This is a genomic window from Helicobacter sp., assembly GCF_022511165.1.
GTDB lineage: Bacteria > Campylobacterota > Campylobacteria > Campylobacterales > Helicobacteraceae > Helicobacter_C.
Genome location: NZ_JAFLSB010000011.1, coordinates 1 through 46,119 on the forward strand (window position 1 = coordinate 1; position 46,119 = coordinate 46,119).

A 46,119-nucleotide genomic window follows, 5' to 3' on the forward strand; every position below is an offset into this window, starting at 1 on the left:
TAAAAGCCTCAAATTTTTCTTTAAAGAGGGGCAATGCGCTTTGTTCTTGGCATTCTTGGCTAGATTCTACTTTAAGGCGATTATTTATGGGGGGGGGGGGGGCGAAGATAGGAGCAAAAAACTGCTCTTTTGCTTTGTTGTCTTGCAAAAGCATTGCAAGTAAGCTTGCATCATAGCTTAATGCAAGATGCGTGATGTTTTGGATAGAGCCAAATTGTTGTTCTAAACGCTCTAGCAGTGTTTTCACGCTTACTCCTTTTACTTAAGAGAACCTAAATAAGCCATTAAAGCATTTGTATCTTGAATCTGCTCTGCTAAAACTCTGCTTATTTTTGTATTAAGCACACTTTGGCTAAATACTTTGTGCTTGCACCTTAGGCTCTGCCTTTCATATCTTTTGTTTTATCGCATTGTATAATGTTTAAAATAATGATTTTCTTAATATCCCTTATTTAAGACACCCCATAGGCGCGTAAGTCATTATGCTTTGGGGTAGAGAGATAGAGTGAGATATTAAAATCTTTTGCCAAAGAGCGCATATCCTGCCATAATCGCTCATAAGCCTTTAATGCCGCGTTTTGTGCGCCAAAAAGCTCACTATCTCCCTCCTGCATACAATCAATATAGCTTTGTGGGACATAAAAACCTAGATTTGCCTCATTTATGCGCCTCACACTCTCTAAGTTAAATACTCCAAATACCCCAAGAGAAACTTCTACCTTGTATCCACCCTTTTGCCTGATTGTCATAAAATCCTCTAAAAAACTCTGCGCTTCTTGCACATCAAAAAAGGGTTGCGTGATGATTCTATCTACTCCCGCTTGAAGTTTTTGTTTTAATCTCTCCTTGCTTTGCATATCTTTTAGCGCCCCGCTTCCGCTTATAAGATATACATCCTCACCAAGCACCTCCCTTGCGTGGCTAAGCATCTCTACACCGCTTAAGCCCTCTCCCTCCCCACCAATGAGAGCTAAAGCCTCCAAGTTGGCATATTTTACACCAAGGAGTTGAGAGAGAATCTGCCTTTTGCCCGCCTCGCCCACATAGCCACTTCCGCTAAGTGTAGGCACAAAACGCATAAGTTTAAAAGAAGTAGAGAGGATAGAGGCGCTTAAAAGCGCATTTACGCTTGCCCTCTTGCGTGGATTGCTAGGCAAAAGCACAAAATTTACTTGTTGCTGCAAATATGTTTTTGCCCCCTCGCACATCGCTTGAAGCACTGCCACATCGCTTTTAGAATCTTGAGGCAAAAATTCAATCCCAAACATCATCTCCTCCATTTAATACCATTTTAATCCCAAATGCTATAATCTTAGCATTTTTTGAGGGCATTTCACTTCCCCCAAAAAAGCATTCATTCTTTAAGGAGAGCGATGAAGCTTGTTGTATTTGATTTTGATTCTACGCTAATGAATGGCGAAACCATTGACATACTCGCACAAGCGCATAATGTGAGCGATGAAGTAAAAAAAATCACGCATAAGGCAATGAATGGAGAGCTTGATTTTTATGAAAGTCTTAAAAAGCGCGTGAGTTTGCTTCAAGGCTTAAGCTATCAAAAAGCTTTAGATATAGCGCATTCTCTCCCATTGCATAAAGGCGCAAAGTCTTGTATTAGCGCGTTAAAGGCGCAGGGCTATAAGGTTGTGTGTTTTAGCGGAGGATTTCACATCGCTACTGATTATTTTGCGGAGATTCTAGGACTTGATGCGACTTTTGCAAATATCTTGCATCATAAAGATTCTATTCTTACCGGTGAAGTAGGGGGTGAGATGATGTTTGCAGATTCTAAAGGGGCAATGCTTGTGCGCTTACAGAATCTCCTCTGCCTCACGCCCAAAGATACCATTGCGGTGGGTGATGGCGCAAATGATAGGAGTATGTTTGCCTATGCTGATGTGCGCATCGCCTTTTGCGCCAAAGAGGTGCTTAAAAAAGAGGCAAATATCATTATTGATATACCGGATTTAAGAGAAATCCCTAAAGCCCTACATATTCCCTTGCAGGATTCTTAAAAAGGAGAAAAAATGACAATTAGCATACTTTGTGGAGGCTCTGGCACACGACTTTTCCCCCTCTCACGCGAGCTTTACCCTAAGCAATTTGTATCTCTTCTACCAAGCAAAGAGGGGCAAAGCGCACATTCTCTTTTCCAAGAAACACTCCTAAGAAATGCTTTTTTGCAAACTCTCAATGAAGCGCATTTCCAAATTATTACTAATGAAAATCACTACTTTATCGCCAAAGATGAGGCTTTAGATGTGGGATTTGATATACAAGATTTTATTTTAGAATCTCTAAGCAAAAACACCGCTCCTGCCCTTGCTTTTGCAGCACTTAGCGTAGAAGAATCTTTTAGGCGTGAGCGTATCAAAGATGATGTGATTTTAGCTCTACCAAGCGATCATCTCATTGAGGATTCTTCACATTATCAAAAAGCTATCACAGAAGCAATAGCACTTGCTAAAAAGGGCTTTTTGGTTACTTTTGGCATACGCCCAAATAGCCCACATACAGGCTATGGCTACATAAAGACACAAAATAACATCGTAGAAAAATTTGTCGAAAAGCCCTCCCTTACCCAAGCGCAAGAATACCTAGATAATGGACATTATCTATGGAATAGTGGTATGTTTTGCTTTCGCGCAGAAGTATTTTTAAAAGAACTTAGAACCTATGCGCCCGATGTGTATGAGGCTTGTAGCATTGTTTTTGAATCTGCCTTTAAAAATAAAGAAGGGGAATTTCTCCGCTTAGATAGGACTTTGAGCGAAAAACTCCCCAATATAAGCATTGATTATGCCCTTATGGAAAAAAGCCAAAAAGTAGCGTGTGTAGCAGGGGATTTTGAATGGAGCGATGTAGGGAGCTTTGAATCTCTCTCTAAACAATACCCTAGCGATGAAGCACAAAATGCAAGTAACAATACCTTTGTAGGCAAAGATTGCACCAATAATTTTATCCTAAGCCAAAAGCTTGTAGCCGGAGTGGGGCTAGAGGATTTAATCATTATTGATGAGAGCGATTGTTTGCTTATTACTAAAAAAGAACGCGCCCAAGAGGTAAAGGATATTGTCGATTTGCTTAAAGTCTCTCACCCAGAAATGACAAAGGTGCATAGAATGGTGCATCGCCCGTGGGGAAGCTATAATGTGCTTTTAGAATCTGCTTACTATAAAATTAAACAAATTATCGTAAAACCCAAAGGAAGATTGAGTTTGCAAAAGCATTATCATCGCAATGAGCATTGGATTATTGTTAGCGGTAGCGCGTATGTAACCATAGGCGAACACAAAAGCTTTTTAAAGGCAAATGAATCTACTTATATCCCTATGGGGCAGATACATAGGCTTGAAAATCCGGGCGTGTTGCCACTTGTGCTTATTGAAGTGTAAATGGGTGAGTATTTGGGTGAAGATGATATTGTGCGCTTAGATGATGACTATAAGCGTAGCTAAACTTTTTATAGAGATATAAGGTAGAAAAATGATTATAGCCATTGTTGTAGATAGTTATAATGATAGAAGTAATGGCACTTCTATGACAGCTTTTCGCTTCGCTAGAGAATTTATTCAAAGAGGCAATGAGGTGCGTGTGATTACGACAAAACCTCGCACAGAAGTAAAAAATGAAGGAAGTGAGGGGGAGAAGCTTTATTTTGTAAAAGAGCGCTATATCCCTATTGTTACAGAAGTCTCACATAAGCAACATATGATTTTTGGCTCACCCAACCTCCAAGTGCTAGAATCTGCCCTTAAAGGCTGTGATATTGCGCATTTTTATTTGCCCTTTGCGCTAGAGATTGCAGGAGTAAAGCTATGTAGAAAGATGAAGATTCCCTACATAAGCGCATTTCATTTGCAACCTCAACATATTAGCTATAATATGAATATGAATTTTGAGTGGTTTAATGCCTATCTCTTTAGGCGATTTTATAAGGCTTTTTACCGCTATACTCATCATATTCACTGCCCTAGCAAACTAATGGAAGAAGAAATACAAAGAGCAGGATATGGCGGGAAAAAGTTTGTTATTAGTAATGGATTCCATTTAGATACGCCTCAAACTCAATCATCAACATATAAAGATGGCTTCTTTCATATTATTTCAGTGGGAAGATTCTCTAAAGAAAAAAGACAAGACATCTTAATACAAGCGATTGCACAAAGCAAATATGCAAAGCAGATTAAGCTACATTTACACGGCGTTGGACCAAGAAAAAAATACTTGCATCATTTATGCGATACGCTTTTATATAATCCTGCGGAATATGGATTTATTGAAAACAAGCTCCTTATTGAAAAACTTAAAGCCTGTCATCTTTATGTTCATACAGCAGAGGTTGAGAGTGAAGCTATTTCTTGCCTAGAGGCGATTGCTGCTGGGCTAGTGCCTGTGATTGCGGATTCTAAAATCAGTGCCACTACGCAATTTGCCCTTGATGAAAGGAGCTTATTTCAAACAAATAATAAGGCGGATTTATGCGCAAAAATTGAGTATTGGATAGAGCATCCCAAACAAAGGGAGCAAATGCAAAATCAATATGCGCAATCTGCGCTTCAATATGCCCTTGATAAAAGCATTCATCAAATTCTTGCCTTGTATGAAGAAGCCATTGCTGATTTTACACATAATCCCCAACTTTTTGATACTATCAATACCTAAAACATTTTACAAAATATGAGAAATCTAAGCAATATTTATATTAAAGCAAGTTTTTTTTAGATAAAATCAAGGCTTATGGCATTTGCATTCATAATTTAGAGAAAGGAAGCATAATGGAACAAACTCTTTCAATTATCAAGCCTGATGCGGTTAAAAAAGGAGTGATTGGCAAGATTATTGATCGCTTTGAGAGTAATGGCTTACGCATTGCTGCTGTTAAAAAATTACAGCTCTCACGCACTGATGCGCAAAGTTTTTATGCGATTCATAAAGATAGACCCTTTTTTAAAGATTTGGTAGATTTTATGATAAGCGGTCCTGTGGTTGTAATGGTGCTTGAAGGTAAAAATGCTGTGGCAAAAAATCGCGAACTTATGGGTGCGACAAACCCAAAAGAAGCAGCCAAAGGCACAATTAGAGCGGATTTTGCAGAGAGCATTGATGCAAACGCCGTGCATGGTAGCGATAGCCTTGAGAATGCAAAAAATGAGATTACTTTTTTCTTTGGTGCGAGGGAGATTTGCTAGTTGAAAATAGCAATGAGAAAATTTTCTCATACACCCAAAGATATTGCCCTTAGTATTGATAATGAGGGTGAAGGCATCACAGAACATATTACATTAGAGGGGCAGATAAAGCGTATAGATTCTAAAATGCTTTGCTTGAATGCCCAAGTCTTTGGGCAAATTGAGCTTGTATGTGATTTAAGCGGTGAGCTATTTGAAAAACACATTGATTATCCTTTGGTTTTGTATATTTCAGATGGTATCTGGGATACACAAAGCCAAAGCAAAGGCTTTGATAGCTTTGAAGTTATTGAGTTTTTTGATGGCTTTGTAGATTTAGGCTATATTTTGGAGAGTGAGATTGCATCTTTAAAAAGCGATTATCACACTAAAGATGAATAAAAGGAGTAATTATGGCAGTTCCCAAAAGACGCGTGAGCAAGACACGAGCAGCAAAAAGACGCACACACTATAAAGTGGCTCTTGCAAAACCTATTAAAGACAAAGATGGCAGTTGGAAAATGCCTCATCATATTAGTAAATTTACAGGTAGCTACAAATAAGTTTGAAGATTTGAAGGAGTGCTTATGCTAAAGATAGCCATTGATGTTATGGGCGCGGACAATGGGGTAGCTCCTATCGTCGAAGGAGTATTACAAGCACTGCAATCTCGTGAGTTTATCGCTGTGATTGTGGGTGATGAGGCACAAATCACTCCTCTTATCCCCTCAAATCTCAAATCTCGTGTAGAAATCCTGCATTGCACAGATTATATTCGTATGGAAGAATCCGCCTCAAGCGCGACTAAACGTCCAGAATCTTCTATCTTTAAAGCTACTGAAATTCTCAAAAATGGCGAAGTAAGCGCACTTGTCTCGCCCGGGCATAGCGGGGCGACAATGAGTCTCGCCACACTCAAAATTGGGCGCATTAAGGGTGTTTCTCGCCCTGCTATCTGCACGACTATGCCAAATATTACCGATAAGCCAAGTATTATTCTTGATGCAGGAGCAAATACAGATTGCAAACCTGAATATCTCGTAGATTTTGCGATTATGGGTTATGAATACGCTAAGAGTGTGGTGGGCTTTTCAAACCCAAGAGTTGGGCTTTTAAGTAATGGCGAGGAAGATAGCAAAGGCAATGAGCTTACTAAAGCAACATTTAAGCTTTTAAAAGACTTTTCATTTTTTAAGGGAAATGTTGAAGGACGCGATATTTTCAATGGAAGTGTTGATGTGATTGTATGTGATGGCTTTAGTGGAAATCTCGTTCTTAAAGCAAGCGAGGGTGTTGCCTTTGCTGTTACTTCTATACTCAAAAAAGAAATTAAATCCTGCCTTTGCTCGATGTTTGGCGCACTCTTTTTAAGGGGTGTCTTTAAACGTTTAAAGAAAAAAATGGATCATAGCGAATATGGTGGCGCGCCTTTGCTTGGGGTGCAAAAAGTAGTGATTATTAGCCACGGCAGCTCCAATGCTCGTGCGATTGAATGCGCTATTTATCAAGCTCTCTATGCCATAGAATCCGATATTTGTGCCAAACTTACTGCTACTTTTGCGCAAAGAAATCAAGAATAAGGATTGGCGATGTTATATGCCTCACTCAAATCAATTGCCGCTTATGTTCCACCCACTTGCGTGAGCAATACAGATTTTGAAAAAATCCTCGATACGAGCGATGAATGGATTGCTAAACGCACAGGTATCAAAACGCGTCATTTTGCCCAAAGCCACCAACAAGCAAGCGACCTTGCCTATGAGGCGGGGAAACTCGCAATGGAGCGAGCAAAAGTAAAACCCCAAGACATTGATGCGGTGATTGTAGCAACCTTAAGCGGCGATTATCTAGCAATGCCAAGTGTAGCTTGTATTACTTCTTTTAAACTTGGTATTGAAAACAAAGCTGCTTTTGATATTAGCGCGGCTTGCAGTGGCTTTATTTATTTACTTAGCATCGCAAAATCATTTATAGAATCTGGCGCTTTCAAGCAGATTCTTATCATTGGTGTAGAAAAGCTAAGCTCGGTGCTTGATTTCAAAGATAGAAGCACTTGTGTGCTTTTTGGTGATGGCGCAGGGGCTTGTGTAATAGGCGCGAGTACAGATAAAAATGCTGCTATTCTTGATGTGCATCTTGGTGCAAATGGCAGATATCAAGATCTTTTGTGTGTGCCTCGAAGCCATAGCTCCTTTGGGCAAGAGACACAATTTATATCTTCTTATGTGCAGATGAAGGGCAATGAAATTTTTAAAATCGCAGTAAAAACGCTTATAGCTGATGTAGAGGGGATTTTAGAAAAAAATAACATATTACCCAAAGATATATCATTTTTTATCCCTCATCAAGCCAACTTGCGCATTATTAATGCCGTAGCAGAAAATCTGCATTTTACTCAAGAACAAATAGTAATCAGTGTGCAAAAATATGGCAACACCTCTGCTGCCTCTATCCCTATGGCGATGAATGATGTATATGAAGAAAAAAGGCTTAAATATGGTGATTTAATGCTCCTTGATGCCTTTGGCGGCGGACTTACTTGGGGTTCTGCACTTGTGCATTTTGGCGGAGATTCTTAGAATCTTGTGCTTTTAAAGCAAAAACTAAAATTCCACAAAGTATAATTGCGCTTCCTTGTAGCTTTTTAAGGCTTATAGGATATGGACGCGTAGCTCAGTTGGTAGAGCAACTGACTCTTAATCAGTGGGTCCAGAGTTCGATCCTCTGCGCGTCCACCACTCTATGTTTCTTCTTTAATCTTGCAGTAATAAAAACGCGATGATAAAAAATAAAATCATAACCTTTTATTTATTGTATTTTTAGGTTAAATCAAAAAATATAGAATTTCTATACATATTTTTCAAGGATTCAATAATGAAATTAATGATTACGTTTGTAGTAACTTTTAGTCTTGTTGGCATCATTATAGATGCAACACTTTATACAATCAGCTGGCATAGCCTCTGCTATATTTTAATCATTATCTTTGCATTTATTGGCTATTACAATTTTGCCAAAAGAGCGCAATTTATACAAGGTATTGTAAATATATCAAGGCACTATCGTGAGGGTAAATTTGAAAAACGTCTGCTTCATATTAAGGTTGATAAGGATTTGCACGAACTTGCAGATAATATCAATATTCTTATAGATAATCTTGAAGCCTTTATGCGCGAGATAAGCACATCTATTCACTGCGTACAAGAGGGAAGATACTATCGCAAAGCATTTGCGCAGGGGCTTAAAGGGGATTTTATACATAATATTGAGGCGATTAATAAGACTCTTGAAAGCATTGAGCAAAATGCAAAAGATAATGTCAAAAATGCTCTGGCTAAATCACTTATGGATATGAGCTTAAGCAATCAAAATGCAGACTTAACGGCTATTAGTGCGGGATTGGCAAATGATATGGAATATGTGAAACGTGTTGATGAAAATGTAGATAGTATGAAAGTTCTCTCTTCAAATTCTAAAGAAGATGTGGCTTCTATCACAAACTCTATTGACGAATTAGCAGGGCTTATTGCCGAAAATAGCACTATTATTGATGATTTTGCCACAAAGTCACGCGATATTAACGAGGTGCTTGGCATTATTGCAGATATTGCTGACCAAACCAATCTCTTAGCTTTAAATGCTGCTATTGAAGCTGCTCGTGCAGGAGAGCACGGACGAGGCTTTGCGGTGGTGGCTGATGAAGTGCGAAAATTAGCAGAACGCACACATAAGGCAACCAATGATATATCTATTGTGATTCAAACGATGCAGCAAGAAACTGAGCAAATTATCACAAGCTCAAATAAAATAGAAGATATTGCAAGTCAAAGCCACGAACATACGAAACATTTTTCTAGCGTGTTTGATACCATCGAGCAAAACACAAATGAGCTTTTTGTAACATTCTCGCAACTCACAAAACGACTTTTACTTAGCGTAAGCAAGCTTGAACATATCGTATATAAATCAAGCGTGTATTTGAGCTTTAATCTTGGCAAGGAAGTGCTTGATTTTTCAAATACCCTGCCCACAGGCAAGCTTTTAGCCCAAGAAGAGAATCTACAAACTTTACAGCTTGATATACCATCCCTCCACGCATTACAAAAAGAAATGGTAGATTGTGTAAAAAATGCAATTTCAATTTTAAATGAAACCATCACAACAAATAATTCGCAAGTAATTATTAAAAATCTTACCACATTAGAAAACCACAGCCAAAACTTTATGAAAAGCCTAGAAGTGAGTAATTAGCATTTGCTTGTAATAAAGCCACTTTGTGGCAATATACATAGCCTTTTAGAATCCCCGCCTTTTAAGAGTGTGATTTTAAAAGGCGATTGTAGGCGCATAGGGATATTACCACAATAAGGCACTCCAAATCTATCAAAATACACTCGCGCCCCCTGATTTTCCTTGCAAAATCCATCAGATTCTATAAGAATATGCTCCACCCCAAAATACTCTCCCAAACGCACAAGAGGGAGGGCATTATTTTTACACTCCTGTGCAGTATTGGTATTATTGTATGCACTTAGGCATTTTCTATCCATATTTTTAAGGATAATATCTCCTGCCATAGGGCGAGAATCAAAATGCGTAGTGACTGCATTTCTTGGTGTATCAATATAGAGACTATAACTATAAGTGGTATAGATTCTACCAAGATGAAATTGCACCTGCCACATCATATTATGATGATGAATAAGCGCAGAATCTACATTGAGTGAGGGATAATCTTTGAGCATATCCCTTACATCTGTATCTTGTAATAATGCACTATCATCACTTAGCGCAGTGAGTTGGAGGGTTTTAAGATGAGAAAAAAGGCTACTATAGGCACTCTCTAAGGAACTATGAGAGGTTTTTGGTGCAAGGACAAAGAGCATAATCACTAACGCAAAGGCGATGATATACTCAAAGAGCTTCATTATATCAATCTTTTTGGGTATGAGACGAGGGGGGATTAGAGGTAGGTGTATTTGTCTTAGATTTTTTAGAATCTGCACCTTTTTGTTTTAGTCGCGCTTGAGTGGTAGTCATAGGCGAACTTTGCTTTGATGGAAGCACCACAAATGAAGCGATTTTCTTGCCAAGATAAATGATTGGAATTTCATTCTCATAATGCTCATTAAATTCTTTTATAGGGAGCAAATAAGGCGTTTGGGCTTGCTCTATGCCATAAAATTGCAAAGCAAGAGCGAGTTTGCGATTACTTACATCAATAGAGCTAATCCCCATTTGATGCAAAGATTTAGCAAGATCTTTGCTAATGTAATATGAGCTTGCAAAATGATTTTCTATCCCAAAGAGATAAAGAATCTTATTGGCATAAAGCACAAAACTTTGCACACAAAGCAAACTCAAAATCACAGCAAATCGCCGCACATAGCCTGCACGAAAAGGGCTTAGGCGGATTCTCATATCAGAAAAAAACTGCCTAATCGCCACAGGAAGCGCAACTACACTCATAGGAAATAAACTCTCTAAATCTACATCTTGGCGAATAGAAAGCAGCATAACAAAAAACATAGAGGTTGCACCAATATCCACAAGCACATTATTTTGTTTTTTGAGCGCATTAAAAAGCGTATAGCAATAATAAATAAGCAGGAGCGGAGAGAAAAAAAGTGCCATTTTGCCAAGATTAGATACAAAATGATTGCGTGGAATCCCCGAAACATCTAGTCCAAAAAGATACATATTGAGCGCAAAAAATAAAAGCGAAAGCGACATACCGAGTATATTTTTATTTTTCAGTGCGAAAAAAAAGAAAGCAAAGAACAAAATAGCAAAACTTCCATCAAGGAAAATAGCAAGGAACATCACGATATAGGGCATTTTTTGGGTTTTAAGCTGATAATAACAACATAAAAGCGTTACGCAAATAATAAACCCACTTTTTATCACAAAAAGTGCGCTAAACATTACCCCAGGCAAAAGAGCATAAATAAGCACAACAACAAGCGCATCTCGTGGTTTTTTAAGATAGATGCGAGAAATCTTATATAAAAGAAACATATTCAATGCGTGTATAAGGATAAAAGGCGCACGCAGTGCGTAATCATTCTGTCCAAAAAGAGATATAGAATATCGCGCAATCATAAAGGCTAATTCGTTAGAATAAAATACCCCTGCAGCTTCTTTGTAATGAATGCTCATATCTGCACAAGCAAGGAATAAAAGGCATAAATTAACACCCAAAATCACACAAAATAGCACATTAGTGCGCAAATTAGAATCTCTATAGCTCCTCCATATGTGTCTAAACATTGCTTCAGCCTAGCTAATCTCACTAAAAGTATAATGATGGCTTTTAAGTTTTTCGCGTATAAGAGCCTTATGCTCCTCACCCTTAGTTTCAAGAGCAAGCGTAATGAGCGCATCTCCATATTTAAGCATCACAGAAGTTCTATCATACTCTACTTGCACGATATTTGCGCCCACAGAGCTTAAAATATTAGTCAATCCCTGCAAGCTACCGGGCTTATCCACAAGCACGATTTTAAGCTTCATTTTGCGATTGGATTTGAGCAAGCCCTTTTCGATAATAACACTAAGCATTGTAATATCAATATTCCCTCCGCTTAAAATAAGGGCGACTTTTTCATTTGATTTTATGGCAAATTTTTTATGAAGCACACTTGCCACACTCGCTGCCCCCGCCCCCTCAACAACAAGCTTTTGCTTTTCAAGCAAAAATAAAATAGCATTGGCAATCTCTTCATCATCAACGCTCACTATCTCATCAACACATTCTTTTAAAAGCGCAAAATTATGTTCATTCACATCGCGCACGGCGATTCCATCAGCGATTGTGCGCACAGAATCTGCCTTAAATATATGATTATTTTCAAAGGATTTTTTCATCGCATCAGCTCCACTCGCCACTACGCCAATCACACGCGCATTTGGACAAAGCTTTTTATACACGCTCCCAATCCCACCAATTAATCCTCCACCCCCAATAGGCACAACCACCACATCAATATCTTTGCGCTCCTCAATCATCTCTAACGCGATACTCCCCTGCCCTGCAATCACCTCATCATCAGCAAAAGGGTGGATAAAGACAAGATTCTGCGCATTTGCAATCTCTAGGGCTTTAGCATACGCTTCATCATAATTATCCCCACTAAGCACCACTTCAGCCCCCAAATCTTTTGTCGCACTTACCTTAAGCAAGGGAGTAGCTTCAGGCATTACAATCACAGCCTTAAGATAAAAATGCTTTGCCGCATAGGCTACGCCTTGAGCGTGATTTCCAGCACTTGCAGCAATAACGCCATTTATTTGTGTAGCATTCCCCTCCACCAAAGAAGCAATTTTATTAAATGCTCCGCGAATCTTAAAAGCTCCTGTAAGCTGAAGATTCTCTTTTTTAAGATAAATCTCCGCACCAGCGATGCGAGAAAGCACTGGTGCATAGCCTAATGCAGAGGGGATAAGAATATCTTTTAGTCGCTTCTGCGCCTCTTTGGCTTTATCATATATGTGATTCATTTGCTTTCCTTAAGAGTTTTTTAAAAAGATTCTACTCCGCCTTGCCTTTAAAAGAACTTGAAATGCTTTTTGTGTGCTTTCATATCAGCAAGAAACGCGGGAAGCCCCACGCCAATACCGGCAATAATAATAAGCACTATACCTCCACTTGTAGCAAGGCTTGGCAGAGCATCACCAAGGAATATACCAAGGAACACGCTAAAAACTAAACGCGTATAATCAATAGGTGCAACAATCCCGGCGGGAGCAAGCATATATGCCTGTGTGAGAAAATGCTGCCCTATGGTGCCAAAAAGCCCAAGTAGCCCAATGTGTAGCCACTGCCAACCTTGTGGCATAATCCAAGATTCATCAAATGGAGGGATAGAAAAAATATGTGCCACAAGCGCAATCGCGCTCATTGCCACCCCTGTGGAAAATACAGCCGCCCACGAATTAAAATAATCCTTAAGCGTGCGCAAATTCAAAAAAGCTATTGCCATAGAAAGCCCACTGATAATACCAAAAACAATATTAATCGATTCTAGCCCCTCCACGCTTGGATCACAAATAAGCAAAATACCCACAAAACCTATGATAGTAGAGAGAATCACGCCAAGATTGTATCTTTCTTTAAGAAAAACAAGTGAGAGAAGCACAATATAAAGAGGCATACTCTGTGAAAATGCCGTAGCTGTGCCAAGCGGGATTGTGGAGATATTATAAAAAAGCACAACAAAGCTTAGCCCACCCATTAAAGCACGAGAGATTAAAAAGCCCCAGCCACCGCTTTTATGCGTAGGATTCTTAATAGGCTTACTCAAAAAAATAGGAAGCAATAAAAGCACCATAAGGAAAGCACGAAAAAAAGCTACTTCCATAGCAGGGAGAGAAAAGGCAAGGAATTTTGCCTCCGCACTCATTAGAGCAAATAAAAACGAAGAGAGAAGCATTGCAAAAATGCCGCGCATAATGTTTTGCTGCATCTTAACCTCCTCATAACAAGAACGAATTGTAATCAAAGTTTGTGTTTTTTATGCAAACCACAATTTTACGCACACAAACTCACTACGCAACCCCCGCTCCCTTATTTTGCACCGAGTGGAATGCCCTTTGCTTAAAAGCCTATAAAGATTCATATAAAGGATACATTATGCGCACAGAGGGCATATTCGCACTTGGAGCTTTTATTCTCTGCATAGCTTTTTCTCATCAAAGCTTCGCCTTTGAACCAAACATTGATTTTAACGCGCCAGAATGGGTAGAAGAGCGAGAATCTGCTGATAATGACATACCGGAATTACCACGTGCAGGGAGTTTATTTGGAAGTGGTGATAGACCGCTTTTTTCTGATAGACGCGCGATGAAGCCAGATGATCTCATTACCGTTGTAATTTCAGAAACAGCAAATGCAAATTTTACAACCAATAAAAACTACAATGGCGCAAGCGGAGGGAATGTAACACCTCCTTCAATCGAATATACAGGCAATGATGAAGAACATAAACAGCTTGTGCAAGAGCTTAATGACCAAGCCGCTTATAATCTTACAAAAGCAAATAACACATCAAATTTTCAAGGTGGTGGCACACAATCACGTAGTGAAGCCCTTAATGCGACATTAACCGCGCGCATTATCAAAGTGCTTGATAATAACACTTATTTCATACACGGACGCAGAGAAGTACTTGTAGATGGTGAGAAGCAGATTCTAGAGCTAAGTGGAGTAGTGCGCTCATTTGATATTGATAAAGATAATGTCGTGCAAAGCAAGCATATTGCTAATGCCAAAATTGCCTATACTTCACTTGGACCCATTAGTGATACCAATCGCAAAAAACCAGTAAGCGATGGTATAGAATCCCTCTATCCTTTCTAAAATGAAAAAAATTGCACTTATTCCCGCTCGAGGCGGGAGCAAACGAATCCCACATAAAAATATCAAATCCTTTTGTGGCAAACCAATTATCGCCTATCCTATCCGCACTGCCTTAGAATCCGCGCTTTTTGATGAAGTGATTATAAGCACAGATTCAGAACAAATTGCCACAATCGCGCAGGATTATGGGGCAAAAGTGCCTTTTATGCGCCCAAAACACTTAAGCGATGATTTTACACCAACTGCTGCTGTGGCTGCTCACGCAACAGATGAACTAAAACTCAATGATGAAGATTTACTCTGCGTGATTTATCCCACTGCCCCACTTCTGCGCCAACAAACACTCGCAAATGCGCTAGAATCTCTGCTTGCAGACACACAAAAATGCTTTAGTTTCTGTGCCCTAGCATACGAATATAATCCGCATAGAAGCTTTTATATCAAAAATGGCAAATTAAATATGCTTTTTCCTGCGCATTATCTCACACGCTCACAGGATTTAGAACCACTCTTTCACGATGCGGGGCAATTTTATTGGGGAAAAGTGGGCGCGTGGAGAGAGCAGCTCCCTATCTTTGCCAATCACTCTTGTGTAGTAATTATTAGCCCACAAGAAGCCCAAGATATTGATACGCTTACAGATTGGCATATTGCAGAGATGAAGTATAAAACTCTTTTTGAATAATGCTTTTTTGGGTAAGTGGTATTTTAGATTCTTAAAAACTACTTATTGCGCCTTAAGCTTTTAGGTTAATCCTTGCTTCTCTCTTTTGCACCCTTATGTCTTATCTTTGCTATGCACTAGCACAGATTCTATAAGCGCATCAATATCGCCATCAAGCACACCATTCGTATCACTTGTAGCATACTGACTTCTTAAATCTTTGACTTGCTGATAGGGGGCGAGGACATAGGAGCGGATTTGATGCCCCCAGCCAATCTCGCTTTTATCGCTACTGTTCCCCTCTGCCATTTTTTGCCGCTCTAGCTCATAGAGTTTAGATTGAAGCATTTTAAGCGCGGTGGCTTTATTTTTATGCTGACTCCTATCATTTTGACACTGCACAACTATGCCTGTGGGAAAGTGCGTGATACGGATTGCAGATTCTGTTTTATTTACGTGCTGCCCTCCTGCACCACTTGAGCGATAAGTATCAATGCGAATATCTTTGTCTTCTATCTCAATATGTATATTATCATCAAGCTCGGGGCTTACTTGCACGCTCACAAAACTCGTATGTCGCTTCGCGTTGGCATCAAATGGCGAGATTCTTACCAATCTATGCACCCCATTTTCACATTTGGCATAACCATAGGCATTTTCACCCTTAATAATAAATGCTGCACCCTTAATCCCTGCTTCCTCACCATCTTGCATATCAAGCAATTCTACCTTAAAGCCTCTACGCTCACTCCAACGCAAATACATACGATAGAGCATACTCGCCCAATCTTGTGATTCTGTCCCACCCGCACCGGGCTGAATCGTAATAATTGCATTGAGACTATCGCTTTCATCACTCAACATTACTTCAATCTCGGTTTGCTCAATATGCTTTTGCAAAAGGGGGGCAGATTCAAAAAGAAGCTCTAATGTCGCAGAATCTGCTTCACTTAGAGCAATCTCATAGAGTTCTTGCGCATCATCAAGTTCTTGCTTCATTGTCTTAAAAGAGCCAAGCATTCTCTCACATTTGCGCTTTTGCTTTGCTACTTCTGCTGCCCTCTTGGCATCATTCCAAAAAGTCTCATCATTTTGTAAAGCCTCAATACCCTCAAGCTCTTTTTCCAAAGCCGCAGGATTAAGAATCTTTGCAATATTTTCACATTTAGTATGTAAAGTTTTGAGTAATTCCCCATATTCATAAGAATCCATTTTCTGCCCCTTTTCAATTAAAGTTCAAATTGTAACACACATTCTTAGATGTAGCCTCAATGGCTTGAGTAGAAAAGATTACTCTGTCTCTTTTTAACTTGAGATAAGGCAGGTGTGCATTCTCCTTGATTTAGCCTAAAAGATAAAATCGCTTGGGGTGTTTAGTGGATTAGGATATATTAATGTCTTAAGGTAAGGATTAATATGCCTCTTTTTTGGTATTTAATGTGTGATTTGAAAGGGGCGATATATAAACCCGCTGCTTTACGAAGTAGCCTTAGGGAGTAGATTCTCGCTACTTGTGTGCTATTGCTACTTTTTAGTTTAACCCTTTAAAAAAGATTCTTAGGCTAAGACTCTTCATTGCTTATATATTTAAAGTATTGTTATAGCCCTTGGCATTTGGAGCATCTCACAAAAAGACGCATATCGTGGCTAATAAGTTGTGCGCCAAATTGCTTTGCTACATCAAGCTGTAATCGCTCAATATCGCTATCGACAAATTCCACAATATCCCCACAGCTTAGACAAATGATATGATCGTGATGTTCTTTTGCGGCAATCTCATATCTCCTGCCGCTTTTATCTGATTCAAGTGCGGTAATAAAATGTTCTTTCTCAAGGAAGCTTAGGATTCGATATACTGATGAGATGCTCGCGTTTTTATCTGATTCCTTAATGATATTAGTAATCTCATCTGGGCTTAGATGTGTGCCGCTTTTATACAATACAGCAATAATTTCTTCGCGTTGCTTGGAGTTTTTAAGTCCATATTTTTTAATAGACATACGCAAACGTTCAAGGATAGATTCTAATGTTTCTACGCGGTGATTGGCATTAATATTCATACTTGCTCCTTTTATGCATTATGCCTTTTTAAGATTCTTATTTTGTCTATAATTATAGCAATAATAAATACAAAAATGCAAATAAGAAAACTTATCATAGATAAAATGTGCAATTTTTTAACACACTGCCACTCCTTTTATAAAATTTCAATACATAATAGTTTATATTTGACGATTTTTCAATCCAAAAAACGCACAATATTTGATACAATTCTGCCTATAGAGAAACTAAGGAGTTTGAAAATGTTTGGTTCTAATAAAGCAGTTCATCAGCAATTAATGGAAAAAGATGCACAAATCGCTCATCTTCAAAAAGAGCTCGAGGCTTATAAAATACTTGTGGGATTCTCTCAAGCAGAGGCAATAGTGGGGCTTAAAGGGGGCGATATTGTATATAAAAATAATATCGCTCAAGAACTCAAAGATATTGAGGGCATCATTCCCCAACTGCACGAGGGGGCTACAAACGTGTGTTGTGGGCGTGATGATTATAATGTTGTAAGCACTCGATTAGAAGATGTGGTATATTATTCTATCTTGCCGCAAAAGATTCTTACAAATACAAGCACAGGCACAAATCTTTTTGAGATTTATGCAAAAAGCCTTAAAGAGGGTATTATGCAGACACAAGAATCACTCCAAGGTGTGCTTGCAGAATCTGCTGATGTGTTGGATTATTCTATCAAAGCAGCAGAATCTGCTGAAAATGGCTCGAATTTAAGCATAAAAGCCCTAGAACAAATTGAAGTCCTCTATGAGAAAATGCAAATTGCCTCTGATTTAGTAAATTCCCTCACACAACGAAGTAATGAAATCACAAATGTGGTTTCATTGATTGATGATATTGCCGAGCAAACTAACCTCCTAGCTCTCAATGCTGCTATTGAAGCTGCGCGTGCAGGAGAGCACGGAAGAGGCTTTGCAGTGGTGGCTGATGAAGTGCGAAAACTCGCTGAAAAAACACAAAAGGCAACCAAAGAAATTGCAGTGGTTGTAAAATCAATGCAACAAGAGGCAAATGATATTCAAACAAGCACAGAAGAAACGAGTGTTGCTACAAACAATATGCGCGAAGATGTAGTAAGCCTCCACTCTATTGTCAATGGGCTTAAGGTTAATGGACTTGTTACCAAAAACAATGCGCTAAACTTAAGCAATAGAATCTTCTGCGTGTTGGCAAGACTAGATCACGTGGTATATAAAAATAATCTCTACTCTTATATCTTTGGCTTAAGTGATAGCTTTAATCGCGTAGATCATCATAATTGCCGTTTGGGCAAATGGTATTTTGAAGGCAATGGTAAAGCAACATTCTCCAATACACAAGGATATAAAGTCCTTGATGCTTTTCACGCAGGTGTGCATACAGAAGCGATTTCTTTGTCAGAAATTTTTGCTGACCACTCACAGCCTTGTCCAAAAAGTCTTATTGATAGCAAGATTCTCGCAATGGAAAAGAACTCTAATGGCGTGATGCAAGCCATTGCTGATATGTATTATGAAAAACGTAATGAAATTATGGCAGAGATTAAGCATCTTGAAGAGGGAGATGTACCTCAAGAAAAACACGATGCTCATAGCAAAGGGGAAAAACAAGAGAAACAAAAAGAAGATAAAGGGGAAAAGCACGACAAACACCCTGAACACACTCCTGCCCCAAAAGAAAACCAAAGTGAGCCACATAAATCTTAAGGAATACAACATTTATGTGGCGAAAGATAAAGTATAGTTTTTTTGTGCTTTTTATCGTAGTGGGCGTTGGTGTATGCGGGTATCTTGTTAAGCTTTTTTATGAAGTAGAAACAGAAATAAGCAAGATTAAGAATTACCAATTTGCCCTTGCCTCACAGATTGTGGATAAAAAAGACAGATTGATTGCTAATGTATTCACTGATGAAAATTTTAGATTCTATGCAACTTTTGATGAAATTCCCGCACGCGTTATAGAATCCTTACTTGCAGTCGAGGATACGCTTTTTTTTGAACACATCGGTATCAATCCTGATGCTATATCACGCGCTATGCTTAAAAATGTCAAAAATATGCGCTATGTCGAGGGTGGAAGCACACTCACGCAACAGCTCATTAAAAACATTGCCCTAAGCCCTGAAAAAACCATAAAACGCAAACTTACAGAAGCAATGCTTGCTATTCATATCGAGCGGCATTTAAGCAAAGAAAAAATCTTAGAACTCTATCTCAATCGTATTTCATTTGGACACGGCTACCACGGCATTAAAACAGCGGCATTTGGATATTTTCACAAGAGTTTAAATGAGCTAACACTCAAAGAGATTTGTATGCTCGTAGGGCTACCCAAAGCCCCAAGCTTTTATGACCCCACCAAAAACAAAGAATTTTCAATGGCGCGTGCAAATGATATTATCGATAGACTCTATGATATTGGGTGGATTTCAAAGGAAGAGCAGCAAAATGCACTCAAAGAAGTACCAGAAGTCTTTAATCAAACCCTCACGCAAAATGTTGCCCCTTATGTAGTTGATGAAGTTTTGCGCGAACTTGCCCATATCCAAGATTTAAAAACAGGCGGATATTACATTAGACTAAATATTGACCTTGATTATCAGCTCGCCGCACAAGAAGCCCTTATTTATGGCTATAATGAAATTAATAAGAGGCTTATGGAACATTATCCTAAAACCTTTAATGGCGATTTAAGTGATGATACCCTAAATGGTGCAATAGTCGTTACAGACACGCACACAGGAGAGATTCTAGCAATGGTAGGCGGGGTGGATTATGTCAAAAATAAATTTAATCGCGCCACTCAAGCTAAGAGGCAGCTTGGTAGCTCCATAAAGCCCTTTATCTACCAAACTGCTTTTGATAAAGGTGAATCTCCTGCAACTTTTGTCCCTGATGTGCCGCGCAAATTCTCTTCTCAAGGTGCTGATGAAGCCGCAAGTGATACCACAGAAGAAGCAGAATCAAAAGTATGGCGTCCCTCAAACTACACGACAAAATTTAATGGCTTTATGACGCTTAAAGATGCGCTGCGCACCTCAAGCAACCTTGCCACAATTAATCTTGTTGATCAAAATCTTGGCTTTAATGATGTCTATCAATCGCTTAAAAGAGATGGTTTTGATAATGTTCCCGATAATATGTCTATTGTGCTTGGCAGTTTTGAACTCTCTCCTGTGGAGGTGGCGCGACAATATTCAATGTTTTCAAATTATGGCACGATTCTTAACCCCACGCTTATAAGTGCCACAATAAACAGAGAGGGTGAAAATGTGTATAGCTCTCCTGCGCAATCTCGCCCTATCACCACCCCTGCTCAAGCATTTTTAACACTTGATATTTTGCGCGATGTAGTCAATCGTGGCACAGGCTCAAGAGCGCGCATCATTGGTTTAGAAGTAGCAGGAAAAACAGGGACTTCAAATCGCAATGCCGATGCGTGGTTTTGTGGATTTACCCCTGATATTCAAGCGATTGTATGGTATGGACGCGATGACAATACCCCCATAGGTCCCAATGAATCTGGTGGTATTGTCGCTCCTCCCGCATTTGCCTATTTTTTCTCCAAAGTCCTCACTTTTGATCCGGGTATTACACGCAAATTTAAAGTACCTGAAGGTGTAAAGCTTAAAACCCTTGATTATGGCGATTTCTACTACACAGATGATTCCCCTCTTCCTACCAAAAAACCTCTTATGAATATTGATGAGGAACTTTTGTTTTAAAAGGCTTTAAAGGCATTTTTACTTAAAACGCGTTACAATACGCAATAAAAAGGATAAGATATGAGATTAAAAATGCAGCACGCCCCCTATATTGCAAACAAAATCAGTATTGACTTGGGTAATTCCCAGCATATAGAGCTACTCGCCCCCATTGCTAATATCGCTCAAATCGCACTTGCTTGCCTCCAAGAAAATATACAAAAAGAACTCGCTATTGATGAAAGAGTGCGTGAGATTCTCGAAGAGCGAAGCGATGAAATTGAGGATTTTGGTATGGACGAGCGGGAACTCTTTAGAATGTGTAAGCGTCAAGTAGCAAATGAGCAGAATTTCTATCTCGCGTGGGAAGAGCGATGTAGCGATGTATCTCATCAAATTTTAAGCAAATTACACTCTCATTTGCGCTTTGAGGTTTCAGAAACAATTATCAAAAACATCATTTTCAAAGCCATTAATGAATATTCTAAAATTTATGATAAAGCCGAGGAAGCAGTTGTCGAAAAGCTCAAAAAATATAAACGCAAACTCATTTATGGCACAGAAGAATATGAGATTGTCTTTAGCAAACTCTATGAAGAGGAATTACGCAAAAGAGGGCTTTTATGAGTGATATTTGTGATGTGCATTTATATTTTGCTAATGGCTTATATATCCAAGCAAAGAGTTTTGGGGCAAGGGGAAGCTTTATAGGCGAGGTGGTTTTTAATACCTCAATGACAGGCTACCAAGAAATCATCACCGACCCAAGCTATGCGGGGCAATTTGTTGTATTTACAATGCCAGAAATTGGCATTGTTGGCACAAATAGTAAAGATTGTGAATCTAAACGCGCTTCTTGCGTGGGAGTGATACTCTCTTCTTATAATGATTTTGTCTCAAATTTTCGCTCACAAGAAAGTCTTGCTACCTATCTTAAAAAGCGCAATATTATGGGTATTTGCAATGTGCATACACGCGCACTCATCAAAATGCTCACTACTCAAGGCGTGATGATGATGATTGCCTCCACAGAAATCACGCAAGTAGAGCAGCTCAAAAATGCCCTAGAATCTGCCCCTTCCATAGGCGAGATTGATTTTATCAAAGAGGTTTCTACCAAATCCGCTTACATACATACAGATTCTATTTTTGATTTTACGCATTTTAATTTTAGCTCCCCTCCCAAACCTCGTGCCAAAGTGATAGCTATTGATTTTGGCGCAAAAAATAATATTCTTAATGAACTTACCGCTGTGGGTTTAGAAGTAGAGGTAATGCCTCATCATTTTGATGTTGATGAGATTCTATCGCGCTTTAAAAATGGTGAGATTCAAGGGGTATTTCTCTCAAATGGTCCAGGTGATCCGCTGATGCTACACGATGAAGTAGAAAAACTCAAAAAGCTTATTGCCGCCAAGATTCCTATTTTTGGCATTTGCCTAGGACATCAACTCCTCTCTATTGCACACGGCTACCCCACCTACAAACTTAAATTTGGACATCACGGGGGCAATCACCCTATTAAAAATCTCCAAACAGGCGCAGTGGAAATCACCGCGCAAAATCATAATTATTGTGTGCCAGAATCTATTGCAGAGATTGCTACTATCACACATCGCAATCTTTTTGATGGCACAATTGAGGGAGTGCGCTACAATGATGCTCCTATTTTCTCTGTCCAACATCACCCAGAGGCAAGTCCTGGACCAAAAGAAGCACGAATACTTTTTAAAGAATTTGCCACACTTTGCTCTCAACAAAATCCTACAATGTAGTATATCTACAAATTTCCTAAGATTGCCTATCTCTCCAAAAAGAATCAAGTTCACTTAAATTTGACTTTCAGGAAGAAGTTTTGAGAGAGTTTTAAGGAATCTTGTCCAAACGCCTGTATCTGGTGGATAAGTAAGAATTTGCATTTCGCCCTTAGATTCACCTCCCCAATATGTCTTTTTTCCTTTTTCATACACACGCCACGCATTATTTTTCATATCTTCAATCAAATCTATCTTAAGGGCTTGTGCAAAATGTGGATTATCAAAAATGACTACAGATTCTGTATTGAGGTTGATTGAGCGCGGGTCGAGATTAAAGCTACCAATCCAAGTGATTTTATCATCAAAAACAATGCTCTTGCTGTGGAGTGAAGCTTTGGATTTATGGATTTTATTGCGAAGTTTGGATTTACCCTTGCCAAAATATTGATATTCATATACCTTTGCGCCTTTTTTTATTAAAGCATCGCGATAGGCTTCCCACGCTCCATACACGACAAGAGAATCTGTGGAAGCAAGGGAATTGGTAAGAATGCGCACATCGACACCAGAATCAATAAGCGTATTAAATATTTTCATTCCTTGCTTACTTGGCACAAGATAAGCTGCGGAGATGTAGAGATTATTTTTTGTGTTATTAAGAATCTCAAAAAGTGCATCTGCAATGGGCTTTGGCGTTTGTGGATTTTCTACTTTTTGAGGCATATCGCCAATATAAAAGGCATTCCCCCAATACAACTCCCTATGGCTGTATCTGTCAATAAGCATTTGTATAGTTTCTTCGTATCTTTTCCATTCTGTATTGGCTTTGAGCTTTTCCATTGAGGTTTTGAATTTTTTAAGAGGAGTTTTGAGCTTGAGGAGTGAAACAGGCACGGAGCGATGAAAATCCCAATATTCATAAAAATTTGCCTTAGCATCTTTAGCGGCTTTACCAATAAAAAGCACATCAGTATCCACAAAATTCACATCGATATTTTGGTCAAAATAGTTATCTGCAATATTGCGCCCACCGATAATAAGGGCAATATCATCGACAATAAAGAGTTTGTTGTGCATACGATGATTGATGCGATTAAAATCAAACACCATTTCAGGATAGCGTAAAATTTTAGAGCGATTTTTATAGGGATTAAAGATTTTTACTTCGATATTAGGGTGGGTATCAAGGGCGATAATATCAGAAAAATCAGAATCTAACCCATTATCATCAATGAGCATTTTGACAATCACGCCCCTTTGTGCTGCAAGCCAAATCTCGTGCATAAGAATACGAGAAGCCTCATCATTTTTATAAATGTAAGTTTGCAAGATAATGCTTTTTTCTGCCATACGCGCAAGATATGCGCGTTGCAAAAAAGCATAAAGTCCATCATTAATGAGGATTCCACCTGTAAGATGTGGGTTATACTTTAATTTTTGCGCATAAGGCGCACCAATACTTGTTTGGAGTGGATCAAAAATAGGTGCAGGGTCAGAATAAAGTGCTTGAGGATTGTTAATATCTTTGGTGGAAGCTACAATAGAGGAGCAACCAGCAAAAATAAAAAGACATACAAGTATAAAGAAAGCAAGATTTGATGATAAAGAAAACAGATGTTGGATAAACTGCATAGTAAAGAAATAGAATCTGCCCTCTTAAAAAGGGCAGAAAAAGATTATTTTAAGCCTACGCTAACCATTTTGCGGCGCAAATAGGCGATTTTGCTTTGTAAAGGAAGTTCTTTAGGGCAAGTATCGTGGCAAGCAATAAGGCTCATACAGCCAAATACGCCATCATCATTACCCACAAGCTCATAATAATCCTCATCGGTGCGCTCATCGTGTGAGTCAATCATAAATCGCACGATACGATTCATTCCTGCTGCACCTATGAAATCTTCACGCATTACTTTTGTCGCACAACTTGCGATGCAGCAACCACACTCAATACATCTATCAAGCTCAAAAACCTCATCGGCTTCTTTAGGCTCAATAGGCTTTTCAATTTTAGAAATATCAGGTTGATGCTGTGTGTGTATCCAGCTCTCAACACGTTTTGTCATACCTGCAAACCATTCACCTGTATTGACACTCAAATCTTTAATAAGCTTAAATGCAGGGAGAGGCATAAGTGTAATAACACCATCAGGGAAGTCTTGAGTAAGTGTTTTACACGCAAGTCGTGGGCGTCCATTAATCATCATCGCACAGCTCCCACAGATTCCAGCGCGACATACAAAGTCAAAGCTCAAATCAGGATCTTGTTGCTCTCTAATCATGCCTAGGGCAATAAAAACCGTCATTGAGGGTGCTTCTTGTAATTTATACTCACGGAAATGCGGTTTTGAAACTGCACTTTGGGGGTCAAACTTTAACGCACGAATAGTTAGTGTTCTTCCTTGTTGTTGTGTTGCACTCATTTCTTGTCTCCTAGTCGTTGATTTCTTGCTTTATAATGTGGTTGGAGATTGAAAGGCATCAAAGCTTCTTGCAAGGCGTATCTATCGCCACCTTTTGCCTGAATCTCTTGGGTAATTTTTTCAATCTCGGCTTGACGAATGGCACTATTTGGGTGTTCAATAATCATACCCTTAGCCCCATAACCACGGAATCCCGGAGCAATCTCCATTTTCATAATATCCAAATCCTCATAGGTAACAGTTGGTAAGGTTTGATTTGGATCTTCCCAACTTGTGAGTGTGCGTTTGAGCCAATTTGCATCATCACGTTTTGGATAGTCTTCGCGTGTATGTGCGCCACGAGATTCTGTTCTATCAAGCGCACCTTTTGCTACGCAGAGCGCAATTTTAAGCATTTTTGGTGTGCGATAGGCATCTTCAAGCTCGGGATTATTATGCAATTTTTTATTTTGCACACGCACATTTTTACTGCGTTTATAGAGTTCTTCAAGCTTATCAACCGCTTCTTTGAGGCTTTTGCCATCACGGAAAATACCCACATCATGGTCCATAATATCTTTCATTGCATTTTTTAGCACATATACATCTTCGTTACCTGTGCTATTAAGCAATGAGTTAAGATAATCGTGTTGTTTTTGCACCGCTTTTTCAAGTGTGGCTGTTTGCACATCAATTTGCGCTCCCTTGCAGTATTCTGTGAAATATTCACCAATAATCATACCTGATACCACAGCTTCGCTGACAGAGTTTCCACCAAGGCGGTTAAATCCGTGTAAATCCCAACACGCTACTTCACCTGCTGCAAACAAACCTTTAAGGTAAGTTTCGCCTCGATAGTCTGTGCGCACACCACCCATAGAATAGTGTTGCATTGGTCTAACAGGCGCCCAAACACCCGGTGTAGCAGGGTCAATACCTGCAAATGTTTTACAAATATCTTGCACATCGCGCAAGTTTCGTTCTACGTGAGCGCGTCCTAAGATTGAAATATCAAGCCACAAGTGGTCGCCATAAGGAGATTTTACGCCTTTACCCTTGCGGATATGCTCAAGCATTCTTCGTGAGACAACATCTCGGCTTGCAAGTTCTTTTTTCTCTGGCTCATAATCAGGCATAAAGCGATAGCCATCAACATCACGCAATACACCACCATCGCCACGACAACCTTCAGTGAGTAAGATTCCACTAGGCACAATAGGAGTAGGGTGGAATTGCACTGCCTCCATATTGCCAAGCTTTGCTATTCCTGTTTCCATAGCAATAGCTGCACCTATACCCTCACAAATTACTGCATTTGTGGTATTGCGATACACTCTACCATAGCCACCTGTGGCAAGAAGAGTGCCTTTTGCAACATACGCTATAAGCTCACCTGTGATTAAATCGCGCACAACAGCCCCATAACATCTTCCATCTTGGTGAATGAGAGAAATCGCCTCTTTTCTATCTTGTATATCTACGCCGAGTTTGTAGGCTTCATTTGCTACTGCATAAAGCATTGTATGCCCTGTTGCATCAGCAGTATAGCAAGTGCGCCATTTTTTTGTGCCACCAAAGTCGCGAGAATGGATATAGCCGTGTCTAAAATCATCTTCTGTAATTGTTACTTTTTCGCCATTAATCACAGCAGGTCTATCGCCTTTTTGGATTCTTGTCCAAGGCACACCAAAACTTGCTAATTGACGAATTGCTTTGGGTGCAGTCGTAACAAACATTCTTGCCACTTCTTGATCACAACCCCAATCACTTCCTTTTACCGTATCGGCAAAGTGTAAATCTTCGTTATCGCCATCGCTTTTTACAGAATTACCAAGACTTGCTTGCATTCCGCCTTGAGCTGCTGCAGAGTGGCTTCTTTTGACAGGCACAAGCGAGAGCACAATGGTGTTAAGCCCTGCTTGTTTTGCTGCGATAGAAGATCGAAGTCCCGCTAAACCACCGCCAATAATCAGTGCATCTGAATATACTACTTTCATTTACTCTCCTTTCCCTTGTGTGTGCTCATCGATAATTCTATACTCTTTGATACTCTTGTCGCCATCTAGTCCGTGTCCAATTTGCATATACGCCACATACGAAGCAATACCAAGTATAAGACAGAATGCTGTGAGAGCGAGTTTAATGGCACGCAATGCTTTAATGCCTAGCCCCTCAAACCAGCCCCATTTAATACAAAGTCGATAAAGCCCAATAGAGCCGTGAAATTCAACAGCAAAAAGCAAAAGTGCATAAAGCAAGTAAAAATCTTGATGATAGAATCGATATGAGCTTGCGCTTGGACCGATATTTTCAGGTTGTGTAAGCATTATAAATACATGTGGCATTGCCAAAAAGAAAATAGCAAAACCAGTTGCCGCTTGAATCGCCCAATAGCTTGTATCTCCGTGCTTCATCAAATCTTTATGAACGCGCAAAGCAAGAAATTGTTTATAGTTAATTGGGAATTTTCTCAATGCCAAAAATGCGTGCACCACAAGAGCAATAATAACAATAGCCACGATAATAGAAACAAGGCGTGGCTCACCTGCTTCGCCAAAAATCATACTGCCCTCAAAGAACTTGGTAACCTTATACATCGCCTCTTTACTGATTAAGATGCTTGATACAAAGAGCAAATGTGCCAACATAAATAACCCCAAGAATAGCCCTGTGGCACTTTGCCAAAAATCAAGTTTGGCGGGAACTTTACTCTTTTTTCTTTGAGGTGTTACCCCTGTGTAACTCTCAATTATCTTATCCTCTCGCATGTATCCTCCTGTTTGTAGTTTGACCTATTAAGTTCGCACAAGCACTCTAGGGGGGCTTTACTTCTCTAAAAACTTGTGAGATTCTCAAAAAAGGTTGAATTTCTATTATAGAGTAATATTGATTAAAGTTTTTTTATATTCTGTATTGGGATAAATTTTCTTAGATTCTTGTGTTATGTTTTGTAAGGAGATGTTAAAATAGGTGCAAACCTAAGGATTAAGGGCAATGCAAAGGCAAAAAATCCTTAAGGGAGTGAAGGAGAGAGAAGCTTATCGCTAAAACTTTCTATGCTTTTTTGAAACACATTTGTGCCACTGCTTAGGGGCGAAGAGGAGAGCTGTGTGTGGCACTGCATACAAGCATTAAGCACCATATGATCTTTGGCGAGCTTGGCACTTTGAATCTTCCTCATATCGTGGCAGGCAAAGCAGTCTGCGCCACAGCCACCCATATCAATTTGTGCCATTTTTTCATCAGTGTGGCAAGTTTTACACACTGCCATAGGGCTATGTCTTATATCCTGTGTGTAATTAAGCTTTTGATGGCACGCCTTACAATCTCCTGTGCAAGCAAAAGCAGTAATGTAAAGGGTGCATAAAATCCACACTATACGAAAGAGGTGCATATCACCCACCGCCAACAAAGTCTAGAATCTCAACTTCGTCATTATTTTGTAGCACATAACTCTCCCATAGCGGTTTTTTTATTACCTGCGTATTAATAGCTACTGCCATTGCTTTATGTGTAATGCCAAGATTCTCAATGAGTGCCAAAAGTGTGCAATCCGCGTTAATTTCATACTTTTTGCCATTAAGAAGGATAGTCATCATTCTTACTCCTTTGTGCCAAAAAATTTAAAATATCCATTTTTAATATGTTTTTGTGGGGTGCGCGAGAGCACCAATTCTCCCTCTTTTATATTTTTTGTGATAGTGCTTCCTGCGCCAATAATCGCATTAGAGGCTATTGTAACAGGCGCAACAAGCTGCACATCACTGCCTACAAAAACATTCTTACCAATAAGAGTTTTATGCTTTGCTTTGCCATCATAATTACAAGTAATCACTCCTGCGCCAATATTGCTCCCAGAATCTATCTCACAATCCCCCAAATAGCTTAAATGTCCTGCCTTAATACCATTTAGCACACTCGCTTTAGTTTCGACAAAATTGCCAATATGTGTATTTTTGATATGGCTTTTTGGACGAATATGCGCTAGAGGTCCTACATCGCTTGATTCTATAATGCTTTGTTCAATAATACTATGTGCTTTAATATGAGAATCTCTTATCTCACATTTACCACTTATTTGCACACCTTGCTCGATGATACATTCCCCGAAAAATTGCACTTGAGATTCAATATAAATCGTATGAGGCAAGTGCATTATCACACCCTGCTCCATTGCCGCTTCTCTTAAGCGATGAAGCATTGCTTCTTGTGCGAGGGAAAGTTGTGCCTTAGAATTTACTCCCATAAATTCCTCTTCGCTCACCTGTAATGCCTCTATGGGGAGATTCTCTTGTGTGGCATAAGAAATCACATCAGTAAGATAAAACTCTTTTTGTGCATTGATGTTTTCTAGGCGCGGGAGATAATCTTGCAAGGTTTGCTTGCTGATTTTATACACACCTGCATTGACATCTTGTATGCGTAATTCCTCCTGCGTGGCATCTTTTTGTTCAATGATTTTTTGCACCTTGTGATTTTTGATAAGCACTCGCCCATAGCCATTTGGATTTGCCAAATGCAAGATACTCATTACAATAGGTGCAGAATGCGCGCAGAGTTCTTTCAGCGTTTTAGCGCGCACAAGGGGCATATCCCCATTAAGGATTAGAATCTCATCATATTTACAAGCAAAAAGTTGTTTAGAGGCGTGATTTGCATTTTTATTTGAAGATTCTTGATTTAGAGGTTTTGTTGCGGTGAGTGTGGTGTTTTCGCTCCCTTGCATCAGCGCTCCACCTGTACCCGGGAAATGTTTACAATCTTGGATATGAAAGCGCAATGCCCCCTTATCATACACATCTTTATAAGATTCAAGCACCTTTTGTCGCACTTTTGCCTCTTGATGAAAAAGCACAACACACACATCATCGCTTAAGCTTAATGCCTCATCAATGCTATAAAAAAGCATCGGTTTGCCGCATATTGTATGAAGTACTTTGGGGGTATTTGATTTCATTCGTGTTCCTGCTCCCGCAGCAAGAATCACCACTGATATATTCATTAACATTCCTTTATTTAAAGAGCATTGCCTTAATTTATGTAATTTTAACACACAAAATTTTATAATCTCCCCTTTGGTTTTACTCTTTATATTTTGGAGCGTGTGTGAAACGATTTTTGTGGCTTTTTATTGTATGTGCGTGTGTATATGTCCAAGCAGATGATGCCCCTATTACTCCCGCACTTCCAGCACCTTCAAGTATCGCTCCTGTGCCTTCTTTACCAAATAATCCAGTTTTGCCTTCAGTAGATTTATCCTTGACTGCCCCACAAGAGCCTACCGAGCTTGTTGCAACCTTAAACATTGTCCTTATTATCACTTTGCTTGTGATTGCGCCCTCACTTGTGCTTGTAATGACAAGTTTTACGCGCATTATTATTGTTTTTGCATTTTTGCGCACAGCACTTGGCACACAACAATCCCCTCCCACGCAGATTCTTGTAAGTCTCGCACTTGTTTTGACTTTTTTTATTATGGAGCCTGTGGTAAGCAAAAGCTATGAGGTGGGGATTAAACCTTATAGTGAAAAAAAAATTTCTTATGATGAAGCATTTGAGCTTGCTATCGTGCCTTTTAAGGATTTTATGATTAAAAATACACGCGAAAAAGATCTCGCACTTTTTTTTAGAATCCGCCACCTTGAAAATCCTCAAAGTGTCGAAGATGTGCCACTTAGTGTATTGATTCCGGCTTTTATGATTAGTGAGCTAAAGACTGCTTTTTGGATTGGTTTTTTGCTCTATCTGCCCTTTTTAGTCATTGATATGGTTATTAGCTCTGTGCTTATGGCAATGGGTATGATGATGCTCCCGCCGGTAATGATTTCGTTGCCCTTTAAGATTCTTGTATTTATACTTGTTGATGGGTGGAATCTGCTTATTGGCAATCTTGTACAGGGCTTTAAATAGCTCTTTTAAGCCCCTTAAGTAAGCTTTATTGATGCAATGTCAATACTTTGGAATCTGCGGCGGTTGCAATCATTTTACCCTTGATTATAACGCACAACTTCAAGATAAATATGAACGCACTTTGCAAGAATTTACCCCACTCTTGCAAACGCAAGATACCTCCCAAAGTGTTCATATTGAAGTGTTTGCCTCACCGCAAAGTGGCTTTAGAGCGCGGAGTGAATTGCGCTTTTTCCGCACAGATAGCACTCTTAACCTTGCGATGATGAATACCAAAGAAACACCGCGCAAGATTCCCATTGCCTCTTGCCCCATTCTACGCCCCATTTTACAGCAGCTTATGACTCCTTTATGTGAGCTTTTGAGTGCTAAAGAGATACTTTATTCAAAGATTTATGCGTGTAATTTGCTTTGCAGTTTTTCAAACATAGCACCTCCTTGCAATATAAATATAAAAGGACAGGAGCAAGGGGGATTCTATAAGCAAGAATCTCATAACCAAGAAGTTATTGTTACGCTTATTTATCATAAATTTTTAGATACTTCTTGGGAGATGGAAGCTTTAGAGCTTCAAAATATACTTACAAAAACGCTTAATGTGCCTATACATATCATTGGACGCAGCAAAAATCAAACTCTTGCGCTTGGAGCAACTTCTCTTTGTGAATCTCTAAGCCTTCTTAATGGAGCGCATCATTATGTGTATTTGAAGCAAGAGGGAGCTTTTAGCCAACCAAACCCTTTTATAAATATTTCAATGCTTGAATTTGTCGCTTCTTCATTGCAAAATCTCTACCCTTGCCCAACTTATGATGCTTTGGAGCTTTATTGTGGGAGTGGGAATTTTACCCTTGTGCTTGGAGCATATTTTCAAAAAATCTTTGCTACCGAAGTCGTTAAATCCGCTATTATTCAGCTTCAAACAAATATGGCACATAATGGCATTACAAATATATATCCTGTGCGCTTAAACGCGCTTGAGAGTATTCAAGCATTACGCAAAAAACGCATCTTTTTTCGTCTAAGGGAGCTTAGGCTAGAATCTTTTGATTTTGATTGTGCGCTTATTGATCCTCCACGCAGTGGTGTGGGCGATGCAAAAATACTTGCATTTTTACAGGATTTTAGAACTATCATTTACATCTCTTGCAACCCCCTCACGCTTTTGCAGGATTTGCAAATACTATGCACTACCCATATCATCGTGCGATTTGGGCTTTTTGATCAATTTCCTTATACTTTTCATAGAGAATGTATTGTGATTTTGCAAAAAAAGCATAAATGCGCCTAAGATTCTAAGGGAATCCCTGCATAAATTGCTATTTTCGCATTACTAAAATAAATGCAGGAAGCGCAAAAAGTGCGGCAAAGAGAGGATTAAACCCTATGCCTAAAAAGGGCGAGATAACAACAAGCCCTCCAATTTGATTAGCAAGGGCAATGCCTACATTGAAAGCGGCTTCATTGACGCTCACGCTTGATTCTATGGCATCTGGGCTAAAGCTTCGCGCAGCATTCATTGCATTAACTTTTAAAGCAGGGATAGAAGCAAAAGAGAGAAAGCCCATAAGGGCAAGGTTAATAACCACAAGTACTTGAGAATATGCACTTAAGCTCACAAGCGCATAAAAAATCATTTGCAAGAAAATCACTATTTGCAATGCGCGTTTTGAACCTTGAGTATCACATAATCTCCCTCCAAAAAGATTGCCTACAATCGCAGAGCCTCCATAGAGTAGCAAAATATACACGATACTTTGCTCTTGAAAATGACTTTTTTGTGTAAGTAAATCTGTTACATAAGTATAAAGCACAAATGCTCCCCCACAAGTGCATATTGTAATGCTATAAGTTTTAAGAAGTTGAGGATGTGCAAAGGCTTTTAAGAGTGAGTAAAAATGTGTCTGTGCGCCTGTGAGATTAGGCATAAAGATAAATGCACTTGCAAAAGCAATGAGTGTGCAAAGGCAGATAAGGAGAAAAATGGCTTTAAATCCAAATAAATGCCCAATAAATGTTCCCAAAGGCACACCACTTACAAGAGCTATGGTTAAGCCTGATACCATAAGGGCAAGGTTGCGTGAGACTTTCTCTTTAGGCGAGACTTGTATGGCTGCGAGGGTAGCGATAACAAAAAATACCCCGTGCTGTGTGCCTGCAACAAATCGTGCAAAAACACTCAAGGCAAAATGATCACTTATAAAAATCACAAAATTTGCAAGGGCAAATACAAAAAGATTAAGCAGGAGCTGCCATTTGCGATTAAAGCTACTTAAAGGAATTGTCAAAAGAGGTGCGCCAATGACTACACCAAGGGCATACATTGTAGTTAAATACCCCGCTTGATTAGAATCTATGTCAAAATATATTTTTATATCTTGCAAAACTCCCGCGATGATAAATTCTGTAACGCCCATACAAAATGCGCTTAATGCTAATACGATAATGGTTTTATTTGATTGTTGCACGCTCATTGCTCTTTGTCCTTACATAAAAGACATTCATTTCAAGGTGTAAAAAAGCGCTAGATTCTACTCGAAGTTGCTTATAAATTGCTTTGATATGATAGAATCCTGCCTTGTTTGAAGTTTTTATAAGGATAAAAATGAAAGCTATCATTTATGGATTTATTTTTTGTGCCACACTAAGCTTATATGGGGAAGTGATAGCAGGAGTAGCTTTGCGTGTAAATGGCTATGCGATTACACTTTATGAGATTGAATCATTGCAAAAGCAGCTCAAAATCTCTCGGCAAGAAGCCATCGATATGCTGATTAATGAACGTTTAAAAGATGATGAGATTGAACGTTTTAAGATTCATATTGATGATTTTAAAATTGATGAGGAAATTGCAAGTATTGCCGCAAATATGAATCTTAGCAAAGAGGAGCTTCTCTCTCGTGCAACACGCAATATGAGCCTACAAGAATATCGCGCACAAGTTAAAAAACAGCTCCAAACCAAAGAGCTTATGCAGAGAATCCTCGCCTCTAATATCAGTATTTCAAGCGAAGATGAGCTTTTAAATTATTATACGCATAATAAAAAAGATTTTATGATTCCCACACAAGTGCGTGTGGTGCGTTATTTTGCTCAAAATGATAATGATTTACAAAAAGCTATGGCTTCACCTAGAAAAGAGTTTAAGGGGGTGCAAAAATTTAATGAAACCATAGCGCTCTCCTCTCTTAATGCACAAATTGCCCAAGTTTTTCTCAATACACCAAATAATGAATTCACACCCGTTCTTGCTACCGGTGGAAATGGGCTTGTGAGTTTTTTGATTAAGGAGCGTTTAGGCGAAAGACTGCTTAGTTTTGAAGAGGCAAAGCCTATAATTAATCAAAAAATTATGCTCAAAAAGGAGCAGAATATCATCAGCGAACATTTTAATAAGATTCGCTCAAGTGCGAATATCATCACGCTTAGAGAATAAATAATGTTTTCTTATACAGACCCGCTTGTTGGCATTATTATTCTTGTTGCCATTATTGCCCTCGTGGCTTTGATTGATTATTATCGCAATCGCTACAATGATAAGAAAAAAGAGGCTTCTTTACACAATCTCACTAAATCTTATGAATTTATGGGACTTACTCAAGGCGTAGAAGAGTTTCTTGCACTCTCAAATGACCCCATTCCCACCTTGCAATTTATTGCTAATGCGTATATCCAAAGCGGCAATACACAAGAAGCCATTAAAATTTATTTAAGCATTTTAGAAAGCTTGCCTCATTCCACAAATAGCGCAAAATCAAAAATCAAAATTGAGATTTTAGAAAACTTGGGAAGTGCGTATTATCGTGCAGGATTCTTACAAAGAGCAAAAAATGTGTTTTTGGAGATTCTAAAAAATTATCCAAGAAATCCACAAGTGCTTATCTATCTTCTCAACACCTATGAGCGTTTAAATGAATATAAAAATGCTATTGATGCGCTGATGTGTATTGAAGAGATTTATGAGAGTATGCCCTTAAACAAAAATGAGCAGTTTTTTCGTAGTCTCGAGCTGAATAAAGACTATCTCCACACGCTTTTACTCATTAATAAACACGATATAAGCCTCGCAGAAAAAATTGCTCAATTAAACCAAATGAAAGAGAAAGAACCAAGACTTGAGAAAATTATTCTTGCTTTTTTTAAGAGCGTCAATCACTCACTTTTTTGGCAAGAAATACCCAAAAGTAAGCATAAAGAACATTTTATCGATATACTTTGGCTTTTTGAGCCTAAAGATTTGCCACTAGCAAGTATTACAGATAAGCCCATTCTTGATGTGTATCGCGCAAAGGGCTTAGTTATAGATAATGAGAGTTGTGATATTTTTGAGCTTGAAAATATGAGGATTTTAAAACGATATTCAAATATACCTGTGGATTTGAGCTTTGAGTATCGCTGCCATAGCTGTAAGCAGGTTTTTCCATTTGAAAACGCAAGATGTTCGCATTGTGGGGAATTACTCAATAATGATGTGCTACTAAAAATACGAAAGACTAATAATGAAGCAAGTTACTCTTTATTGTGATGGCAGCTCACTTGGCAATCCGGGTGCTGGTGGTTGGTGTGGAATCCTTAGCTTTGGCTCAAAACAAAAGATTCTAAGAGGTGGTGAGTTCAATACGACAAATAATCGTATGGAACTTTTGGCAGTGATAGAATCTCTCAAAGCCCTTAAAGAACCTTGTATTGTGGAGCTATATAGTGATTCTTCTTATGTATGCAATGGCATTAATGAATGGCTAAAAAAATGGGAGGCAAAGCAGTTTAAAAATGTCAAAAACCCTGATTTGTGGCAGAGTTATTTGCAAGTATCAGCTCCTCATCAGGTAAGGGCGCATTGGGTAAAAGGGCATAATGGTGTGCCACAAAATGAATTATGTGATAAACTTGCTAAAGAGAGCGCAAAGGGCTTTTTAGATAAAGGAGAAAACAATGCCTAAACATACTCATTTGCCCAAAGAGCCACATTTGCTTGAAGAAAAAATTGGCTATCATTTTAATAATCCCGCCCTTTTGCTTGAGGCTCTCACGCATAAGAGCTGCAAAAAAACTTATAATAATGAGCGTTTAGAGTTTTTAGGCGATGCTGTGCTTGATTTGCTTGTGGGAGAGTATTTGTTTGCAAAGTTTCCTCACGCAAAAGAGGGGGAATTAAGCAAGCTTCGCGCGTGTATTGTCAATGAAAAAGGCTTTATGAAACTTGCCACATCACTTGATTTAGGGGATTTTCTTTATATTTCAAATAGTGAAGAAAATAATAAGGGGCGAGAGAAAGCCTCTATCCTCTCTAATGCCTTTGAAGCACTTATTGGAGCGATTTATTTAGAATCCCAGCTTACATATTTAAGCGACATTGTATATCATTTGCTTGAAAAAAATTATGCAAAAATAGATCTCCCCTCTCTTTTTATGGACTATAAAACCGCTTTGCAGGAGCTTACACATGCTCTTTGTGGCGAGATTCCAACTTATGAGCTAGTAAGTGAATCTGGACCTGATCATCATAAAAGCTTTGAAATTGCTCTGCTTGTGCAGGGTGTAGAGTATGCGCGAGGAGTGGGGCATTCCAAAAAAGAGGCACAGCAACAAAGTGCGCGCATAGCGTATGAGAAATTTAAAAGTAAGCTAAAGGCTCAAGATTCTAAAAACAAGGAGAAAAAATGAATACCTTTGGCAAGGCGTTTCGTGTAAGCACCTTTGGAGAATCCCACGGCAGTGGTATAGGCTGTGTGATTGATGGTGTGCCTGCGGGTTTGGGCATTGATGAAGCATTTTTGGAATCTGCTCTGCTTGAGCGCGCACCCGGGCGCAACGCGTATGCTACACAGCGCAAAGAACCTGATAGGGTGGAGATTCTAAGTGGTGTATTTGAAGGGGTAAGCACCGGCACGCCTATTGGGCTATGGGTGGCAAATACAGCAAGTAAAAGTAGCGATTATGAGAATATCAAAAACATTTTTCGTCCCGGACACGCAGATTTTACATATTTCAAAAAATATGGCATAAGAGATTATCGCGGTGGGGGGAGAAGCTCGGCACGCGAGAGTGTGGCAAGAGTAGCCGCGGGGGCGATTGCTCAAATGCTTTTAAAAGAATGTGGCATCAAGGTAGAGAGTGGGATTTATGCGATTGGTGATGTTATAGCCAAAGAATATGATTTTGCTTATGCAAGAGAGAGTGAGATTTTTGCCCTTGATAAGATGTGTGAAGAAGCGCAAAAAGCACTCATACAAGAAGCCAAAAACACCCACGATAGCATAGGTGGAGTAGCACTTGTGCGCGCACTTGGAATCCCTGCAGGGCTAGGAGAGCCACTCTATCATCGACTTGATGGAGCATTAGCAGAAGCGCTTATGGGACTTAATGCGGTTAAGGCGGTTGAAATTGGAGATGGCATCAATGCAAGTAGGCAAAAGGCAAGTGAGCATAATGATCAAATGAATGCGCAAGGTTTTATGAGCAATCACAGCGGAGGAGTACTTGGCGGGATAAGTAATGGCAACACACTTTTGCTTAAAGCCCATTTTAAGCCAACGCCAAGTATTTTTATCCCCCAACACACGCTTGATACACATTTTACCGAACAAATATGCCATATTAAAGGGCGGCACGATCCTTGCGTGGCAGTGCGTGGCAGTGTGGTGGCTAAGGCTATGGTTGCGCTTGTATTAGCAGATATGCTTTTATTGCACACAACCTCACAGCTACGATTTATTAAAAAAGTATATGAAAGCTTATAGCTATTAAAGCAAAAAGATTCTATAATTTTAAGCTTATCAAGGAGCGGATATGATCACACTTAAAGAAGCGCTTACTAAAAGCGAAAATGAACTCAAAGAAATAAAACAACTCATTACCCAAAAAGTCAAAGAAAATATAGAGCTTAATGCGTATATTGGAGAGATACAAGAAAGTGGAAGCGGTGTGCCAATCCTCATTAAAGATAATATTAATGTGAAAGGGTGGGAAATCACTTGTGCGAGTAAGATTCTAAAAGGCTACATCTCTCCTTATAATGCAGAGGTGATTACACAGCTTCATCATAATAAAATGTGTGCTTTTGGACGCGCAAATATGGACGAATTTGCAATGGGTAGCACCACAGAATCAAGCTGCTATGGCAGGGTAAAAAATCCCCTTGATACTTCTCGTGTGCCCGGGGGCAGCAGTGGAGGGAGCGCGGCGGCAGTGGCTGCGGGATTAGCTATTGCTTCATTAGGCAGTGATACAGGTGGCTCTATACGACAGCCCGCAGGATTTTGTGGTTGTGTGGGCTTAAAACCTAGCTATGGGAGAGTGAGCCGCTATGGTTTAGTCGCTTATAGCTCAAGCCTAGATCAAATAGGACCCATTACGCAAAATGTTGAAGATGCTGCTCTTTTACTTGATGCCATAAGTGGATATGATGAGAAAGATTCCACAAGTGTAAAACTCCCGCCTCTTAATACTTTTAAAAATCTCAACTCAAATGCCCGCTATAAAATCGCCGTGCTCAAAGATTTTCTTAAAGATGCAACAAAAGAAGTGCAGGAAGCCTATGAGCAAACAATAAAAGTGCTTGAATCAATGGGGCATAGCATTGTGGAAAAATCAATGCTTGATACACGTTATCATATCTCCACTTATTATATCATTTGCACAGCGGAGGCAAGCTCCAACCTTGCGCGTTTTGATGGTGTGCGCTATGGTACAAGAGCGCAAGGGGAAAGCCTAAAAGATATGTATTATAATACACGCAGTGCGTATTTTGGCGAGGAAGTCAAAAGACGCATTTTACTTGGGAGCTTTGTGTTAAGTAGCGGATATTATGATGCCTACTATCTTAAAGCTCAACAAGTGCGCAAAAAAATTTGTGCAGAATATGAAGAAATTTTTAATGAATGTGATGTCATTCTCCTCCCTATCGCTCCTAGCGTTGCTCCTAAATTTGGCGCGACACATTCCCCCCTAGAAATGTATTTAAGTGATATTTATACGATTGGTGTGAATCTTGCCGGACTCCCTGCTTTATGTATGCCTGTGGGTAAAGACGAGAGTGGCTTAAGCATTGGTATGCAGCTTATAGGAGCAAAATTTAAAGAGCAGACAATCCTCAATGCCGCCTATGGATTAGAAAAAGAACTTGCCTAAGGAGAAATTATGAAAATCACGCAAAAAGCCCTTACTTTTGAAGATGTTTTGCTCATTCCTGCATATTCAGAGATTCTCCCCCAAGAAGTCAATACACAAACGATGTTAAGCAAAAATATCTCGCTGAATATTCCCCTTGTGAGCGCAGCAATGGATACGGTTACAGAATACCGCACAGCCATTGCTATGGCGCGTTTAGGAGGAATTGGGATTATTCACAAAAATATGGATATTGCTACACAAGTAGAGCAAATCAAACGCGTAAAAAAGAGTGAGAGCGGTGTGATTGTTGATCCTATTTATATTCGCGCAGATAGCACTTTAGCTGATGCAAAAGCCATTACTGATAATTACAAAATTTCAGGTGTGCCGGTGGTTGATGAATATGGCAAACTCATTGGGATTTTGACTAATCGCGATGTGCGCTTTGAACACGATCTAAATAAGCTTGTAGGGGAGCTAATGACAAGAGAATCTCTTGTTACTGCAAAGGTTGGCACAACTTTGGAGGAAGCAAAGGATATTATGCACCAAAATAGAATCGAAAAGCTCCCTATTGTTGATGAGCATTACACACTTAAGGGGCTAATTACCATTAAAGATATACAAAAACGTATAGAATATCCTCATTCGTGCAAGGATAGTTTTGGGCGGCTAAAAGTGGGTGCAGCAATTGGCGTGAAGCAGTTTGAGCGAGCAGAAGCTCTCACTGAAGCCGGGGCTGATGTGCTTGTGCTTGATTGTGCGCACGGGCATTCTATCAATGCGATTAAAACTTTGGAAAAGATTAAATCTAAGCTCACTATTGATGTGATTGTGGGCAATGTCGTAACTGCGCAGGCAACGCAAGATTTAATTTCAGCAGGAGCAGATGCAGTAAAAGTAGGCATAGGACCGGGGAGTATCTGCACCACACGCATTGTTGCAGGCGTGGGTATGCCTCAAATTTCTGCTATTGATATGTGCGCACAGGTGGCAAAAAAGCATAATGTTCCTATTATTGCTGATGGTGGCATAAAATATTCAGGTGATATTGCCAAAGCCCTAGCTGTTGGAGCTTCAAGTGTGATGATAGGTAGCCTCCTTGCAGGGACAGAAGAATCACCCGGAGATATTATCATCTACCAAGGCAGACAATATAAAAGCTATCGTGGTATGGGCAGTATGGGCGCTATGGCAAGAGGCAGTGCGGATAGATATTTCCAAGAGGGCACAGCGCAAGATAAGCTTGTGCCTGAAGGCGTGGAAGGACGGGTGCCTTATCGTGGCAAAGTCGGCGATGTGATTCATCAGCTTATCGGCGGTCTTAAATCATCAATGGGGTATCTAGGAAGTAAGGATATTGATACATTATGGGAGAAGGCAAGTTTTGTAGAGATTACTTCAGCAGGCTTACGAGAATCCCATGTGCACGATGTAGATATTACAAAAGAAGCACCAAATTACCACGGCTAAGGATAAATAATGCCCAGTAAAAATACTCAAAAAACAAAGATAGCACAAGAAAATGCACCCTCTCTTTTAAAGTCTTCTTCCTTAGAATCCACACAAGAGCAGCAAGCAGAAGAATCTGTGCAAGAGCAGGATTTTGAGGATTTGCTTGAGAAAGCAAAGCTTGTGCTTAATAAGCTTAATACCCAAGAAATTACACTTAAAGAATCCCTTGCTCTTTATGAGCGCGGTATGCAAAGCCTCAAAAGCGCAGAAGAAATTTTAGAGCAAGCAAAGTTGCGCTATCAAGAGTTCAAAGATTAGATTCTATGGAGCTTATTGCTTATATTACCCAACCCAATAATGTTGCTGTATTCTTACTTTTACTCGCACGATTTAGCGGAGTCTTCGCGTTTTTTCCTTTTTTTGATAATCAACTTATTAGTATTAATGTGCGTGCAGCAATGGTTTTTTTTATGAGTGTGGCATTTTTCCCTCTAGCAAGCACACATCTGCCAGATATGAGTATGGTAGAATTTATGATTGCTGCTTTATTTGAGATAATGTTGGGCTTTATCGCCTCTATTTGTTTGCAAATTGTATTTGCAATGTTGAGTTTTGGTGGAGAGCTTATTAGCTTCACTATGGGGCTTACAATGGCAAGTGCGTATGATCCTGTAAGTGGCGCACAAAAACCCATTATCGCACAGCTCATTGCTATTTTGGCTCTGCTCATTGCCCTTAGCCTTGATTTTCACCACACTATTTTTCTTATTATTTCTCATAGTCTCAATGCCACACCACTTGGAAGCTTTGTCTTTGAGCCAAAGAGTGTGGGTTATTTTGTCAAGGCTTTTGGCAATATCTTTGCCGTTGGATTCTCTATGGCTTTTCCTATTTTGGCGATTATTTTGCTCTCTGATGTGATTTTTGGTATGATTATGAAAACTCACCCCCAATTTAATCTCCTTGCTATTGGTTTTCCTGTGAAAATCGCCATTGCTTTTATCGTGTTACTTTTTACCATTTCTACGATTATCTTTACATTCAAAAATGAGTTAAAAAATGCGTTTCTTGCAGTGGGTAAATTATTTTTGGGGCAGTAGATGCGAATTAAATTGTTAAAAGATTCTAGATACTAAGTTTTTATGTTTTATTTGTATTTATAAATGTGTCAAAATCTCACTTTGCACAAGCATTACATAACAAATCGTGCCACAAATAATACTCACTGCGGGAATCTTCAAGCAAAGATGCACGAATGTAACTACACATACAGAAATAATTTCATTTAAGCCATAGGGAGATTGGCTCAAATCCATATCCTTAAGGCAATACACAATAAGCATTGCAATAATTGCGCTTGGCAGAACCTTGCCTAAAAAAATAATATACGCAGGAGTAGATTTTGCAAAAATAAGAAAAGGCAAACATCTACTTAAAAGTGTATTTAAGCCAATAAGCGCAACAAGTGCGATTGAGTGTAATATTTCATCTGGACTCAAATGACCTCCTTTTGAGGCTTAGCACAATGCAGATTCCAACAAGTGAGGGGAGCAAAAAATGCTCTGTACCAAAAATGCACAAACACACAAGGCTTACGATAATACCAATAAGCGCAGGAGCGCGCATTGTTTTATTGCGCCATTGCTCGATAAAAATCACTACAAAAATCGCACTTATCACAAAATCTAGCCCCTTTGGATCAAAACTAAGCTTTGATCCAAGCCACGCCCCAAGCACACTGCCTACAATCCAATAGATTTGATTAAGAAAAGAAATAAAAAAATCAAACCATTGCCTATCTACCCCCTCTTTTGGCTTTTTAAGATTGAGAAGAGCTAAAGTTTCATCAGTGAGGGAGTAAATCATATAATAAGACTTTTTGCCCATTTTTTTGAAACGTTCAAGCATACTGATAGCATAGAAAATTTGTCGCGCATTAATCATTGAGACGACTAAAAAACTCTCCCATAGCCCCACGCCACTTGCCATAAGCCCCACGCTCACAAATTGTGTCGTGCCTCCATAAATCACTACACCCATTGCAAGCGCCCATAACACGCCATAGCCTGATTTTTCAAGCAAAATACCAAAGACGCTCCCCATAAAGACATAGCCAAGCATAATAGGAATCGTATGCGGAAAGGCATCTTTGAGTGCGGGGAGAATATGCGAGGGCATTTTACATTCTTGTTTGCGCTTTGATACCAAGCAAAGAAAGCCCGAGTGTGAGGCTATGGCTTACGATTTTTAGCACATAAAGATAGCTATCTTGCTGTGGGCTTTGCAAGATTTTATGTGCATTATAAAATCCGTGCAAAGTGGCGGCGAGATTCTTTAAATACTCGCATATTTTTTGAATCTCCCTATCGCGGAAGCTTGATTGTATAATATGAGGGAGACAAAGGGATTCAAACAAAAGCATTTTTGCATCATCATTAAGATGTAAATCTTCTTGCAAGATATGAAAATCCTGCATTTTCACTCCGGCTTTTTCAAAAAGTGTGTGGATTCTTGCATTGGCATAATTGATATAATAAATGGGATTGCTTGAATCTTGTTTGGAAAGAGTCTCAATATCAAATTCAAGATGGGTATCAGGTTTTTTAGAGAGGAAAATAAAACGCAACGCATCAGCGCCAATATCCTCTAGCACATCTTTCATTAGGATAAAATTCCCCGCGCGTTTGCTCATTTTATAGGGCTGTCCGCCTTTAAGGAGGCTTACCATTTGAGAAAGCAACACTTCTAGGCGATTTTCATCATAGCCTAAAAAATGAATAGCAGCCTTTACACGCGCGATATAGCCGTGATGATCTGCACCCCAAATATTAATATAATGCGCAAAATTTCTATCAAACTTGTTTTGATGATAAATAATATCGCCGGCAAGATAGGTTGGTTCACCATTTTCGCGCACAAGCACACGATCTTTCTCATCTCCTAATTGTGCAGAAGCAATCCATACTTTACCCTCGCTCTCATATATACCATTGTGGGCTTTGAGGGAGCTTAGTGTATTGTCCCAACCAGCATAGAGGGCTTTTTCACTTACAAAATAATCAAAGACAATGCCTACTTGTGCAAGATTTGCCTTAATCTCTTCAAGCATTGCATTTTTACCAAACTCTGCAAGGCGCGCGATAATATGAGATTCTGCAGAATCAATGTTATGTGAAGCGTTTGTTGTATCTAATTTTTTTGTGCAAGATTGAAAAATCTCGCGTCCAAAATGCTTTTCACATTCTCTTGCTAAATCAATGATGTATTCGCCTTTGTAGTAACTCTCGGGATAACTTACTTGCTCTTTGAGTATGTGTTCGCGTCCTGCTAAGAGGATTGAAAGCCCAAGCATTTGAATCTGCGCTCCGGCGTCATTGATGTAGTATTCTGTGCAAATATCATAGCCTAGAAATCGCCCCACACGCGCTAAAGCATCGCCATAGACTGCACCCCTTGCGTGTCCTATATGAAGAGGACCGGTAGGATTAGCACTCACAAATTCAAGCAAAATACTTTCTTTTGTATGCTTTGGATTTGTGCTTGTATTTGAATCTGCGGCGCTTTGGGTATGAGCGAGTGCGCTTTGGGCGAGATATGGCTGCGCTTTTTGGTATAAAAAAGTAGAAGAAAGGCTTAGATTCACAAAGCCATTTTGCACCTCCACCCTCTCAAATGCCTCACAAGAGGCAAGATTCTCTGCTAATGCTTGGGCTATTATCATAGGATTTGTTTTTTTTATTTTCGCAAGGCTAAAGGCAAGAGGTGTTGCAAGATGCCCCAAATCTTTATTTTTTGGTCGCTCTAATACAATAGAGGCATCTTCAGTAATGCCACTTGCTTGTGCGAGAAGGGCTTTAATGTATTGATACATTAAGCCTCTTGCTTATTGGCTGTATCTTGCTGTGGGTTATTTTGGGTAGCGTTAGTTTGTTTGATATGAGCAGGGTTTTGCTCACCCTGTGCATTTTGCGCATTTTCCTCTTCATCATCTTTAACGGCTTTTTTAAAGTTTTTGATACCACTTCCTAAGCCTTTGGCGAGCTCGGGGATTTTTTTTGCACCAAAAAGAAGCACAACGATAAGTAAAATAAGCAGTAATTGCCAAATACCAGGGGGCGACATCATATCTCCTTTGTAAAAAATGAGGGTATTATACCAAAAGTTTTACATAAATATTATATTTGGGTGTGCCATTTGCTAAGTATCTCACTAAAACGCTCAATTTGTTGATATTTGAGTGAGCGGGCAATAGCAATAATGGCTTGTGTGGCAATATGAATATCATCATTAATCAGCACATAATCAAAAGATTGCAAATGCTGCATTTCATTATAAGCCTTTTCGAGGCGATATTCAATCATTTGCGCCTCATCAGTGCCGCGTGCAATGAGACGCTCTTTAAGAATCTTCTTAGTTTTTGTGGTGATAAAAACCGATTTGGCAAAATCCCCAAAATGTGCTTTGATACTTTGATGTCCTTGCACATCGACATCAAAAAGCACAATCTTATCTGCTGCAAGAGCAGATTCTACGGGCTTGAGCGAAGTGCCATAAAAATGAGTATGCACCTCCGCCCATTCCAAAAATACATTATTTTTAATATCTTGCAAAAACTGCTCTTTATCCACAAAATGATAATGCACCCCCTCAATCTCTCCCTCACGCTTTTTGCGCGTAGTTGTGGAGATAGAAAAATATATATCGGGGATTGCATCTTTAAGGGCTTTAGTGAGTGTGCTTTTGCCACAACCACTTGGACCTGAAATAATCAGCACCGCGCCCTTGCTCATTTACTTTTATCTTTAAAGCTAATATTAATTGTTACTTCAAGTCCATCAAGCATAGATTTAAAATTATCGCTATGGAGGCTTGTAATGCTGCTTTGAACAGAATTTGCGATGATATTTTTCACAAATTCTTGTGAGGTTTCGCCATTAGATTTTTGCTCTATTCCATCTTCTTGTTTTGTAACATCAAGTGCTTGCTCTTGAGAATCTTGCGCCATAGATTCATCTGCTTCACTAAGCTCATCTTGCCCTATATCTGCCAATTCCTCGCCTTCTACCTCTTCGCCTAGAGCGTGGGCGACATCAGGCTCTTTGAGTGAATTAAAGTCCTCATTGCCTGATTGCTCATCAAGCGCATTGAGTGCTTGGCTTACCTCACTCACTTGCTCTTTATCAAGCACTGGCGGGGTGGATTCACCCTCTTCTAGCATATCATCTATATTTTCTTCTGCTTCAGTTTGGGCTTCTTCTGCATTTGCCTCATCTGTTGCTTCTGGCTCTGCTTTTATCTCACCCTCTCCTAAATCCTCTAATTCCTCACCTAGCGCATCAAGGGTGTCAGTCTCGCTTGGCATATCAGATTCTACATTTTCTACATCTGTACTCGCTTCTTCTGCTGTATCTCCTGCTGCCTCATCTAGTTCTGCACCTATATCGCCTAGTTCTCCCTCTAGTGTATCCTCGCTTGATTGAGTAGGAGTAGGGGAAGATTCACCCTCACTCTCTGTATCTAATGCAGGTATATCCTCATAATTTA

General features: G+C 39.4%; 47 protein-coding genes, 1 tRNA gene and 1 pseudogene. 27 read left to right on the top strand and 22 right to left on the bottom strand.

Annotated elements, in window-relative coordinates; translation table 11 throughout:
* Both J1E28_RS02675 and J1E28_RS02680 read right to left on the bottom strand, forming a co-directional pair.
* On the bottom strand, positions 1 to 247 hold a 247-nt coding region (locus J1E28_RS02675; RefSeq protein ID WP_291026404.1), incomplete at its 3' end, for a hypothetical protein.
* A 205-nt stretch (positions 248 to 452) separates the two neighbouring features.
* On the bottom strand, positions 453 to 1,268 hold the full coding sequence (locus J1E28_RS02680) for a methylenetetrahydrofolate reductase (protein ID WP_291026406.1): 816 nt from the start codon (positions 1,266 to 1,268) through the stop codon (positions 453 to 455).
* Between the two features lie 84 nt (positions 1,269 to 1,352).
* On the opposite strand from J1E28_RS02680, the gene serB reads away from it, so the two are divergent.
* The 10 genes from serB (at position 1,353) to J1E28_RS02730 (ending at position 9,422) form a co-directional block, all read left to right on the top strand.
* Positions 1,353 to 2,015 (top strand): phosphoserine phosphatase SerB, encoded by a 663-nt coding sequence (gene serB / locus J1E28_RS02685; protein ID WP_291026457.1) that lies wholly within the window; start codon positions 1,353 to 1,355, stop codon positions 2,013 to 2,015.
* A 12-nt stretch (positions 2,016 to 2,027) separates the two neighbouring features.
* Positions 2,028 to 3,395, top strand: a complete 1,368-nt coding sequence (locus tag J1E28_RS02690) for a mannose-1-phosphate guanylyltransferase/mannose-6-phosphate isomerase (protein ID WP_366008732.1) — start codon at positions 2,028 to 2,030, stop codon at positions 3,393 to 3,395.
* 91 nt (positions 3,396 to 3,486) lie between these two features.
* Positions 3,487 to 4,665, top strand: coding sequence for a glycosyltransferase (locus tag J1E28_RS02695; protein ID WP_291026407.1), 1,179 nt, complete (start codon positions 3,487 to 3,489; stop codon positions 4,663 to 4,665).
* A 113-nt stretch (positions 4,666 to 4,778) separates the two neighbouring features.
* Positions 4,779 to 5,192 carry a nucleoside-diphosphate kinase gene (gene ndk / locus J1E28_RS02700; RefSeq protein WP_291026408.1) on the top strand — a complete coding sequence of 138 codons (414 nt, stop codon included), beginning with the start codon at positions 4,779 to 4,781 and terminating at the stop codon, positions 5,190 to 5,192.
* Positions 5,193 to 5,573 carry a hypothetical protein gene (locus J1E28_RS02705; protein ID WP_291026409.1) on the top strand — a complete coding sequence of 127 codons (381 nt, stop codon included), beginning with the start codon at positions 5,193 to 5,195 and terminating at the stop codon, positions 5,571 to 5,573.
* A gap of 11 nt (positions 5,574 to 5,584) precedes the next feature.
* On the top strand, positions 5,585 to 5,734 hold the full coding sequence (gene rpmF / locus J1E28_RS02710; RefSeq protein WP_291026410.1) for a 50S ribosomal protein L32: 150 nt from the start codon (positions 5,585 to 5,587) through the stop codon (positions 5,732 to 5,734).
* A gap of 24 nt (positions 5,735 to 5,758) precedes the next feature.
* Positions 5,759 to 6,751 carry a phosphate acyltransferase PlsX gene (gene plsX / locus J1E28_RS02715; protein WP_291026411.1) on the top strand — a complete coding sequence of 331 codons (993 nt, stop codon included), beginning with the start codon at positions 5,759 to 5,761 and terminating at the stop codon, positions 6,749 to 6,751.
* Between the two features lie 9 nt (positions 6,752 to 6,760).
* A complete protein-coding gene (locus tag J1E28_RS02720; protein WP_291026413.1) occupies positions 6,761 to 7,750 on the top strand; it encodes a beta-ketoacyl-ACP synthase III in 990 nt (329 codons plus the stop codon).
* Between the two features lie 83 nt (positions 7,751 to 7,833).
* Positions 7,834 to 7,909: transfer RNA gene (locus tag J1E28_RS02725), tRNA-Lys, on the top strand.
* Between the two features lie 136 nt (positions 7,910 to 8,045).
* Positions 8,046 to 9,422 carry a methyl-accepting chemotaxis protein gene (locus J1E28_RS02730; protein WP_291026414.1) on the top strand — a complete coding sequence of 459 codons (1,377 nt, stop codon included), beginning with the start codon at positions 8,046 to 8,048 and terminating at the stop codon, positions 9,420 to 9,422.
* Here the strand turns inward: J1E28_RS02730 and J1E28_RS02735 are convergent.
* The 4 genes from J1E28_RS02735 to J1E28_RS02750 are packed head-to-tail and all read right to left on the bottom strand — an operon-like array spanning position 9,419 to position 13,636.
* Positions 9,419 to 10,099, bottom strand: a complete 681-nt coding sequence (locus J1E28_RS02735; RefSeq protein ID WP_291026415.1) for a hypothetical protein — start codon at positions 10,097 to 10,099, stop codon at positions 9,419 to 9,421. The genes J1E28_RS02730 and J1E28_RS02735 overlap by 4 nt on opposite strands.
* A gap of 4 nt (positions 10,100 to 10,103) precedes the next feature.
* Entirely contained in the window at positions 10,104 to 11,441 is a 1,338-nt protein-coding gene (locus J1E28_RS02740; RefSeq protein WP_291026416.1) for a glycosyltransferase family 39 protein, read from the bottom strand.
* A 9-nt stretch (positions 11,442 to 11,450) separates the two neighbouring features.
* Entirely contained in the window at positions 11,451 to 12,671 is a 1,221-nt protein-coding gene (ilvA, locus tag J1E28_RS02745; protein WP_291026417.1) for a threonine ammonia-lyase, read from the bottom strand.
* Between the two features lie 47 nt (positions 12,672 to 12,718).
* A complete protein-coding gene (locus tag J1E28_RS02750; protein WP_291026418.1) occupies positions 12,719 to 13,636 on the bottom strand; it encodes a DMT family transporter in 918 nt (305 codons plus the stop codon).
* A gap of 167 nt (positions 13,637 to 13,803) precedes the next feature.
* On the opposite strand from J1E28_RS02750, the gene flgH reads away from it, so the two are divergent.
* The gene (flgH, locus tag J1E28_RS02755) at positions 13,804 to 14,529 is read left to right on the top strand and encodes a flagellar basal body L-ring protein FlgH (protein ID WP_291026459.1); all 726 of its coding nucleotides are present in this window, start codon (positions 13,804 to 13,806) and stop codon (positions 14,527 to 14,529) included.
* 1 nt (position 14,530) lies between these two features.
* Positions 14,531 to 15,214: a pseudaminic acid cytidylyltransferase gene (gene pseF, locus J1E28_RS02760; protein WP_291026420.1), complete on the top strand. Its 684-nt coding sequence runs from the start codon at positions 14,531 to 14,533 to the stop codon at positions 15,212 to 15,214.
* 93 nt (positions 15,215 to 15,307) lie between these two features.
* Here pseF and prfB read toward each other — a convergent pair whose 3' ends face one another.
* Positions 15,308 to 16,405, bottom strand: a complete 1,098-nt coding sequence (gene prfB, locus J1E28_RS02765; RefSeq protein WP_291026421.1) for a peptide chain release factor 2 — start codon at positions 16,403 to 16,405, stop codon at positions 15,308 to 15,310.
* Positions 16,406 to 16,791: 386 nt separating this feature from the next.
* The gene (locus tag J1E28_RS02770) at positions 16,792 to 17,253 is read right to left on the bottom strand and encodes a Fur family transcriptional regulator (protein WP_291026422.1); all 462 of its coding nucleotides are present in this window, start codon (positions 17,251 to 17,253) and stop codon (positions 16,792 to 16,794) included.
* A 243-nt stretch (positions 17,254 to 17,496) separates the two neighbouring features.
* Between J1E28_RS02770 and J1E28_RS02775 the strand changes: the two genes are divergently transcribed.
* The 4 genes from J1E28_RS02775 to carA are packed head-to-tail and all read left to right on the top strand — an operon-like array spanning position 17,497 to position 22,717.
* A complete protein-coding gene (locus tag J1E28_RS02775; RefSeq protein ID WP_291026423.1) occupies positions 17,497 to 18,945 on the top strand; it encodes a methyl-accepting chemotaxis protein in 1,449 nt (482 codons plus the stop codon).
* Between the two features lie 14 nt (positions 18,946 to 18,959).
* A complete protein-coding gene (locus J1E28_RS02780) occupies positions 18,960 to 20,963 on the top strand; it encodes a PBP1A family penicillin-binding protein (RefSeq protein WP_291026424.1) in 2,004 nt (667 codons plus the stop codon).
* Between the two features lie 60 nt (positions 20,964 to 21,023).
* On the top strand, positions 21,024 to 21,569 hold the full coding sequence (locus tag J1E28_RS02785; protein ID WP_291026425.1) for a DUF507 family protein: 546 nt from the start codon (positions 21,024 to 21,026) through the stop codon (positions 21,567 to 21,569).
* Positions 21,566 to 22,717, top strand: a complete 1,152-nt coding sequence (carA, locus tag J1E28_RS02790) for a glutamine-hydrolyzing carbamoyl-phosphate synthase small subunit (protein WP_291026427.1) — start codon at positions 21,566 to 21,568, stop codon at positions 22,715 to 22,717. Before J1E28_RS02785 ends, carA begins: the two co-directional genes overlap by 4 nt.
* Before the next feature lie 54 nt (positions 22,718 to 22,771).
* Here carA and J1E28_RS02795 read toward each other — a convergent pair whose 3' ends face one another.
* The 7 genes from J1E28_RS02795 to glmU all read right to left on the bottom strand — a co-directional run bounded on the left by J1E28_RS02795 (position 22,772) and on the right by glmU (position 30,100).
* Positions 22,772 to 24,331 (bottom strand): phospholipase D family protein, encoded by a 1,560-nt coding sequence (locus J1E28_RS02795; protein WP_291026428.1) that lies wholly within the window; start codon positions 24,329 to 24,331, stop codon positions 22,772 to 22,774.
* A 44-nt stretch (positions 24,332 to 24,375) separates the two neighbouring features.
* A complete protein-coding gene (locus J1E28_RS02800; protein ID WP_291026429.1) occupies positions 24,376 to 25,119 on the bottom strand; it encodes a fumarate reductase iron-sulfur subunit in 744 nt (247 codons plus the stop codon).
* A complete protein-coding gene (locus tag J1E28_RS02805) occupies positions 25,116 to 27,095 on the bottom strand; it encodes a fumarate reductase flavoprotein subunit (RefSeq protein WP_291026430.1) in 1,980 nt (659 codons plus the stop codon). Before J1E28_RS02805 ends, J1E28_RS02800 begins: the two co-directional genes overlap by 4 nt.
* Positions 27,096 to 27,866: a fumarate reductase cytochrome b subunit gene (locus tag J1E28_RS02810; RefSeq protein ID WP_291026431.1), complete on the bottom strand. Its 771-nt coding sequence runs from the start codon at positions 27,864 to 27,866 to the stop codon at positions 27,096 to 27,098.
* Positions 27,867 to 28,111: 245 nt separating this feature from the next.
* On the bottom strand, positions 28,112 to 28,492 hold the full coding sequence (locus J1E28_RS02815; RefSeq protein ID WP_291026432.1) for a hypothetical protein: 381 nt from the start codon (positions 28,490 to 28,492) through the stop codon (positions 28,112 to 28,114).
* A gap of 1 nt (position 28,493) precedes the next feature.
* Positions 28,494 to 28,697, bottom strand: coding sequence for a sulfur carrier protein ThiS (gene thiS / locus J1E28_RS02820; protein ID WP_366008733.1), 204 nt, complete (start codon positions 28,695 to 28,697; stop codon positions 28,494 to 28,496).
* Between the two features lie 2 nt (positions 28,698 to 28,699).
* Positions 28,700 to 30,100 (bottom strand): bifunctional UDP-N-acetylglucosamine diphosphorylase/glucosamine-1-phosphate N-acetyltransferase GlmU, encoded by a 1,401-nt coding sequence (glmU, locus tag J1E28_RS02825; protein WP_291026434.1) that lies wholly within the window; start codon positions 30,098 to 30,100, stop codon positions 28,700 to 28,702.
* Positions 30,101 to 30,300: 200 nt separating this feature from the next.
* Here glmU and fliP point away from each other — a divergent pair, with 200 nt between their 5' ends.
* Together fliP and J1E28_RS02835 are read left to right on the top strand one after the other, a co-directional pair.
* The gene (gene fliP, locus J1E28_RS02830) at positions 30,301 to 31,008 is read left to right on the top strand and encodes a flagellar type III secretion system pore protein FliP (RefSeq protein WP_291026462.1); all 708 of its coding nucleotides are present in this window, start codon (positions 30,301 to 30,303) and stop codon (positions 31,006 to 31,008) included.
* Positions 31,009 to 31,039: 31 nt separating this feature from the next.
* On the top strand, positions 31,040 to 32,299 hold the full coding sequence (locus tag J1E28_RS02835) for a tRNA (uridine(54)-C5)-methyltransferase TrmA (RefSeq protein WP_291026435.1): 1,260 nt from the start codon (positions 31,040 to 31,042) through the stop codon (positions 32,297 to 32,299).
* Between the two features lie 28 nt (positions 32,300 to 32,327).
* On the opposite strand, the gene J1E28_RS02840 is transcribed toward J1E28_RS02835, so the two are convergent.
* Positions 32,328 to 33,482 carry an MFS transporter gene (locus J1E28_RS02840; protein ID WP_291026436.1) on the bottom strand — a complete coding sequence of 385 codons (1,155 nt, stop codon included), beginning with the start codon at positions 33,480 to 33,482 and terminating at the stop codon, positions 32,328 to 32,330.
* Positions 33,483 to 33,613: 131 nt separating this feature from the next.
* Here J1E28_RS02840 and J1E28_RS02845 point away from each other — a divergent pair, with 131 nt between their 5' ends.
* Genes J1E28_RS02845 through fliR form a run of 9 tightly spaced genes read left to right on the top strand, consistent with a single transcriptional unit; the run spans position 33,614 to position 41,675 of the window.
* Positions 33,614 to 34,444, top strand: a complete 831-nt coding sequence (locus tag J1E28_RS02845; RefSeq protein ID WP_291026437.1) for a peptidyl-prolyl cis-trans isomerase — start codon at positions 33,614 to 33,616, stop codon at positions 34,442 to 34,444.
* A 3-nt stretch (positions 34,445 to 34,447) separates the two neighbouring features.
* Entirely contained in the window at positions 34,448 to 35,533 is a 1,086-nt protein-coding gene (locus J1E28_RS02850) for a tetratricopeptide repeat protein (protein WP_291026438.1), read from the top strand.
* The gene (rnhA, locus tag J1E28_RS02855) at positions 35,508 to 35,948 is read left to right on the top strand and encodes a ribonuclease HI (protein WP_291026440.1); all 441 of its coding nucleotides are present in this window, start codon (positions 35,508 to 35,510) and stop codon (positions 35,946 to 35,948) included. Before J1E28_RS02850 ends, rnhA begins: the two co-directional genes overlap by 26 nt.
* Positions 35,941 to 36,672 carry a ribonuclease III gene (gene rnc, locus J1E28_RS02860; RefSeq protein ID WP_291026442.1) on the top strand — a complete coding sequence of 244 codons (732 nt, stop codon included), beginning with the start codon at positions 35,941 to 35,943 and terminating at the stop codon, positions 36,670 to 36,672. Before rnhA ends, rnc begins: the two co-directional genes overlap by 8 nt.
* Positions 36,669 to 37,748 (top strand): chorismate synthase, encoded by a 1,080-nt coding sequence (gene aroC / locus J1E28_RS02865; RefSeq protein WP_291026444.1) that lies wholly within the window; start codon positions 36,669 to 36,671, stop codon positions 37,746 to 37,748. Before rnc ends, aroC begins: the two co-directional genes overlap by 4 nt.
* 49 nt (positions 37,749 to 37,797) lie before the next feature.
* The gene (gatA, locus tag J1E28_RS02870) at positions 37,798 to 39,138 is read left to right on the top strand and encodes an Asp-tRNA(Asn)/Glu-tRNA(Gln) amidotransferase subunit GatA (RefSeq protein ID WP_291026447.1); all 1,341 of its coding nucleotides are present in this window, start codon (positions 37,798 to 37,800) and stop codon (positions 39,136 to 39,138) included.
* 9 nt (positions 39,139 to 39,147) lie between these two features.
* A complete protein-coding gene (guaB, locus tag J1E28_RS02875) occupies positions 39,148 to 40,593 on the top strand; it encodes an IMP dehydrogenase (protein ID WP_291026449.1) in 1,446 nt (481 codons plus the stop codon).
* A gap of 9 nt (positions 40,594 to 40,602) precedes the next feature.
* Entirely contained in the window at positions 40,603 to 40,893 is a 291-nt protein-coding gene (gene xseB / locus J1E28_RS02880; RefSeq protein ID WP_291026451.1) for an exodeoxyribonuclease VII small subunit, read from the top strand.
* A 5-nt stretch (positions 40,894 to 40,898) separates the two neighbouring features.
* On the top strand, positions 40,899 to 41,675 hold the full coding sequence (gene fliR, locus J1E28_RS02885) for a flagellar biosynthetic protein FliR (RefSeq protein ID WP_291026452.1): 777 nt from the start codon (positions 40,899 to 40,901) through the stop codon (positions 41,673 to 41,675).
* A gap of 57 nt (positions 41,676 to 41,732) precedes the next feature.
* Here fliR and J1E28_RS02890 read toward each other — a convergent pair whose 3' ends face one another.
* The 6 genes and pseudogenes from J1E28_RS02890 to J1E28_RS02915 all read right to left on the bottom strand — a co-directional run.
* The gene (locus tag J1E28_RS02890) at positions 41,733 to 42,074 is read right to left on the bottom strand and encodes an AzlD domain-containing protein (protein WP_291026453.1); all 342 of its coding nucleotides are present in this window, start codon (positions 42,072 to 42,074) and stop codon (positions 41,733 to 41,735) included.
* Complete coding sequence (locus J1E28_RS02895; protein WP_291026454.1) at positions 42,061 to 42,753, bottom strand: AzlC family ABC transporter permease; 693 nt, start codon at positions 42,751 to 42,753, stop codon at positions 42,061 to 42,063. Before J1E28_RS02895 ends, J1E28_RS02890 begins: the two co-directional genes overlap by 14 nt.
* A gap of 1 nt (position 42,754) precedes the next feature.
* Positions 42,755 to 44,446 carry an arginine--tRNA ligase gene (gene argS / locus J1E28_RS02900; protein ID WP_291026455.1) on the bottom strand — a complete coding sequence of 564 codons (1,692 nt, stop codon included), beginning with the start codon at positions 44,444 to 44,446 and terminating at the stop codon, positions 42,755 to 42,757.
* Positions 44,446 to 44,697 (bottom strand): twin-arginine translocase TatA/TatE family subunit, encoded by a 252-nt coding sequence (locus J1E28_RS02905; protein WP_291026463.1) that lies wholly within the window; start codon positions 44,695 to 44,697, stop codon positions 44,446 to 44,448. Before J1E28_RS02905 ends, argS begins: the two co-directional genes overlap by 1 nt.
* Before the next feature lie 53 nt (positions 44,698 to 44,750).
* The gene (gmk, locus tag J1E28_RS02910) at positions 44,751 to 45,365 is read right to left on the bottom strand and encodes a guanylate kinase (RefSeq protein ID WP_291026456.1); all 615 of its coding nucleotides are present in this window, start codon (positions 45,363 to 45,365) and stop codon (positions 44,751 to 44,753) included.
* Positions 45,362 to 46,119, bottom strand: a pseudogene (locus J1E28_RS02915) (hypothetical protein); the annotation flags it as partial. The gene gmk and the pseudogene J1E28_RS02915, both read right to left, overlap by 4 nt.

What these genes read in the sequence shown, in the direction of transcription:
- fliR (WP_291026452.1), top strand. Translation starts at nt 40,899, where the DNA reads ATGGAGCTTATTGCTTATATTACCCAACCCAATAATGTTGCTGTATTC.
- carA (WP_291026427.1), top strand. Translation starts at nt 21,566, where the DNA reads ATGAGTGATATTTGTGATGTGCATTTATATTTTGCTAATGGCTTATAT.
- J1E28_RS02735 (WP_291026415.1), bottom strand. Translation starts at nt 10,099, where the DNA reads ATGAAGCTCTTTGAGTATATCATCGCCTTTGCGTTAGTGATTATGCTC.
- J1E28_RS02815 (WP_291026432.1), bottom strand. Translation starts at nt 28,492, where the DNA reads ATGCACCTCTTTCGTATAGTGTGGATTTTATGCACCCTTTACATTACT.
- gmk (WP_291026456.1), bottom strand. Translation starts at nt 45,365, where the DNA reads ATGAGCAAGGGCGCGGTGCTGATTATTTCAGGTCCAAGTGGTTGTGGC.
- J1E28_RS02805 (WP_291026430.1), bottom strand. Translation starts at nt 27,095, where the DNA reads ATGAAAGTAGTATATTCAGATGCACTGATTATTGGCGGTGGTTTAGCG.
- pseF (WP_291026420.1), top strand. Translation starts at nt 14,531, where the DNA reads ATGAAAAAAATTGCACTTATTCCCGCTCGAGGCGGGAGCAAACGAATC.
- J1E28_RS02895 (WP_291026454.1), bottom strand. Translation starts at nt 42,753, where the DNA reads ATGCCCTCGCATATTCTCCCCGCACTCAAAGATGCCTTTCCGCATACG.
- gatA (WP_291026447.1), top strand. Translation starts at nt 37,798, where the DNA reads ATGATCACACTTAAAGAAGCGCTTACTAAAAGCGAAAATGAACTCAAA.
- rpmF (WP_291026410.1), top strand. Translation starts at nt 5,585, where the DNA reads ATGGCAGTTCCCAAAAGACGCGTGAGCAAGACACGAGCAGCAAAAAGA.
- J1E28_RS02800 (WP_291026429.1), bottom strand. Translation starts at nt 25,119, where the DNA reads ATGAGTGCAACACAACAACAAGGAAGAACACTAACTATTCGTGCGTTA.
- plsX (WP_291026411.1), top strand. Translation starts at nt 5,759, where the DNA reads ATGCTAAAGATAGCCATTGATGTTATGGGCGCGGACAATGGGGTAGCT.
- J1E28_RS02840 (WP_291026436.1), bottom strand. Translation starts at nt 33,482, where the DNA reads ATGAGCGTGCAACAATCAAATAAAACCATTATCGTATTAGCATTAAGC.
- J1E28_RS02680 (WP_291026406.1), bottom strand. Translation starts at nt 1,268, where the DNA reads ATGTTTGGGATTGAATTTTTGCCTCAAGATTCTAAAAGCGATGTGGCA.
- J1E28_RS02845 (WP_291026437.1), top strand. Translation starts at nt 33,614, where the DNA reads ATGAAAGCTATCATTTATGGATTTATTTTTTGTGCCACACTAAGCTTA.
- J1E28_RS02720 (WP_291026413.1), top strand. Translation starts at nt 6,761, where the DNA reads ATGTTATATGCCTCACTCAAATCAATTGCCGCTTATGTTCCACCCACT.
- glmU (WP_291026434.1), bottom strand. Translation starts at nt 30,100, where the DNA reads ATGAATATATCAGTGGTGATTCTTGCTGCGGGAGCAGGAACACGAATG.
- J1E28_RS02835 (WP_291026435.1), top strand. Translation starts at nt 31,040, where the DNA reads ATGCAATGTCAATACTTTGGAATCTGCGGCGGTTGCAATCATTTTACC.
- xseB (WP_291026451.1), top strand. Translation starts at nt 40,603, where the DNA reads ATGCCCAGTAAAAATACTCAAAAAACAAAGATAGCACAAGAAAATGCA.
- J1E28_RS02795 (WP_291026428.1), bottom strand. Translation starts at nt 24,331, where the DNA reads ATGCAGTTTATCCAACATCTGTTTTCTTTATCATCAAATCTTGCTTTC.
- argS (WP_291026455.1), bottom strand. Translation starts at nt 44,446, where the DNA reads ATGTATCAATACATTAAAGCCCTTCTCGCACAAGCAAGTGGCATTACT.
- ilvA (WP_291026417.1), bottom strand. Translation starts at nt 12,671, where the DNA reads ATGAATCACATATATGATAAAGCCAAAGAGGCGCAGAAGCGACTAAAA.
- ndk (WP_291026408.1), top strand. Translation starts at nt 4,779, where the DNA reads ATGGAACAAACTCTTTCAATTATCAAGCCTGATGCGGTTAAAAAAGGA.
- rnhA (WP_291026440.1), top strand. Translation starts at nt 35,508, where the DNA reads ATGAAGCAAGTTACTCTTTATTGTGATGGCAGCTCACTTGGCAATCCG.
- J1E28_RS02810 (WP_291026431.1), bottom strand. Translation starts at nt 27,866, where the DNA reads ATGCGAGAGGATAAGATAATTGAGAGTTACACAGGGGTAACACCTCAA.
- J1E28_RS02740 (WP_291026416.1), bottom strand. Translation starts at nt 11,441, where the DNA reads ATGTTTAGACACATATGGAGGAGCTATAGAGATTCTAATTTGCGCACT.
- J1E28_RS02775 (WP_291026423.1), top strand. Translation starts at nt 17,497, where the DNA reads ATGTTTGGTTCTAATAAAGCAGTTCATCAGCAATTAATGGAAAAAGAT.
- rnc (WP_291026442.1), top strand. Translation starts at nt 35,941, where the DNA reads ATGCCTAAACATACTCATTTGCCCAAAGAGCCACATTTGCTTGAAGAA.
- J1E28_RS02905 (WP_291026463.1), bottom strand. Translation starts at nt 44,697, where the DNA reads ATGTCGCCCCCTGGTATTTGGCAATTACTGCTTATTTTACTTATCGTT.
- thiS (WP_366008733.1), bottom strand. Translation starts at nt 28,697, where the DNA reads ATGATGACTATCCTTCTTAATGGCAAAAAGTATGAAATTAACGCGGAT.
- J1E28_RS02750 (WP_291026418.1), bottom strand. Translation starts at nt 13,636, where the DNA reads ATGCAGCAAAACATTATGCGCGGCATTTTTGCAATGCTTCTCTCTTCG.
- prfB (WP_291026421.1), bottom strand. Translation starts at nt 16,405, where the DNA reads ATGGATTCTTATGAATATGGGGAATTACTCAAAACTTTACATACTAAA.
- flgH (WP_291026459.1), top strand. Translation starts at nt 13,804, where the DNA reads ATGCGCACAGAGGGCATATTCGCACTTGGAGCTTTTATTCTCTGCATA.
- J1E28_RS02780 (WP_291026424.1), top strand. Translation starts at nt 18,960, where the DNA reads ATGTGGCGAAAGATAAAGTATAGTTTTTTTGTGCTTTTTATCGTAGTG.
- J1E28_RS02850 (WP_291026438.1), top strand. Translation starts at nt 34,448, where the DNA reads ATGTTTTCTTATACAGACCCGCTTGTTGGCATTATTATTCTTGTTGCC.
- J1E28_RS02730 (WP_291026414.1), top strand. Translation starts at nt 8,046, where the DNA reads ATGAAATTAATGATTACGTTTGTAGTAACTTTTAGTCTTGTTGGCATC.
- aroC (WP_291026444.1), top strand. Translation starts at nt 36,669, where the DNA reads ATGAATACCTTTGGCAAGGCGTTTCGTGTAAGCACCTTTGGAGAATCC.
- J1E28_RS02770 (WP_291026422.1), bottom strand. Translation starts at nt 17,253, where the DNA reads ATGAATATTAATGCCAATCACCGCGTAGAAACATTAGAATCTATCCTT.
- J1E28_RS02690 (WP_366008732.1), top strand. Translation starts at nt 2,028, where the DNA reads ATGACAATTAGCATACTTTGTGGAGGCTCTGGCACACGACTTTTCCCC.
- J1E28_RS02695 (WP_291026407.1), top strand. Translation starts at nt 3,487, where the DNA reads ATGATTATAGCCATTGTTGTAGATAGTTATAATGATAGAAGTAATGGC.
- guaB (WP_291026449.1), top strand. Translation starts at nt 39,148, where the DNA reads ATGAAAATCACGCAAAAAGCCCTTACTTTTGAAGATGTTTTGCTCATT.
- J1E28_RS02785 (WP_291026425.1), top strand. Translation starts at nt 21,024, where the DNA reads ATGAGATTAAAAATGCAGCACGCCCCCTATATTGCAAACAAAATCAGT.